The organism is Pseudomonas svalbardensis (assembly GCF_030053115.1).
Taxonomy (GTDB): Bacteria; Pseudomonadota; Gammaproteobacteria; order Pseudomonadales; family Pseudomonadaceae; genus Aquipseudomonas; species Aquipseudomonas svalbardensis.
The window spans coordinates 467689-525359 of the sequence record NZ_CP125619.1 but is presented as its reverse complement, the minus strand read 5'-3'; the positions used below and the strand labels follow the sequence as shown (position 1 = coordinate 525359).

Genomic DNA, 57671 nt, shown 5'->3' with positions numbered 1-57671 from the left:
CTTCCAGATCCAGCCGAAACACGCTGCTCCAGCCACCGCGAGCGGTATTGGGCTCGTCCACAGCGTCGAGCTGCTTGGCCCAGAGTGCGTCGAAGGTGCTAAGGCCGTGACGCTCAAGCAGCGCACGATCTTCAGCAGCCAGAAAATCAGTCATTCGCGTCCCTCGAAAAATCTCACCACGTGCCGGATCCGTTTTTTATCAGCGGCATTCAGCCGATCACACTGGCGGTATTGCAGGTAAAAGCGCAGGCGCTGGGTAGCCGACAAGTGATACTTGGCGACTTTGTCCAGGCACGCCAGGTCCTTGGTGATCCGGTACTTGAGCCAGAAGCCGCGCCAGAAATCGCCATTGGGGCAGTCGATCAAAAACAACCGGGGCTCATTGTCGATCAGCAGGTTGCGCCACTTCAAATCGTTATGGGTGAAGCGGTGGTCGTGCATGGTCCGGGTATAACCCGCCAGCTGCCGGCTGACGTTGTCGACCCAGGCGCGGTCCGCCAGTTTCGGATCATGCCGCTCGGCCAGGGCCGACAAATCTTCGGTATTGGGCAGTTCACGGGTAATCATTGCACCGCGATCGTACGCCGCACCGCGACGCTCCAGGCCCCAGGCCACCACTTCAGCGGTAGGAATGCCCCACTTGGCGAAGCGTTTGAGGTTCTGCCACTCGGCCTTCACCCGGGGTTTACCCAGGTAGCGACGCAGACCTTTGCCGGCACCCACGTAGCGTTTGACGTAATAGTTGACGCCATTGCGCTGGACGCGAATGACCTCGGACAACGGGTCGCGGGTCAAGCGCTCGCCCTGAAGCGAAAACACAGCATCAAGGCTGCCGAAATCTTCTGCCAGATCGCTGTACGCAGGCTCCAGTGTCCAACCCGCCATCAGAGCGCATCCCCGTATCGCTGTTTACGGTCGTAGAGTTTGTTGGCCTTGCCTTCGAGCCAGGTGAGCAACCCGGCTTCCTCGCCCAGGATCTGGCGCAGGGGCCGCTGGAAATAGCCCTTGAGGAAACGCAACTTGTCGCGACGAGTCAGGCCAATGTCCAGTGCCGAAAAATACAGCGCCGCCAGGTCCTTGTTGCGCCAGCGCTGAGTAATCGTCGGACGGGTCTGGGCACGGTGCAGGTCGATCACCGAGAGCTTGAAATCGTCCGCCGTCACCGGTTTGTCGGTGTGCAGCAGAAAGTGGCAGATGTAGCAGTCGCGATGGTTGACGCCGGCGCGGTGCATCATGCCGGTCATGCGCGCGACCTCGGCGATCAGCGCGCGCTTGAGTTTTGGCTCGGGCGGGTGCTTGACCCAGTCGATGCTGAAGTCTTCGAGGCTGACAGTGGGCGCCAGCTCTTCGGTGACGATGAACGAATGCTGGTCCGCCGGGTTGCTGCCCTTCTCGCCGTAAGCCACGGCGGTCATGGTCGGCACGCCGACTTCTTGCAGGCGCTGGATGGCCTTCCATTCCTGGCCAGCACCGAGCACCGGCAACTTGGCAGTGAGCAGGTTCTTGAAGATCTCGCCCCAGCCAATGCCACGGTGGATCTTCACGAAAAAGCCACTGCCATTGACTTCGGTACGCAGGGTCCGGCGCGCTTCAAGCTCGCGGTATACCTCGCCCTGGAGACCCTCGACTTCGGCAAACGGGTCACGTCCGGCCCAGAGGCTCTTGAACGGTTCAGCCAGCATCAACTTCATTAAGCGTGCTCCGCCAGAATCACATCGGCCGCGTGCTGCGGCATGCTGTAGAGGTCGGCCGTCTCGGCGAAGGCCAGACCGTTGCGGCTCCAGGCCGCCCGTGCTTGAGCGTCGTTCAACATACCGGTCAGGTACTGAGCCAGTTGCGCCTGATCGAAAGGTTCATCCAGCACCAGACCGGCGTCGGCCTCGGCGATGTAATGGGCGTAACCACACACCGCGCTCACCAGCACCGGCAACCCCGCCACCAGGGCTTCGAGCAACACAGTCCCGGTGTTTTCGTTGTACGCCGGGTGAATCAACAGATCGGCGCCGAGCAGAAAACGCGGGATGTCGCTGCGGCCCTTGAGGAACGTCACGTTATCGCCGAGCCCCAGTGTGGCGCTCTGCATCTGGAATAATTTGGGGTCGTCCTGGCCAATTACAAACAGTCGGGTGCGTTTCTTCAGATCAGCGGGCAATGCGGCCAGCGCCTTGAGGCTGCGATCCACGCCTTTGGTCTTGAACCCGGAGCCGATTTGCACCAGCAGCAGGTCATCGTCTTTCAGGTTGAATTCGCGACGAAATTCGGTACGAATCTCGGCGGCATTGGCCGGCGCACGACGGTCCTGAGAGATGCCCGGCGGCAGCAGATGGAAGCGCTCAAGCGGCGTGTCGTAATGCTTGATGAACAGCGGCTGCTGGACTTCGGAAATCATCAGCACTTCGGTCTTGGCATCCTTGGCGAACACGGCGCGCTCGTACTCGGCGAAGTGCCGGTAGCGGCCCCAACGACGGTACAGCGAGTTACGCAGGTTTTGCGCCTTGTCTTCGAAGCAGCCGTCGGCGGCGTAGTAGACGTCCAGCCCCGGCATTTTGTTGAAGCCGATCAAACGGTCCACTGGACGCTTGGCCAGATCCGCCACCATCCATTCGCTGAGCTTCTCGTTGCGTCGATGATTGAAGAACGCCTTGACCGGTGCCACCAACACTTCGAAGCCCGGTGGAATATCGCCTTCCCAGATCAGCGTGTAGACCCGAATCTGATGGCCGCGTTGCTGACATTCCAGGGCGATGCGCATGAAATCGCGCTGCAAGCCCCCGAATGGAAAGTACTTGTACAAGACGAATGCCAATTGCATCAGCGCAGCTCCTCAGCCAGTAACAACGTGCTCAGTCGGGTCGCGACACGCTCGGGATTCAGACGCGTGAAGCACAGGGGCCACTCGCGTTTAACGTCAAACTGACGGGCATCTTCAGCCGTCGGTTGATACGTACATTTCTTTTGCATACACGGCGCGCAGGGGAAATCGCTGGCGATGTGAATCTGCGCTTTACCGTAGGCACCGGTCAGACCCGGGTTGGTCGGGCCGAACAGCGATATCGTCGGCACGTCCAGCGCAGCGGCGAGATGACCGAGACCGGTGTCCACCGCCACGCAGGCTTGCGCGCCGGCCAGCACTTTGCCGACACCGGCCAGGTTCAGCTTGGGCAGCACTTCGACATGCCTCATGTCTTTGGCGATGCGCTCGGCCCGGGCTTTCTCGATCGGATTACCCCACGGCAGCTTCACCGCGACACCGAGATAGCCGACGCGCTCGGCCAACTCGCGCCAGTAGGCTTCAGGCCAGTGCTTGGTGTCCCATGTGGTGCCGTGCAGGAACACCACGTAAGAATTCTTGCGCGGCAATTCCACCAGTCGCTCGACGTTCAGGCCGTAATCGCCCAAGCCTTTGGGCAGGTCGTAACCCAGGGCCACGGCGAACAGCTGGCGCACTCGCTCCACCGCGTGTTGCCCACGGGCCACGGCCAGACGCCGCGAATAGAAGTGTGCGGCAATCGGCTCACGAGCCGAGTTTTTATCCAGCCCGGCCACCGGGGCTTTGGCGTATCGGGTCAGCAACGCACTTTTCAGCAGGCCCTGGGCATCGATCACCAAGTCGTATTTGTTGGCGCGAACGCTTTGCTTGAAGCGCTTCCACTCGCCACTCTTGATGGTCTGCCAGATGTTTTTGCGCCAGCGACGGATCGCCACCGGAATAACCTTGCCCACGGCCGGGTGCCAGGTCGGGATTTCGGCGAAGCTTTCTTCCACCACCCAATCGAACTGGATGCCGGGGATCGCCCGTGCCGCGTCGGTCAGCGCCGGCAACGCGTGAATCACGTCGCCCAGCGAAGAAGTCTTGATCAGCAGTACCCGCAAACTATTTGACCTCGACCACAGTGCCCTGCAAACGCTGCAAGGCTTCGTTCACCGCTTGCGGCATGAGCTGGCGCAGGCAGTTGTAATGACCAAAGCGACACTTGCGATCGAAGCACGGACTGCATTCGATGCCCAGGCGCACGATCTCGACGTGCTCGGCCAGTGGCGGCGTGAAACCCGGTGACGTCGAGCCGTAGACTGCCACCAACGGGCGATTCAGCGCAGCGGCGACGTGCATCAGGCCGGAGTCGTTGGACACCACTGCGTCGGCGCAAGACATCAGGTCGATGGCTTCGGCCAGGGAGGTGCCGCCACTGAGGTTCACCGACTCTTCACGCAGACCGGGAATCAGCCGCGAACGGATGTCTTCGCCGACAGCGTGATCGTTTTTCGAACCGAACAGCCAGACTTGCCAGCCTTCGCGGATCTTCGCTTCGGCAACCTTGGCATAGTGCTCGGACGGCCAGCGCTTGGACTCGCCGAATTCGGCGCCGGGGCACAGCGCCAACACCGGGCGGTCGAGGGCCAGGTCGAACTTGGCCATTGCCGCTTCGCGAGTGACCGGGTCAATCTGCAAGCTCGGCCGTGGATAAGGTGTCGGCAGCTCGGCACCGGGCTCGTAAGCCAGGGCCATGAAGCGTTCGATCATCAGCGGGTAACGTTCTTTATCCAGCGTGCGCACGTCATTGAGCAGGCCGTAGCGGAATTCGCCACGCCAGCCGGTGCGTTTCGGGATGCCGGCGAAGAACGGCACCAATGCCGACTTCAGAGAATTGGGCAGCAGGATCGCCTGGTCGTACTGGCCGGCCAGGGATTTGCCGATGCGCCGACGCGTCGCCAGCTCCAAAGCACCGTGACCGAGCGGAAAGCTCAAGGCCTGGCGTACTTCGGGCATGCGTTCAAGAATCGGCCGGCTCCACTCGGGGGCCAGCACGTCGATTTCGCATTGCGGGTGGCGCTGCTTGAGACACTGAAACAGTGTCTGCGCCATCACCATGTCACCGACCCAACTGGGCCCAACGATCAGAATTTTCATGTGGTTTCCATAAACGAGCCGGGGAGGCTTTATGCCTCCCCGTCTCGAGAATCAGCTTAGCCCCAGCTCGCGCCAGATCCGCACTACCTGCCGCCGTTCGTCCACGAACTGGTCGCCCGGTATCACCCCGGCGTCCTTCTGCAAGGCCTGCCGGTGAGCGGCTGAACGGTAGGCTTTATAGGCCTCGCGTAACAGGCTGGCGTCTTCGACGGGTATCAGCCCTTCCTCCTCCAGCCCTTCCAGAATGCGGATATTGTCAGTCCAGCGCAGCAATGGCGGGTGCGATTCGGACCACGCCAGGGCCGCGTATTGCACCATAAATTCAATATCGACGATACCTCCGGCGTCCTGCTTGAGATCGAACGGCGCCGTGGCCTCGAAGGCATTTGCTCCGGTGCCCGCCGCGGTGCTCTTGCTGCCAAGGTTATCGCGCATTTTGGCGCGCATCTCGCTGACCTCCTGGCGCAAGGTCGCCAGGTCCCGCGGCTTGCCCAATACCGCCGCGCGGACTTTCTCGAACGCTTGGCCGACGTCCGGACTGCCCACCAGCACCCGCGCCCGCACCAGCGCCTGATGTTCCCAGGTCCAGGCTTCATTTTCCTGATACCGGGCAAACGCACCGAGCGAACTCACCAGCAACCCCGACGCGCCGGACGGCCGCAGACGCATGTCCACTTCATACAGCTGACCAGAGTTGGTCTGGGCCGTGAGCAAGTGAATGATCCGCTGGCCCAGCCGAGTAAAGAATTGCGCGCCGTCGATAGGCTTCGGCCCGTCGGTTTCCGCCTGCGGGTCGCCATCGTGGATGAACACCAGGTCCAGGTCCGAACCATGCCCCAGTTCCAGACCGCCGACTTTCCCGTAACCGACAATGATGAAGCCAGGATCACACAAGGTGCCGTCGGTACGCAGCGGCGTACCGTATTTGGCCACGGTCTGGCGCCAGGCCAGGGCCAGCACTTGTTCCAGGATCGCTTCGGCGAGCCAAGTCAGATAATCACTGACCTTCATCAACGGCAAGCTGCCGGCGATTTCCGAAGCGGCGACCCGCAAACGGTGCGCCAGTTTGAAATGTCTCAGCGCTTCCATCTGTTGCTCGAGATCGTCTTCAGGAATCCGCGTCAAACGCTCGCGCAACTCGGCGGTCAGTTCCGGCGCCAGCGGCGGCTTGAACAGCCGACCTTCGTTGAGCAATTCGTCGAGCAGCAGCGGGAAGCGGGTGATCTGTTCGGCGATCCACGGACTCGCGGCGCACAAGGTCAACAAACGTCGCAGCGCGCCGGGATTCTCGGTCAGCAACACCAGATACGCGGAACGACGGGCCACGGCTTCCACCAGTGGCAATACCCTTTCCAGCACCAGATCCGGATTGGCGTGCTCTACGGCCTGAGCCAGCAGCCGCGGAATAAAGGCATCGAGGCGTTCGCGCCCCAAGCGTTGCATCGCCCGCAACTGCGGGCTGCTGCGCAAACCGGCCAACGCTTTCAGGGCTTTGGTGGCATCGGCGAAGCCGCCCTCTTCCAACTGGCGGCAAGCGGCCTCTTCATCCTGAGCCTCTTCCCACAACGGCAGCCATTCGCCGCCGACCACCACTTCGCTTTCGGTGCCTTCCTCTTCGTCGGGGTCGGCAATCACCTGCCCGAAGTGCCAGGCCACGCGACCTCGCCAATACATAAGTTGTTCGTGGAAAGCCGCCCAATCGGCGAAGCCCAACATAAAGGCGATGCGCGCCTGATCCTGAGCGCCGTCCGGCAACATCTGGGTCTGGCGATCGGCGATCGCCTGGATCGCGTGCTCGGTGTACCGCAAGAATTCGTAGCCTTCGCGCAGTTCGCTGATCACCGCCGGTGGCAGGTAACCCTGACCTTCCAAGGTGCTCAGTACTTTTAATAGAGGACGTTGCTGCAAGCTCAGGTCGCGGCCACCGTGGATCAGCTGGAATGCCTGGGCGATAAATTCGACTTCACGAATGCCACCGGAGCCGAGTTTGATGTTGTCGGCCATGCCCTTGCGCCGGACTTCCTGCTGAATCAGCTGCTTCATGGTCCGCAGCGCTTCGATCGCCGAGAAGTCGAGGTAACGCCGGTAAACGAACGGCCGCAGCATGTCTTGCAATTGCGCACCGGCCACTTGATCGCCGGCCACCACCCGCGACTTGATCATCGCGTAGCGTTCCCAGTCGCGGCCCTGATCCTGGTAATACTGCTCCAGCGCGTTGAAGCTCAGCACCAATGCGCCGGCCGAACCGTAAGGCCGCAGGCGCATGTCGACGCGGAATACAAAACCGTCGACGGTCATCGGGTCCAGGGCCTTGATCAGGCGCTGGCCGAGACGAATGAAGAACTCCTGGTTATCCAGCGAGCGTTTGACGCCGACGGTTTCGCCGCCCTCGGGATAGGCGAAGATCAGGTCGATGTCCGACGACAGGTTGAGTTCCACCGCGCCGAGCTTGCCCATGCCGAGAATGACCATTTGCTGCGGCTCGCCGCTGCGCCGGCCGGTCGGCACGCCGAACTGCTGGCAGTGCCGCGAGTACAACCACTGATAGGCCTGATCGATGCTGGCATCGGCCATGTCCGAGAGGTCGCGGCAGGTCTGGATCAGATCACACTGACGCGTCAGGTCGCGCCAGATGATCCGCACTTGATGACGGGTACGTTGACGACGCAGGGCGCGACCGAGCCCATCGTCGGTTTCTGCTGCATTCACCGCTGCCGCCATCTGTGCGCACAGCTCGCCGGGCGCAAAACTTCGGTCCAGCTCACCGGACTGCACCAGCTCCAGCAACATCAGTGGGTCACGGACACTTTGTTCAATCACGAAGTCGCTGGCAGCGGTGACGCGGGCAAATTGTGCCCAGCGTTCAGGCGTCCAGCCGGCCAGGTCATGATCGTCGGGAAGCACCGCGACGGCCGTACGGAACGACTGCTCGGCGCGGGTGACAAACGGCAGGAGGATGCCAGGCAGTTCGGCAAGCGAAGGGAGGCTCATGGTCTATCCTTGATCGGCGTGTAGAGGGCTGCATGTAGTGATTCGCGAGAATGCACTACCTGATCGACTGTCGAACAAAGGTTAGAAATAGCTGAAATTTCTTTATTTTTGGCAGACAGCATCAAGCTTTCACCTTTTCTGGTTGGCAAAAGACCAACCTTAACGATTATTCTCACAACGCAGCTGGAGGCCACAAGCCGCTCATCTGTAGTTTTACTACTCGTATATACATTCGAAAGGCTGAAATGCCCGATGATTTGTAGTAAAACTACACGCCGCCGGAACAACCTCTCGGCAATCCAAGAATTTATATCGTCTGCCCACAAGGCCAGTCGCAAACTCAGGCAACCGATTCTGGAAGCCTTTCCGCCCTGGAGCAAGCCATGCAAGACCTCGATCCCGTCGAAACCCAGGAATGGCTGGACGCCCTGGAATCGGTTCTCGACAAAGAAGGCGAAGACCGCGCTCACTATCTGATGACCCGTATGGGCGAACTCGCAACCCGTAGCGGTTCGCAATTGCCTTACGCCATCACCACGCCATACCGCAACACCATTCCCGTTACCCACGAAGCACGCATGCCTGGCGACCTGTTCATGGAACGCCGCATTCGCTCGTTGGTACGCTGGAACGCGATGGCCATGGTGATGCGTACGAACCTGAAAGATTCTGACCTGGGCGGTCACATCTCCAGCTTCGCCTCCAGCGCAACCCTGTACGACATCGGCTTCAACTATTTCTTCCAGGCCCCGACCGACGAACACGGCGGCGACCTGATCTACTTCCAGGGTCACACCTCGCCAGGCGTTTACGCCCGTGCGTTCATGGAAGGCCGCATCACCGAAGACCAGATGAACAACTTCCGCCAGGAAGTCGACGGTCAGGGCCTGTCGTCCTACCCGCACCCTTGGCTGATGCCTGATTTCTGGCAGTTCCCGACCGTATCCATGGGTCTGGGCCCGATCCAGGCGATCTACCAGGCACGCTTCATGAAGTACCTGGAAGCCCGTGGTTTTATCCCTGAAGGCAAGCAAAAAGTCTGGTGCTTCCTGGGCGACGGCGAGTGCGACGAGCCGGAATCCCTGGGCGCGATCTCGCTGGCTGGCCGCGAGAAGCTCGACAACCTGATCTTCGTTATTAACTGCAACCTGCAGCGCCTTGATGGCCCGGTTCGCGGCAACGGCAAGATCATTCAGGAACTCGAAGGCGTGTTCCGCGGTGCTCAGTGGAACGTGACCAAAGTCATCTGGGGCCGTTTCTGGGACCCACTGTTGGCCAAAGACGTCGACGGTATCCTGCAACGCCGCATGGACGAAGTCATCGACGGCGAGTACCAGAACTACAAAGCCAAAGACGGCGCGTTCGTTCGTGAACACTTCTTCAACTCGCCAGAACTCAAGGCGATGGTTGAAGACTTGTCCGACGACGAGATCTGGAAACTCAACCGTGGCGGTCACGACCCGTACAAGGTCTACGCGGCGTACCACGAAGCGGTCAACCACAAAGAACAACCGACCGTCATCCTGGCCAAGACCATCAAAGGTTATGGCACCGGTGCCGGCGAAGCGAAGAACACTGCGCACAACACCAAGAAAGTGGATGTTGAAAGCCTGAAGCTGTTCCGCGATCGTTTCGACATTCCGGTTAAAGACTCCGAGCTGGAAAGCCTGCCGTTCTTCAAGCCAGAACCCAACAGCGCCGAAGCCCGTTATCTGAGCGAGCGCCGTACTGCATTGGGCGGTTTCGTACCACAGCGTCGCGCGCAGAGCTTCAGCATTCCGACCCCATCGCTGGACACCCTCAAGGCCATTCTTGATGGTTCGGGCGACCGTGAAATTTCCACCACCATGGCGTTCGTGCGGATCCTCGCGCAACTGGTCAAGGACAAGGAAATCGGTCCGCGCATCGTCCCGATCATCCCGGACGAAGCCCGTACCTTCGGTATGGAAGGCATGTTCCGCCAGTTGGGCATCTACTCGTCCGTCGGCCAGCTCTACGAGCCAGTCGATAAAGACCAGGTGATGTTCTACCGCGAAGACAAGAAGGGCCAGATCCTCGAAGAAGGCATCAACGAAGCGGGCGCCATGAGCTCCTTCATCGCTGCCGGTACTTCGTACTCCAGCCACAACCAGCCAATGCTGCCGTTCTACATCTTCTACTCGATGTTCGGCTTCCAGCGTATCGGCGACCTCGCCTGGGCCGCAGGCGACAGCCGTACCCGTGGCTTCCTGATCGGTGGCACCGCCGGCCGGACCACGCTGAACGGCGAAGGCCTGCAACACGAAGACGGTCACAGCCACATCCTGGCTGGCACCATCCCGAACTGCCGCACCTTTGATCCAACCTACGGCTACGAGCTGGCGGTGATCATCCAGGACGGCATGAAGAAGATGACCGAAGAGCAGCAGGACATCTTCTACTACATCACCGTGATGAACGAGTCCTACCAGCAGCCAGCCATGCCGGCCGGTGTCGAGGAAGGCATCGTCAAGGGCATGTACCTGCTCGAGGAAGACACCCGCGAAGCGGCGCACCACGTTCAGCTGATGGGCTCCGGCACCATCCTGCGCGAAGTTCGCGAAGCGGCGAAAATCCTGCGTGAACAGTTCAACGTCGGCGCTGACGTGTGGAGCGTTACCAGCTTCAACGAACTGCGGCGCGATGGCCTGGCCGTCGAGCGCAGCAACCGTCTGCACCCGGGCCAGAAGCCTAAACTGAGCTATGTCGAAGAGTGCCTGAACGGCCGTCAAGGTCCGGTCATCGCGTCTACCGACTACATGAAGCTGTTCGCTGAGCAAATTCGTCAGTGGGTCCCGTCCAAGGAATTCAAAGTCCTGGGCACCGATGGTTTCGGCCGCAGTGACAGCCGTAAGAAGCTGCGTCACTTCTTCGAAGTCGACCGTCATTTCGTGGTGTTGGCAGCCCTGGAAGCCTTGGCTGACCGTGGTGATATCGAACCTAAGGTGGTGGCTGAAGCCATCGCCAAGTTCGGGATCAACCCGGAAAAACGCAACCCACTGGACTGCTGAGGAGACACTCTGTGAGCGAACTCATTCGCGTACCTGACATCGGCAGCGGTGAAGGTGAAGTAATCGAACTATTTGTGAAGGTCGGCGACCGCATCGAAGCCGACCAGAGCATCCTGACGCTTGAGTCGGACAAGGCGAGCATGGAAATTCCTGCGCCCAAGGCCGGCATCGTCAAAAGCCTGAAAGTAAAAATCGGCGATCGCCTGAAAGAAGGCGACGAACTGCTGGAGCTGGAAGTCGAAGGTGCCGCTGCTGTGGCCCCTGCGGCTACGGCTGCCGCTGCGCCGGCTGCCAAGGCTGAAGCAAAACCGGCAGCTGCTCCTGCCGCCGCGGCTCCAGCTCCAGCTGCCGCGCCTGCTGCTGCAACCACCCTGCAAGTGCACGTGCCGGACATCGGCTCGTCGGGCAAGGCCCAGATCATCGAGATCCAGGTCAAGGTCGGCGACACCGTCGAGGCTGATCAGTCGCTGATCACCCTGGAATCCGACAAGGCCAGCATGGAAATCCCTTCGCCCGCCGCTGGCGTGGTCGAAAGCATCAGCGTCAAGCTCAACGACGAAGTCGGCACTGGCGACCTGATTCTGGCGCTGAAAGTGGTAGGTGCCGCGGCACCGGCTGCGGCGGCACCTGCTGCCGCTGCTCCAGCGCCAGTCGCTGCGGCTCCGGCTGCACCGGTTGCCGACAGCGTTCAGGACATCCATGTCCCGGACATTGGCTCTGCGGGCAAGGCCAAGATCATCGAAGTCCTGGTCAAGGCCGGCGATACCGTTGAAGCCGATCAGTCGCTCATCACCCTGGAATCTGACAAGGCGAGCATGGAAATTCCATCGCCCGCCGCTGGCGTGGTGGAAAGCGTTTCCATCAAGCTGGATGACGAAGTCGGTACCGGCGACCTGATCCTGAAGCTGAAAGTCAAAGGCGTTGCGCCTGCTGCTGCCCCGGCTCCAGCCGCTGCTGCACCTAGCGCTCCAGCTCCAGCCGCCGCAGCGCCTGCCGCTCCGGCACCGGCCGCACCGGCTGCTGCACCGGCCAAGCCGGGCGCCAAGGTTCACGCAGGTCCTGCGGTGCGCCAACTGGCCCGTGAATTCGGCGTCGAGCTGAACGCCGTCGGCGCCAGTGGCCCGCACGGTCGCATCCTGAAAGAAGACGTTCAGGTCTACGTCAAAGCCATGATGCACAAGGCCAAGGAAGCACCGGTCGCTGCGGCTGGCGCAACTGGCGGCGCTGGCATCCCGCCGATTCCGGTCGTGGACTTCAGCCGCTTCGGTGAAACCGAAGAAGTGCCGATGACCCGCCTGATGCAAATCGGCGCGTCGAGCCTGCATCGCAGCTGGCTGAACATTCCGCACGTGACTCAGTTCGATTCGGCTGATATCACCGACCTGGAAGCGTTCCGTATCGCTCAGAAAGCCGTTGCAGAGAAGGCTGGCGTCAAGCTGACCATCCTGCCGCTGCTGCTCAAATCCTGCGCGCACCTGCTCAAGGAACTGCCGGACTTCAACAGTTCGCTGGCACCAAGCGGCAAGGCGATCATCCGCAAGAAGTACGTGAACATCGGCTTCGCCGTCGACACCCCTGAAGGCCTGCTGGTACCGGTCATCAAGAACGTCGACCAGAAGAGCCTGTTGCAACTGGCAGCCGAAGCCGCCGTGCTGGCCGCCAAAGCCCGCGACAAAAAGCTCACCGCTGACGACATGCAAGGCGCCTGCTTCACCATTTCCAGCCTCGGCCACATTGGCGGCACCGGCTTCACGCCGATCGTCAACGCGCCGGAAGTGGCGATCCTCGGTGTTTCCAAGGCAACCATCCAGCCAGTCTGGGACGGCAAAGCCTTCCAGCCGAAACTGATGCTGCCGCTGTCGCTGTCCTACGATCACCGTGTGATCAACGGCGCCGCTGCTGCACGCTTCACCAAGCGTCTGAGCGACCTGCTGGCAGACATCCGCACCATCCTGCTGTAACACCGGCCGGCCCTCCATCACCGGAGGGCCCGTCGCGTACCACGTTTTCCGAGCGCCACGCTCGTACCTCAACCCCGCCAGTTTGGCGGGGCTTTTTTTGCCTGGAAGAAAGCCACCCAACACCCCTTTCCTACATTCGCGGCTTACGTCGCCCACAACTCCAGTCCACTTCTTCTCGATATTTTTTGCGAACCAATAACTAAGCTTATTTCAACTAATTGTCGCTAAAACCCTTATCAACTTATTTTGCTTAGTTAGCATTACTTCGAATGGATTCGAACATGTTCAAACCGACTGTCGGCCCTATTATTGGCCACACTACAACTAATCATGCACGCATCTTCTTGCGCGGCGAACTTCAAAACCATGCGCCGGTATTTGCAGGCATTCGTTATCGCCGGCCTGGCGAAGAGCGCTGGTCCCACGGTGTATTTGCAAAGTTGACGATCTTGCGTGATATGTCCGATGTGATTGCACTCAACGACCTTGCCACCGATACCGAGTACGAATACCAGGCAGGCTGGTTCAGCCCCATGAGCCCGGTGCACACCGTGGAAACGGTTCAGGAACTGCCGCTGCAATGGCCGCGGGATATCTACCGGTTTCGCACGCAGTCCAGCAAATCCAAGATTCCAAGGGCCTATATCGTCGGCTCATGTCGTTACCTGCGCATGACCGCGGGCGTCCCGTCTGCACCGCATCTGGGGGACAGGATTTTCGCCTCGATCTCGAATCTGGCGCAGCAGGCCGAACCGCCCATCAGCGCCATGCTGATGACCGGCGATCAAATCTATGTCGATGACCTGAACGTCATTGCTCCCGACCGGGAATATAAGGAAATACTCAATAAGTACCGAGCAGCTTTTTCCCAACCCAATATTGCCAAGTTAATGTCCAGCGTGCCGACTTACATGATCCTCGATGATCATGAAATTGAAGACAACTGGCCCGCCAACGAAAGTAAGGCCGATGCCTATTTATACAAAAATGCCATGGCGGCGTATGAGTTGTATCAAGCCAGTCACAGCCCGGCGCATGAACTTCTTCCCAATGGGCAAATAAACAGAAAGCTGGAACAGTATTGGTATCAATTCGCCGAAGGCGATATCGAATGGTTTGTCACTGACAGTCGAACCCGACGCAACCTGTCGGCCAATGATCGACGCATCCTCGACGAAGAACAGGAACAGGCCTTGTGCAAATGGCTGATTCACAGCCCGGCCAGGGTGAAGTTCGTGGTCACCAGCGTGATGTTCTACCCCGACCGCAAAGCTCACGGCGATGACGCGTGGAAAGCCTTTCCCGAACAGCGTCTGCGGCTGCTGGAGACCATTCGTACACACCACATCAAGAACGTCTTCTTCGTTTCCGGCGATGTCCACGGCTCTTTGACGAGTCGTCTGACCCACAGCGAAGACCCGGACTTCGAGGTGCACACCATCGTCTCCTCACCCTTGTGCAACAGCAAACTACTGCCGTACGCCAAGGCCTCCACCTTCATCCTCGATCAACCATTGGCGCGAACAGCCGCCGGCGACTATCAGCATGAACTGACCAGCCAGGTGGTCAGCCAGGACAACTTTGCCCATATGATCGTCGATGCCGAACAGGTTCGTGTCAGCTATCACGACCGGGATGGCAACCTTTTGCAGTCGGTCGGCATAGCACTTCGGTGATCCCAAAAAGATCGCAGCCTTCGGCAGCTCCTACAGGCTGTACACCATCCCAACGAGCTGCCGAAGCCTGCGATCTTTTCGGTCAAAAACATTAGTTTCGGCCCTGCGCTGGAGAAATCTTCGCGCCTGCCGACATATTCTTATAGCACTTGGCCTTCATGTCTCTTGTCAGTCAGTGTCGCAATGATGCAACCTTGCCGCAGGTAACAGTAAAGAGGGCGAGAGCCCGGCGCGTTCAGCCTATTCGAAGCGAGTTTCCCTCCATATGAAGAGCCAACCCGATGCCGCCAGCCGTATGGTGGCCGAGGTAGTGACGCAGTTGCCTGTGCCCTCGCGGCTTGGCATGCTGCGTTTCGAACGGCTGAATGAAGCGAGCTGGGCGCTGCTGTTTCTTGATCCCAATTGCGAACGACAGTTCGGCCTGCCGGCCGTGGAGCTCTGTGCTCTGGTCGGCTCGCCCTACGCCAGTCTGATGGAGCCCGAAGCGCGCTATCAGCTGCATGACGCGGTTCAGCAGCAACTCACCGAAAGCCCGCATTACCTGATCCGCTACACCCTGCACACCGCCGCAGGCTCCTTGAACCTGCTGGAGCTGGGCGAAGCCTACAAACAACACAATCGACACCTGCTGCGCGGCTATCTGCTAGTGGTCGACGGCCTGTTCGAGGGCGAGCAACTGCTGCCGGTCCTGGACCTCGAAACCCAGAACTCTCGCCTGCAAATCGCTCTGGAACTCAATCAGCGCGCGCAGCAGGAACAGCTCCTGCACCTGGACCGGGTGCGCGCCCAGCAAGACTTGATCCTGCTGCTGACCCGCCAGCGCTATAGCAGCAACAACTCCCTGAAAGAAGCCGCCGAACTGATCACTCGCAGTGCCTGTGACATTTACGAAATCGACTGCGCCAGCCTGTGGAACCTCGAAGGTTCGCTGCTCGTGCCGATTTCGGCCTATCACCGCGCCAACCAGGAATACCTGCTGCCGGAGCCGATCGACGTCAGTAACTTCCCCGACTACGTGGAAGCCTTGCACACCGGCCGCGCCATCGACGCCCACAACGCCATGCGCGACCCGCGCACCCGGGAAATGGCCGAACACCTGCGCCCACACGATGTGAATGCGATGCTCGACGCCAGCATCCGCGTCGATGGCCAAGTGGTCGGCGTACTCTGCCTGGAGCAGACCGGTACGACCCGCGCCTGGCAATCGGACGAAATTGCTTTCGCCGGTGAGCTGGCGGATCAGTTTGCCCAAGTCATCAACAACCACAACCGTCGCACCGCCACCAGCGCCCTGCACCTGTTCCAGCGTGCGGTAGAGCAAAGCGCGAACGCCTTTTTGCTGGTCAATTGCGATGGCGTGGTGGAATACGTCAACCCGAGCTTCACGGCGATCACCCAGTACACCACTGAAGAAGTTCACGGCCAGCGGCTGTCGGAACTGCCGGCACTGGAAAACCTCAGCGAACTGTTATTCGACGCGCACTCGGCGCTGGCCAAGAGCAACAGCTGGCAGGGTGAGTTCAAAAGCCGCCGCAAAAACCTTGAACCCTACTGGGGCCAGTTGTCGATTTCCAAAGTCTACGGCGACAACCGCGAGCTGACGCATTACATCGGCATTTACGAAGACATTACCCAGACCAAGCTCGCTCAGCAGCGCATCGAGCGTCTGGCTTACACCGATAACCTGACCAACCTCGGCAACCGCCCGGCCTTCATCCGCAACCTCGATGAACGTTTCGCCCGAGACAGCGATACCCCGATCAGCTTGTTGCTGGTGGACATCGACAACTTCAAGCGAATCAACGACAGCCTCGGCCACCAGACCGGTGACAAACTGCTGATCAGCCTGGCCCGACGCCTGCGCAACAGCCTGAGCCCGAGTGGCAGCCTGGCGCGGTTCGCCAGTAACGAATTCGCCGTGCTGCTGGACGACACCGACCTGCGTGCGGGCCAACAGATTGCCAATCAATTGCTGGCGACCCTCGACAAACCGATGTTCGTCGACAACCAGCTGATCAGCGTCACCGGCTCCGTGGGCCTGGCCTGCGCGCCGTTGCACGGTCGCGATCCGCAAACCCTGATGCGCAATGCCGGCCTCGCGCTGCACAAGGCCAAGGCCAACGGTAAACATCAGGTCCAAGTGTTCACCGAAGCGCTGAACGCCGAAGCCAGCTACAAACTGTTCGTCGAAAACAACCTGCGCCGCGCCCTGACCCAGAACGAGCTGGACGTGTTCTACCAGCCCAAGCTCTGCCTGCGCAGCGGTCGACTGTTGGGGATGGAAGCGCTGCTTCGCTGGAACCATCCGGAAAAAGGCATGATCCGCCCGGACCAGTTCATCAGTGTCGCCGAAGAAACCGGGCTGATCATCCCCATCGGTAAATGGATCGCCCGCCAGGCCTGCCGCATGAGCAAAGACCTGACCGCCGCAGGCCTGGGCAATCTTCAGGTGGCAATCAACCTGTCGCCCAAGCAGTTCTCCGATCCGGACCTGGTGTCGTCCATCGCCAACATCCTCAAGGAAGAAGCGCTGCCGGCAAACCTGCTGGAACTCGAACTCACCGAAGGCCTGCTGCTGGAAGCCACCGAAGACACCCACTTGCAGCTCGATCAGCTCAAGCGCCTGGGCCTGACCCTGGCCATGGATGACTTCGGCACCGGTTACTCGTCGCTCAGTTACTTGAAAAAATTCCCGATCGACATCATTAAGATTGATCGAAGCTTCATCCACGAAATCCCCGACAATCAGGACGACATGGAAATCACCTCCGCGGTGATCGCCATGGCCCACAACCTGAAACTCAAGGTCGTGGCTGAAGGCATCGAAACTGCCGAGCAGTTGGCTTTCTTGCGCCGTCACCGCTGCGACGTCGGCCAGGGTTACCTGTTCGACCGACCGATCCCGGGCACCGAGCTGATCGAAAAGCTCAAGCGCTATCCGCGTGGCCCGATCGCCTGACATTCTTCAGTCATTGCACAAAACCCTGTGGGAGCGTGCCTGCTCGCGAAAGCGGTGTGTCAGGCAACAATGATGTCGACTGTCACGCCGCTTTCGCGAGCAGGCTCGCTCCCACAGGGATAATTGGGCAAACTGGCGGTCTGTCTACCTACATCCCCAACCTGACTGAGAGGACTGATCATGGTTCTGCGCTCGGAAATTCTGGTGAACAAAAACGTGCTCCCGACTAAAGAACAAGCTCTGCCTGGCCGCGAAACCCCAATGAACCTGCCGGAAAAACACTTCGTCCACGACGCCCCGCTGCTGGGCCCGTTCGTCACCGATGTGGATTTCGCGATCTTCGGCCTCGGATGCTTCTGGGGCGCGGAACGCAAGTTCTGGCAGCGTGAAGGCGTGGTCAGTACGGTGGTGGGTTACGCCGGTGGTTTTACGCCGAACCCGACGTATGAAGAAGTCTGCTCGGGCCTGACCGGTCACAGCGAAGTGGTTCTGGTGGTCTACGAGCCGGCAAAAGTCAGCTACGAAGAGCTGCTGAAGATGTTCTGGGAATTGCACAACCCAACTCAGGGCATGCGTCAGGGCAATGACATCGGCACGCAGTACCGCTCGGTGATCTATGCGACCAACCCGACGCAATTGGCTGCCGCCAAGCACAGCGAGCAGGTGTTCCAGGTCGAACTGACCAAGGCAGGCAAAGGCACCATCACCACCGAAATCGAAGAAGCGCCGACGGTCTACTTCGCCGAGGCTTATCACCAGCAATACCTGGCGAAAAACCCTGAAGGGTATTGCGGGATTGGCGGTACGGGCGTGACTTGCCCAATCTGACTTTCGGGCCCTGAAAGCATCGCGGGCAAGCCTCGCGCCTACGGTCACACCGACCTGTAGGAGCGAGGCTTGCCCGCGAAGGCGTCCTCTCAAACGCCATCAATGCATCTGATCAGGCGATCAACTCTCAGCAATCAACCAATCCATCTGCCAACCACCCTGGGTCTGCCCCAACTTCTTGGACAACCACGGCAGCAACTCACGCAATTCCTCTTCCAGCCCCCACGGCGGATTCGCAATCGCCAACCCGGACCCGTTCAAACTGTTCGGCGTATCCAGCGGATGCACCAGCAACTCCACCCGCAACAACTTCGGCGCGCCCGTACCCGCCAGATCCTGATAAAAACGACGCAACATGCGCTGGTCCTTCACCGGGTACCAGATCGCCGCTACGGTCTGCCGCATCCGCCCAATCGCCTCTTTCAGCGACGCCGCACAGCGCTGCATCTCATCCAGCTGCTCGAACGGCGGATCGATCAACATCACCGCCCGCTTCTCCTGCACCGGCAACATCGCACGCGGCACATGCCAGCCTTCACCCAGATGCACCTTCACCCGACGGTCGCCCGCCATATTATCTTTGAGCAACACACCGTCTTCCGGGTGCTTTTCGTTGAGCATCACCCGATCCTGCGGCCGCGTCAGACGCCGCGCCAACTCAGGCGACCCTGGGTAATAGCGCAACTGGCCATCCGGGTTCATGTCGTGCAGCACCTTCATGTAATCCGCGGTCAACGCCGGCAGATCCGGCTGATCCCACAAACGCGCAATACCTTCCAGGTACTCACCGGTACGGCTCGCCTGATCACCCTGCAGGTCATACAGACCAATGCCGGCGTGAGTGTCGAGATAGGCAAACGGCTGCTCCTTGCGCGACATCAAAGCGATGATGCGGGTCAAAGTCAGGTGTTTGAACACATCGGCGTGATTGCCGGCATGGAAGGCGTGACGATAATTCATGATTGCTCCTGCGAAGGGCGGGGAGTTTACCTTGTACCGAGGCGAACGTCAGGGCCTCACAGCCGAGCGGGCAAGCTGCCACACAACCTGTAGCAGCTGGCGAAGCCTGCGTTCGGCTGCGCAGCAGTCGTAAACCCTGCTTGCACGACGTGTCTGAAAAATCATGAGTGCTGATTTTACGACTGCTGCGCAGCCGAACGCAGGCTTCGCCAGCTGCTACAAAAACGTGCGTATCAACTTAACTGAACAGCATCAGCGAAAGCCCCCGGCCCTACTCCGAAGACCGCGCCTTCAATCGTCGCCCTAACACATCCAGCACATCACACCCATCCCGCAACGGAATGGCACAGAGCAAAGCAAAATCACTAAGAATGAAGGACTGACACTCGATCGAACCGCGCATGGACAAGTTCTCCATCACTTGGGTGACGGCGCGAATTCGGTAGTTGGCAGCGTCATACAAAACATCCAGCGGCGCTTGGGTGTCGACGAACAGGGTTGGCATGTCGTCGCAATTGCTGGTGAGCGCCATGAAGCGGCTTTGGGGATGGGGGGTTGGTTTTTCGTAGGGAGGATCGGGGTGAAGTGTTTTCATCGATTTTAGTCCTAACGTATGGATTGACGCCGCCAGAAATCGCTTCCACGCAATGGGTGGCGGCTGTACGCAGGTGTGGAAGACCGGGACGTTAGGCACCCGGCGCACTCGAAAGCGCCCCGCGCACAGCCACCATAAAACACAGACGATAAAACACGCCGAACTGGTGGCGCTTGATGCGCCTAACGATAGAAGGGCTTCCACGCCCTGTCACTGAATTTGCAGTGACAGCTAAGAGACTATCGATGAGGCGCGTTGCGCACCAGTTCATGGAAACCGCTACAACTTGAAGGAAACTTCCGACGACCTTGCCCGGAAATGTCGCGAATATCATCACAAAATTAAACAACGTCTAATCAGTCAGAAGTACTGGCGATCAATGCGCTAAAAGTCCGACGTGTGGGATTCCAGATCGTCAAACACCATACGCCCCACCATTCCAAGCCTTCATCAAAGTAATCGCTCCATGGCTCACGCCCTGGAATTGCGTCGTCATTATCAAGCCATTCCTTTTTAAATCCCTTAACCCAGTTAATTACGACGATATCATCTTGCTCTTCGAGCCCCAGAATTTGGCGCCACTCATGGAACAGTTCCTTCGCCTTGAGCTCTCCACCTTTGAATTCCGTGCCATAAGGCGGCTCTCTGAAATAACCATAAAGCGCCAGCGGCCCTCGTACATAACCATCGGTCAGAATCAGATTATGTATTTCTTCTTGGGTCAAAATAGTAGCAACGGCTTTATCCAGCTCCCAGCTGATAGCAGGATCTCCAGAACTTTTATATTCCGGATTCTTTATTAAACTGTTATGCCAATCCCATGAGTCTTTCATGAGTTTTTCGTGAAGCCTGACCAAGGCTTGTCGATGAATCGATTCGTTGACCTTCACACTCTCCTCAAGAGAGAGCACTACAAAATTAACAACACAGCCTGCGTCATCCATTCGTTCAAGCAAGGATGTAGTTTTTTCTTCTTCAATAACTTTCAACACAAACAAAACCCTCCCCAACCAAACAGATAAAAAAGATATATATCCATTTACTTCTAAATCAAAAAGGGGACGGACATGAATGGCACTTACTTAACATGTTTTGCGTGCCCATTTTTCCTGACATCTGCCCTTGCTGACCGACGCGGTTTGGTCAGTAAGGGGTAGGCTTGAGGTCTTCGTTTTATGGCTCGCGGCTCGATACGACCAGGCCGATTCCCGACGCGCCTCTGAGCAATCAACATCAATAAATTCGACAGGCCATCCTCGTCTTCGGGGCTGCCATATTGTCGCAAAGCCAGCCATAGCTGAAGGCTGTGTTTGAAGCTCAGTTCGCGAGGCAAGCAATCCGCTAACAGAGCCGATTGCGCCATGAGCATTCGGATCAGATTGTGTGCCAACAGATAGACCCATAACTCCTTGACTGCCATGCCTGGGGTTTTGCAGCTTAACTTTCCAAGTCCTAGCGTAGCTTTGAGATTGCGCAGATCCAACTCGACATGCCATCGACCCTTGTACAGCGATTTGAGAGCTGTTTTGGGTGTCTGCTTCGGGCAATGCAACGTGGTGACCAAAGTCTTTCCACCCGCCTTCAGCTCTCGCACTGTCAGTCTTTCAGGCGCCTGTTCGTAATGCGTTTGACTCATCCACGGCGGTCTTCTTGCAGGCTTTTTCAATTCGATCAGGTGATCTTCCGAACCCAGACTTTGCCCTAGGCGAAAGTCCGTGCTGCGCCGTCGAGCACCGTATTGTTCGAACACGCCATCGACACCTCTTCGTTGCAACTCACACAGCAAGAAGTAGGTAGCGTAGTAAGCGTCGCCCAATAAAATGTCGCCTGTTTTCAGCGTGTCGAGCATTGATCTGAGCAGCGTTTGCTCATCGCCGCCTTTGCCTCGGAAGCGCCCAAGGGCGGCATCCAAGACGGCGCCGCTGGAAAGGCAAACGATGCCAACCACGCGACACAGGGGAAAACCAAGACCGACTTTCTGGCCGCGTGACTGCGGATAGGCACCCTGATTGGCCGCAGTGTCGGGCATGCTGACCGTCGTGCCGTCCACCAACCGTACAGGCCGTCCCATCCAGCGCCACGACGAGGGTGCGTTATCACTTATCGAAGCACCGGTGTGCCTGACCAGCGTAGAAACCATTTCCACAGGTAGGCGTTTTCTGGCTTTGCAGTAGGCGCCCGTGCGAGTGCTACTGGGCTTCATGCCGCCACATGACCGTTTAATCGACAAGTCGTTGACGGCGTTCTGGCAGGAACGGTCGGCACTCATTGCTTGAGCCAGAAACATGGACAGCGTTTCAGTCGGCGGAAACAGACGCTCCCGATATTCCGGCAGTGCAGACTCGACGCGCTGTAAGAGCTCGGGAGACGTGAGGAGATTGAAAAACGCATAGGCATCACAGTCCGAAGCGTGTCGATGAAAACGTTGCTGTTGATGCTGGAGAATTTCACGTCTACGATTCATTTGGGGCTGTGTCCTTGGTTCGTCGGGGTGTGTTCGCAACTATCACCGTAGACCAAGACCAGCCCTTCTTCATTTTTTGCTTTCAGCTCAAGTGGTTAGCAGCTAAGTAAGTGCCATTCGGGACGGACATATTTACCCTTTACACCAGCTCATACATACCGCTACGAGTTAAAGGAAACTTCCGATGAGCCTGCCCGGAAATTTCGCTTCCGCACTGAGACGTCCTCTACCAAGTGGATTGATCCTCAAGACTGGCTTTTTGAAGGTCTTCTTTCCACTCGATAGTTGCCAATCGATAAATATCTTCAAAAAAAACTCTTGTATTTTCCATTTCATCCCACCCACAGGGGAATGAGGAATATGCCTCTGGGTCATACTTAAAAAGCGACTGAAAATCGTAACTTTTGTCCTGAAGCGCCATTTCCAAACACTTATAACGCAAAAAGCGATGTCGATAGGTACTTTTTCTAACCAGACAATACTTGAGTATTAATTCCTCCCTATCCGACGGATCATTCGGATTAAACTTCTCCAATTCCTCTCCAAGTGTTTCTTCACGATCATAAATATCGAAACACCCCAAAAAATATGAAGGCGTCGGTATATATGGCTGCCCAGTACCAAAATCAATAAGCATAACTCCTCACTTAACCGGATACAACGTAAACGAAATATCTTTACCACCAAACTTGAAAAAAAACGGGACGGATTTTATTTATTTTAGAACCGCATAGTTTTTATTTCATTTCAGCCTGATATCGCAACAGGCATTCCAGAAGGACCTGCATAAATTTCCGTTGATCTTCAACCTCGTCATCAAAATAGGTTGTCAATTTATCAAAAACAGAATTAAAGTCCTCCTCCAAACCCAAATAATAAATCAATGTATCGATATACCACTCGCGATCACTGTCACTATAGGCAGTGAATTCTGGCCTCATTAGCATATCGAACAACTCAGCGAGCTCCGCCTCATCATTAACGTTTTTAGAAACTATTATCTCTTCTCTTTCAACGTCATCAACATTATCAATGTCGAATAGAAAAAGCAGACCGCGCAAGATAGAAAGCTTAGGTTGGCGTTTCATATTCAAAAATCCGCATAAGTTGTTATAGGAGCACCGGTTCTATCTAGTATGGCGACTGCGTTTGTTTGTTTGCCATAGACCAAACCACCTCGTTTGTACCCCTCGCCTATTTGCTTACCCATATTCATTGGCTCTTTAGATGCAGCATGACCATTACGCCTGAATATTAGCTGAGCACGGTGAATAGCGTTCAACTGATCTCTATAACTAATAAAACGTGTCGCAGCACTAGGAATTTTTGGCTGACCAGCCTTTCTCCCGCTTGTGTATCTTTCAATAACTCCCGTTGTAGGGTTTCGTCCGGTCATTGCTCGCTCACGTTGCGACGCCAAACTAGTTTGCTTGCCATGTTTTTCTAGAAAATGAGCACCTGGAGTGGCCCTTTCCATCTCATCTAAACGTCGATATGCATTCGCTTCCGCCAGCTCATCGATACGCGCTCTTCGCTGATCCCCCGTCAGCTTCGGCAGCGCGGGCTCACCCTCATCAACCTTAGCGCCAGTCGTATCATCCGGCGCCCCACACCGAGGTTTATTCGGCGGCGGGCAATTCCCGCTCAACCCCAACGGATCAACCCACCCCGTCGGATTCGGCGTGTACTGGTACTGGTTCAGCCCACCCGCCAACTTGATCGGGTCGGGCGTCAGGTACCGACCAGCCTCCGGATCATAGTACCGATGCCGGTTGTAATGCAGACCACTCTCAGCGTCGAAGTACTGCCCCTGAAACCGCAACGGTTGCTCGAGCTGCTCTCCCCCGCCAAACGCCAGGCGAGTGACTTTTCCATAGGCGCTGTACTTCGCCGACCAAACAATCTCGCCACCAAAATCAGTCAGTTCCTGCGGCGTACCCAGGTGATCGAGCTGGTAGTAGAACGGGCATGCCTTGCGCAGGCCTTTACCGTCGAGCATGGCCAGTGGGCGGAAGCTGCCAGGTTCGTAGACGTAGCTGCGGTAATGTTCGCGGCTGCTTTCGGCGACGAGGTTGTCGCCCTACCAGAAGAACTCGGTGGTGTGGCCGTCGACAGTTTTGGCGATGCGGCGGCCGAAGGCGTCGTAGCGATAACTTGAGCAACGACCGTCCGGGGTGGTGACGCCGACCAAGCGGTGTTGGCAGTCGTAGCGGTATTCGGTGACGAGTTTTTGCGCGGTGCCGCGGCGTTCGCGGATGAGGTTGCCGAAGGCGTCGTAGTCGTAATGGCGGTCGCCTTGCAGGAGCAGGCGGTTACCTTTGACGGTCGCGGCGCCGGGGCGGTCCTGCATCAGCAGGTTGCCGGCGGGGTCGTGGGCGAAGCTTTCTGGTGGGTCATCGCGGGTGTGGCGGACGCGGGTCAGGCGGTTGAGCGAGTCGTATTGGTAATTGCGTTGGCCGTGACGGGTGTCGGCGATGCTGTCGAGATTGCCGTTGGCGCTGTAGGCATAGTCGCGGCGATACAGCGTTTGGTGCTGTTGACTGACAGCGTGGGCCTTCAATCGGCCCTGATCGTCGTAGGCATATTCGCTGAGCAGCTGCCCTTGCTGGCGTTGCTGTTCGCGGCCGACGGCGAATTGATGGGTCGTGAGTCGTGCGCCGTTGAGGTCGATGGCCGTCAGCGCGCCGCCCTTGGCGTGGTGGTAGTCGAGTTTGCTGCCGTCCGGCAGACGCAGGCGATTGAGCTGGCCGCAGGCGTCGTAGCCATAACGTAGCGTGCCCCAGCCCTGATGTTCGGTGATCAGGCGGTCCTGTTGGTCGTATTCGAACTCCAGCGGATGGTCGTGGCCGTCATCGACGCTGACCAACCGGCCGAGGCTGTCGTAGCGGTATTCAACCTTGATGCCGTCGGGCAGGGTTTTGACCAGCAACCGTCCGGCCGAATCCCGCTGATAAGCCGTCACCAGCTGCGAACCGCCCTCGCCGAACTCGGTTTTCTCCAGCAGCTGGCCGTTGAGGTCGTAGGCGTATGCCGTGCGTTGGCCGTCGAATCCGGTCTCCTGTCGGATCAAGCCGTTCGGCGTGTAGTCCAGCTGATATTTTTCGCCGGATTCGTTTTCGATTTCCGTGAGTAACAGCTGGGCGTTGTCGTAGTGGTACTTCAGCTGGGTACCGTCGGGATTGATCCGGCGGCTGACCAGGTGCAGGTCGTCGACGTATTCGTAACGCGTGAAACGCCCCAGTTCGTCGCGCTCGGCGGTGATCTTGCCGTAGGCGTTGTAGCTGAAGGCGCGGCTGGCGCCTGTGGGCAGCGTCGTCTGGATCAGTCGGCCGACGGCATCCCATTGGTATTGAGTGACGGCGCCGTGTTCGTCCTGACGGGTAATTTGCCGCCCCATCGCATCGTAGGAAAACCGCCGCTGGCTACCGTCCGGCAAGGTCTCTTCGAGCAGTTGCCCTAAGGCGCTCCAGACGAAGACATGCCGGCTGTTGTCCGGGTAACGGATCGACAGCAGCTGGCCTTTTTTGTCGTAGTGGTAGTGGCTGACATGCCCGGCGGGATCGGTGGCCTCGGTCACGTCCCCCTGAGCATTGCGCTGAGAAGTCCAGACCGCTTTGCCGCGGTAGCGCGCGTGCAGGAAACCGTTGCGATACTCGTAGGCCGTCGGTTCGTCTTCCGGCGGAATCAGCGCGATAAGCCGTCCGACCTCGTCGTAACGGTATTCGGTGACGGCGCCGAGCGGATCCTGCTCGGCAATCAGCCGCCCGTTGTCGTCGTAAGCCTTGAGGTGCTCGCCACCGTCCAGCTCGACCTTGCGCACCAGTCGCGCCCGATCGTCGTGGACGTAAACCTCTTCACTGCCGTCGATGTTCTGGACGGTGACACTGCCCTCGTCATCCCAGACGTAACGCGCGTCCATCTGTGAAAACGACGCCCAATGGCGGACACATCGTGCGGCCTTGCCGGACCTTTCCCACTCCCAGAAGAAACTCGCCCCACCGGTCAGTTGCCGCTGCAAGATGACGTGCTGATCGTCGTAGTCGTAGCGTTCGCTTTCGCCGGCGGCGTTGGTGGCTTCGATCAGTTGATCGCGTTCGTCGTAGTGATACGTGACCAGCGTCTGTTCGGTGTGCCAGGCCTCGTCGAGGGTGTCGGCCGGATGAAAGCGCTGATACTCGACGGCGACCAAATGGCTGCGGTCATAGCGCAGCAACAATGCGCGACCGGCACCGTTGTCGAGGCGTTTGATGCGGTCTTGTCGATCGCGGGTGATGCGCAGACGGTTGTCGTAAGCGTCGCTGATCGCCGTCAACCGACCGTTATGAAAGTGATAGAACCGTGCGTCGTCACCCGCCTGGGCGAGGATCAGTTCTTCGGGTTGATCGCCGAGATAAATCGCCGCACGCGACAGGCTGTTGTGGATCGCCGGACGTTCGTGGTTCGGCAGCGGGAAGGAGGTGCGGCGGTTTTCGTGGTCGATCCAGATGACGGTGTCGCCGTCGATTTCCAGTCGATGGGCGAGGCTGTGACTCCAGCCGAAACCGAGGCCGCAATCGATCTCGGCGGCGCTGGTGCGATAGAGCCGGGTGAAGTCGAACGGCAGGATGCCGTCCAGCGAGCCGTCGGTGAGGGTCAGCAGTTCTTCGCCGGTGACCATCGACACCGGGCATTTGTTGGTGGCGGTTTTATCAACGGAATCGGCGCTGTCGCCATTGGGGTTTTTAGCCTGATCCGGGACGTTGTCGTGGTGTTCGTTTTGCTTGAGCGTGGTATTGCGCTTGGCATCCCAACGCAGCTGCATGCGCCCTTTTTTCAGACCCACAGCAACACCGCGTGCGGCGACCGATTTGTATTGGTCGATGTACTTCATGAAGGTGTTGAGAATATTGAAAACAGCCTCGACGAAGCGCGTAGCCAGACCGGCGAGCACCTTTCCGTACTTGATTCCACGAAGCTTCAAATAGGCTACGGCGGCGGGCATGCCGACACCCGTGAGAGCCAGCGCTGAAGCAATCAGAATGTCGATTAGTACCGAGACAATGGCATGGCTGGCCGCCTCTGCTGTGGTACCCGCAATTTCGCTAGACGGTAACGCCGAAAACCAAAGAGTCGCGGCACGAAACAGCAGGCAAAGCGCTGCTTCATCGCTGGCCAGCAACATGGCTTTTTCCATCGCGGCGGGTGATTGCTCCGCCAGATCGATAAGTTGCTGCGCACTGCTGCCGAGCCGTTCAAGGTGGGCGCCAGGATTTTTAAGGATTTCAAAGACGAGGTTCAGGCCATCCCAAACACCCATGACTGCTGCCCAACTTCCCGCCAGCATTCCGTTGCCAGCGGCCGCAAAAGTCGACTGTGACCATTGCGGTTTAAAGCCTTCCCATTCTTTGCGCAGCCACCCTTCCAACTCTTGGGTCAGGCCATCGTAGGAAGAGAAAAGATCATCAACTTGCTGCTGTGTGACTTCGCTGTGGACGTGAATGCGGTAGAACTTGCCCTCGCCCCCCTTGAACGTCCCTTTGCCATTTTCATCAAGCGTGACAGACGTTGTTTTACCACCGTCGATAGCAATCACATCAACCTGGATATTCCCAACGGGAACGTCATAAACCGATTCGAACTTGCTCTCGATCTCTAACTCTCCACCCTTCGGGCACTGCACGACGGTGGAGAAAAATTCGTTGTCGCTACTGCTCACCGCAGTGCTGGCATTGCCGAACTTGATGATCCGCTCCATGCCCATCAGCGAAGGCAAATCAGCGGCGCGGCTGGCCGTGTCCGCCGCTTGGCTGAGCCAGTGCTTGAGCTGTTCCCGGTAGAGGGAGAGGGTGTCTTTAAAGCCGTCGAGCTCCTGCTCAATACGTACGATCTGATCCATCAGTTCAGCTCCGCCATCAGGTATTCCACCAAGGCTGTTTTGGGTGCTTGCGGCAGGTCGGGCGTCTCAAGAAAGATCGCAACCTTGTGGCGCAAAACGCTTTCGGAAAACGCCTCGTAAAGATCAGGGCGTTCTTCGCTCAGCCACTTGAGCAGGTTGCTGATTCGGGTTGTTGCGAACTCGGTACCGAGGTGTTTGAGCAGTGGTTCGGAAATTTCCCACCACGGAAAAACCTTGGAGGTTTTCAGCGCATTGCCGCCGATTTCGAGCGATTGACCATTGATCAAACAGCGCCCGATCACCGGCATCAGCTGCGTAGCGTCGACCTCGGCCGAGCGAAGAATCGGCAGCAAATAACGCCCATCCCAAAAGCGGAAAAACACCAAGTTGCCGTTGGGCAAAAGGACTTGGGTGAGGCTGCGCAAATGCTCGACCAGCACTTCTTGAGAGGCAGAAGAAACCGCCAGCCAACCCCAGTCGCGAGACTCGGTTGTGGCGACCCACTGCAAAAACTCACTGTCAGCAGCGACGATTCCGACATAGGGCATCACCGGTTCCCACTCGGCGTAAGCGGTGCCGGACCAGATCGGACTGGGTGCTTGAGCGGAGATCGAACGCTGCCAGGCTTTAAACGGTTCAGCGGCACTCGCGTTGCTGAAAACCGCGAACAACTGCTCGGAAGGTTTGAGCGGTTGGCGATCCAACCAGGCGTGGGGTGACAAGGCATCAGGCTGCACAGACACCCTCCTTGCAACGCTCACATTCCTCACAGAACGGCGCGTCGCTTTTCAGGCTCAGAATCTGTGCAGCACTCAGCAGCGCTGCCGGAGCGGCGACGAGATTCAACGGCGTATCCGGCGAGGCCGGCGTAGCTGCCATCGCCGGCATCAACGCACCACCGACCTGAATCGGCACGCTGCTGAAGATCCCGCCCGGCCCAATGTTGATCCACTGCCCGCCCGCCTGAATCGTCGCGCTGGCCCCACCGTCGATCACCACTTGCTGACCGGCACTGACATGGAATTGCTGACTGGCGTTGAGCGCCTGACTGGTCACGCGAATGTGTCGGTCACCGACCACCACCAGGTGATCATCCAGCTTCACTTCGGTCTGGCGCTGGCCATGGGTGATGCGTTGCTCGTCAGCCTTCAACTCATGCCGAGCGGTGCCGGTGACGACGATGCTGCGGGCGTTATCGACCTGCACCTGTTGATCATTCAGTACGTGCTGGGTCCAGTTTCGCTGGGCGCGCAGGTAGATTTCCTCGGCGCCTTTGCGATCCTCGATGCGCAATTCGTTGTATCCGCCGCCACCGGGACTGCTCTGGCTGCGGAAGATGCTGCGGGTTTTGTCGGCGGGTAGATCGAGCGGCACCGGGGTTGCGGCGTTTGGCAGGCAGCCCATCACCAGCGGTTTGTCGGCATCGGCGTCGACGAATCCCACCAGCACTTCCATGCCGACTCGCGGGATCATCACGCTGCCATAACGGTCGTGCGCCCAGCCGGTGGCGACGCGTAACCAGCAACTAGAGTGTTCGTCGAGCTGACCGTCACGGTCCCAGGCGAGCTGAACCTTGACCCGACCGAACTCGTCGCAATGGATTTCGCTGTCGGTCGGGCCGGTGACCACGGCAGGTTGATAGCCGAGCATGCGCGGTTTTTCCGACCCGAGTGGAGGGCGAAACGAAACGTCCCACGGTGTTGCCAGAAAGGTATTGCGATAGCCCTGGAAATCATCCGGGCCGTCGCTGGTAACCGACTCTTCCAGCACTTGCGGCTGGCGGCCACGGTGTTCGATTTCGGTGATCAACCACAGGTCATTCCATGCCTGACGCGGGTGTTCGGCCAGGTGTAGGAAGTGCCCGCTGACCAACGCCGATTCGTCGCCACGACCTTCGGCCTGACGGAAGTCGGCGTTGTGGCGTTCGAGTGCTCGTTGGGCCAGATGCTTGCCGTGTTCGCGGTCGGTGAATTGGCCGGGGAAGTGGTAATCCTCGAGCACCGGTCGCAGCTCACTGTCGAGGCGGCTTTCAAGTTGCAGGCGAGGTTTTTTGAAGTCGTAGTCGCGACGGGTTACGGCTGTCGTCCGGGTTTCCAGTCGCACGTTGAAACGCTTGATGGCCGGTGCATCCGCCGCCATTCCGCTGCCTGGCAGGTACAGCGTCGGCTCGGGCAGACGAGGGAAAACCGTCTGGTCATCACCAAACACCAACAGGTGCCCGTCGAGGCTGTGCTGAAAGTGGTAGTGAATGCCGATCTCGGCACACAGCCGCTGGATGAACGCCAGATCGCTTTCGGCGTATTGCACGCAGTACTCACGAGGGGAGTAGTCGCTGCCGAGCCGAAACTCGAAAGCATCGCGCTGGATGCCGTGGTCCTTGAGAATTTTCGCGACGATCGCCGGCACGCTTTTGTGCTGGAAGATCCGCTGATTGATGCGCTGACCGAGGTAGGCCAGACGCGGCACGAGGCTGATTTGGTAGCCCGTCAGGCGTTGTCCGGAATCGCTTTGGCCGACGCGAAATATCTGGCCATGAATGCCGGAACCCTGCGCATCAAAACTCAGAAACGCCTGACGATGCAGGAGGCTTTCAAGCTCTATGTCGGGCCGTTCGCTGACCAGTTCCAGGTCAAAACGGTAGGGCTGGCTGATGACTTCCTTGCCCGTGAACTCAAGTACCTTGAGCTCATTCTGGACGCCTTCGATCGTCAACGTGAAACGCGGTTGATTGGCAGGAGCGAACATCCGATGTGTCTCTGCAGAATGAAGGCGGGCGATTCTGCATGAGCGACAAGGGGCATTGATGGACGGACAGGGAAATCAGATTTGTCCTACTTTCTCAGGAGATTCCCCCTTCAGAAAACAGTTGTTTTGGCTACAGACATTCCCTTCAAGACCACCACCCTCCCCTGTAGGAGTGAGCCTGCTCGCGATAGCGGTTAATCATTCAACATTAATGTCGACTGACCCGACGCTATCGCGAGCAGGCTCACTCCCACAGGGGTATGCACAGGGATTCGAGATTTGCGCAGGCAAAAAAAACGGCCCGCCTCCAAAAGGAAGCGGGCCGTTTTCATGTTCGGCGAAAGGTCAGAGCATCAGCTCATCCCCATCACTTGTTCAGGCGGAAATCTGCCTCGGCAGCGGCGAAGCGCTGAAGCATGCCTTTAGTAGGCTCGCCCAGTTTGCTGACGATGTAGATGGCCAGGCTGGCGAAGATGAAACCAGGGATGATTTCGTACAGGCCCAGCAGTTCGAAGTGTTTCCAGACGATCACGGTGATCGCGCCGACCAGGATGCCGGCCAGTGCGCCGTCACGGGTCATGTCTTTCCAGATCACGGAGATCAGGACGACTGGACCAAACGCAGCACCGAATCCAGCCCAGGCGTAGCTGACCAGACCCAGTACACGGTTTTCCGGGTTAGCGGCCAGCGCGATAGCAATCAGGGCAACCAGCAAAACCATGGCACGACCGACCCAGACCAGTTCCATCTGGGAAGCGGTTTTACGCAGGAAGGTTTTGTAGAAGTCTTCGGTCAGGGCGCTCGAGCACACCAACAGTTGGCAGCTCAGCGTGCTCATCACAGCAGCCAGAATGGCCGACAGCAAGATACCGGCGATCCATGGGTTGAACAGGATTTTGGCCAGTTCGATGAACACGCGTTCGTGGTTTTCGGTCACAGGACCGGCCACTTCAGGGTGCGCCGAGAAGTAAGCGATACCGAAGAAACCTACCGCGACGGTGCCGCCCAGGCACAGGATCATCCAGGTCATGGAGATACGGCGAGCGTTGGCGATCGACTTGACCGAATCCGCCGCCATGAAACGCGCGAGGATGTGCGGCTGGCCGAAGTAGCCCAGGCCCCAGCCCATCAGCGAGATGATGCCGATGAAGGTGGTGTTTTTCAGCATGTCGAAGTTGCTGGCGTCTTGCGCTTCGATGGCCAGGAACGTGGTGTCGACGCCGCCGGTAGCCAGCAGCACGATGATCGGCGTCAGCAGCAGGGCGAAGATCATCAGCGTGGCTTGTACGGTGTCTGTCCAGCTCACTGCCAGGAAACCACCGACGAAGGTGTAGGCAATCGTCGCCGCAGCACCGGCCCACAGCGCCGTCTCGTAGGACATGCCGAAGGTGCTTTCAAACAGACGGGCGCCGGCCACGATGCCGGATGCGCAGTAGATGGTGAAGAACACCAGGATCACGACCGCGGAGATGATCCGCAGCAGGCCGCTTTTGTCTTCGAAACGGCTGGAGAAGTAATCCGGCAGGGTCAGCGCATCGCCGTTGTGCTCGGTCTGCACGCGCAGACGGCCGGCAACGAACAACCAGTTCAGGTAAGCACCGACGATCAGGCCGATGGCGATCCAGCTTTCGGACAGACCGGACATGTAGATAGCGCCCGGCAGGCCCATCAACAACCAGCCGCTCATGTCGGAGGCGCCGGCGGACAATGCAGTCACGACGCTGCCCAGGCTGCGACCGCCCAGAATGTAGTCAGAAAGGTTGTTGGTGGAGCGATAGGCCATGAAGCCGATCAGCACCATTGCTGCGATGTAGATCACGAACGTGATCAGTGTTGGATTGCTTACGCTCATTGAGTGATGCCCTGGCTTTGTTTTTATGTAGCGGCAGAGTGTGAAACCGCCGACAAACGACAACGTTTGTTCAGACGATTTCGGGGCCCGCGCATTTATGACTGATGTTTCCCCAGGAAAGCCATCAGCCGGTGCACCTGTCTTTTTGACCGGTTGCACCTTGGGCGCGAATGCTATTCAACAAAGCAAATAAGGTGCAACCAGTTTCTGGAGAATAAGTTGCACCTAGTCGGATTTACTTGAAAAAGCCCTGTTTTTGCTCCCTTTTGTGGCAGTCCTGGCTATTTACTAGAAGCAAAAGCACCAAGTAGGTGCGGTACGTTCGTACCGGAATTTATTTCCTGACAAGCTGCTTATTATTCCGACAAAAAAAGGGTTGCACCCGGTTGCACCTCGGCGGTTGCACGGCTAATCTTGCCGCCAGCTGATGCCACGCGGTCGTGGCAAACATGAGGATAAAAATATGGCTACCACCACCCTTGGGGTCAAACTTGACGACCCGACCCGCGAGCGCCTCAAGGCTGCCGCGACCTCGATTGATCGCACGCCGCACTGGCTGATCAAGCAGGCAATTTTCAATTACCTGGAAAAACTCGAGGGTGGTGCAACCCTGACCGAGCTGAGCGGTTTGATCAGCAAAGACGCTGACGACGCCGGCGAGTTCCACGCTGACCACGCGCACCAGTGCTTCCTGGAATTCGCTGAAAGCATCCTGCCGCAATCGGTGCTGCGCGCTTCGATCACCGCCGCCTACCGTCGCCCTGAGCCGGAAGTAGTGCCGATGCTGATCGAGCAGGCTCGCCTGCCGGTCGCCATGGCCCAAGCCACCAACAAACTCGCCGCCTCGATTGCCGAAAAACTGCGCAATCAGAAGAGCGCCGGCGGCCGTGCCGGAATTGTACAGGGCCTGTTGCAGGAATTTTCCCTGTCGTCCCAGGAAGGCGTGGCGCTGATGTGCCTGGCCGAAGCGCTGCTGCGCATCCCGGACAAAGGCACACGTGACGCACTGATCCGCGACAAGATCAGCACCGGCAACTGGCACCCGCACTTGGGCAACAGCCCGTCGTTGTTCGTCAACGCCGCCACTTGGGGTTTGTTGCTGACCGGAAAACTGGTCGCCACCCACAACGAAGCCGGCCTGACTTCGTCCTTGAGCCGCATCATCGGCAAGAGCGGCGAGCCGATGATCCGCAAGGGCGTCGACATGGCGATGCGCCTGATGGGCGAGCAGTTCGTGACCGGCGAAACCATCGCCGAAGCCCTGGCCAACGCCAGCAAGTTCGAAGCTAAAGGCTTCCGCTATTCCTACGACATGCTGGGTGAAGCCGCACTCACCGAGCACGACGCCCAGAAGTACCTGGCTTCGTACGAACAAGCCATTCACTCGATCGGCAAAGCGTCCCACGGTCGTGGGATTTATGAAGGCCCGGGCATCTCCATCAAGCTGTCGGCCCTGCACCCGCGTTACAGCCGCGCCCAGTACGAGCGCGTGATGGACGAGTTGTACCCGCGCCTGCTATCGCTGACCCTGCTGGCCAAGCAATACGACATCGGCCTGAACATTGACGCCGAAGAAGCCGACCGCCTCGAGCTGTCGCTGGATCTGCTGGAGCGCTTGTGCTTCGAGCCGCAACTGACCGGCTGGAACGGCATCGGCTTCGTGATCCAGGCTTATCAAAAGCGTTGCCCGTATGTAATCGACTACGTGATTGACCTGGCTCGCCGCAGCCGTCATCGCCTGATGATCCGTCTGGTAAAAGGCGCGTACTGGGACAGCGAAATCAAGCGCGCCCAGGTCGAAGGCCTGGAAGGCTATCCGGTCTACACCCGCAAGGTGTACACCGACGTTTCCTACATCGCCTGCGCCCGCAAACTGCTGTCGGTGCCGGAAGTCATCTACCCGCAGTTCGCCACGCACAACGCCCACACGCTGTCGGCCATTTACCACATCGCCGGTCAGAACTATTACCCCGGCCAGTACGAGTTCCAGTGCCTGCACGGCATGGGCGAACCGCTGTACGAACAGGTTGTAGGCAAAGTTTCCGAAGGCAAGTTGAACCGTCCGTGCCGCGTGTACGCACCGGTAGGTACTCACGAAACGCTGCTGGCGTATCTGGTCCGTCGTCTGCTGGAAAACGGCGCGAACACCTCGTTCGTCAATCAGATCGCCGATCAGTCCATCTCGATTCAGGCGCTGGTGGCCGATCCAGTGGCCAGCATCGAGCAGATGGCGACGCTGGAAGGCGGCTTCGGCCTGCCGCACCCGCGTATCCCGCTGCCGCGTGATCTTTATGGTGCCGAGCGCGCCAACTCCAGCGGCATCGACATGGCCAACGAACATCGTTTGGCTTCGCTGTCCTGTGCTTTGCTGGCAACCGCTCATAACCACTGGAAAGCTGCGCCGATGCTCGGTTGCGCGTCCAGCACTGAAACCCCTGCGCCAGTCCTGAACCCGTCCGATCTGCGTGACGTGGTTGGCCATGTGCAGGAAGCCACCGTCGAAGACGTCGACAACGCAATCCAGTGCGCCCTGAACGCTGCGCCGATCTGGCAGGCCACGCCGCCCGCCGAACGCGCCGCGATTCTGGAACGTGCCGCCGATTTGATGGAAGGCGAGATTCAACCGCTGATGGGCCTGCTGGCTCGCGAAGCCGGCAAGACCTTCGCCAACGCCATCGCCGAAGTGCGGGAGGCCGTGGATTTCCTGCGTTATTACGCGGTGCAGGCGCGCAACGATTTCACCAACGACGCCCACCGCCCATTGGGCCCGGTGGTGTGCATCAGCCCGTGGAACTTCCCGCTGGCAATTTTCAGTGGTCAAGTCGCTGCGGCACTGGCTGCCGGCAACCCGGTACTGGCCAAGCCTGCGGAACAAACCCCGTTGGTCGCTGCTCAAGCCGTGCGCTTGCTGCTCGAAGCCGGGATTCCGGAAGGCGTGCTGCAATTGCTGCCGGGCCGTGGTGAAACCGTTGGCGCGCGTCTGGTCGGTGACGATCGGGTCAAAGGCGTGATGTTCACCGGCTCCACCGAAGTCGCTCGTTTGCTGCAACGCAACGTCGCGGGTCGTCTGGATGCTCAAGGTCGCCCGATTCCGCTGATCGCCGAAACCGGTGGCCAGAACGCGATGATCGTCGACTCTTCGGCACTGACCGAACAAGTTGTGATCGACGTGGTGTCGTCGGCTTTCGACAGCGCCGGTCAACGTTGCTCGGCACTGCGAGTGCTGTGCCTGCAGGAAGATTCCGCTGACCGTGTCATCGAAATGCTCAAGGGCGCCATGGCTGAATGCCGTCTCGGCAACCCTGAGCGTCTGTCCGTGGACATCGGCCCGGTGATCGACGCCGAAGCCAAGGCAGGCATCGAGAAACACATCCAGGCCATGCGCGACAAAGGTCGCAACGTGTATCAGGTGGCTATCGCCAATAGCGAAGAAGTCAAACGCGGCACCTTCGTGATGCCGACCCTGATTGAACTGGAAAGCTTCGACGAGCTGCAGCGGGAGATCTTCGGTCCGGTGCTGCACGTGGTTCGCTACAAGCGCAAAGACATCGACCAGTTGATCAGTCAGATCAACGCTTCCGGCTACGGCCTGACCTTGGGCGTGCACACCCGCATCGACGAGACCATCGCCAAGGTGATCGACAACGTCAACGCCGGCAACGTCTACGTGAACCGCAACATTGTCGGTGCTGTGGTCGGCGTGCAGCCGTTCGGTGGCGAAGGTCTGTCGGGCACTGGTCCGAAGGCGGGTGGTCCGCTGTACCTGTACCGTCTGCTGTCGACGCGTCCTACCGATGCGATCGAACAATCCTTCGCTCGCGGCGACGCCATCGTGGCACCGGATGTCCGTTTGCGTGATGCCATGAGTAAACCGCTGACCGCCTTGAAGGCTTGGGCCGACAGCAACAAGTTCGCTGACTTGAGCACCCTGTGCGTGCAATTCGCGGCGCAATCGCAAAGCGGGATCACCCGTGTTCTCGCTGGCCCGACCGGAGAGCGCAACAGCTACGCCATCCTGCCGCGCGAACACGTGCTGTGCCTGGCGGAAGTCGAAGGCGATCTGCTGACCCAACTGGCCGCGGTATTGGCGGTGGGCGGTTCGGCCGTATGGCCGGAAGCGGAATTGACCAAGGCCTTGTTCGCACGTTTGCCGAAGGATATTCAGGCGAAGATCAAACTGGTTTCCGACTGGAACAAGGACGAAGTGGTGATTGATGCGGTTCTGCATCATGGCCATTCCGATCAGCTGCGTGCGGTCTGTCAGCAAGTCGCCAAGCGTGCTGGCGCGATTGTTGGGGTTCATGGCTTGTCGCAAGGCGAAACCAACATTGCGCTGGAACGTCTGGTGATTGAGCGGGCGTTGAGCGTCAACACTGCTGCTGCGGGTGGTAATGCGAGCCTGATGACCATCGGTTAAACCGTAATACCACCGGGCGCCCGCAATGGACGCCCGGTATGCAATATCCCCTGTGGGAGCGAGCCTGCTCGCGATAGCGGCATGTCATCCGACACCTGTATTGGATGACACACCGCTATCGCGAGCAGGCTCGCTCCCACAATTGTTTTGGGGTGTCTGGTAAGTCGCTGCTCTGATCTACCATCACGCTCATCAATCATCCTGTTCACCCCGCCCTTCCCACGCCTAGACTCGGTCCATTCCAAAAAAAGGTAGGCCGCCATGTCCGAGACGTTGCTCAGTTCCCGCAATCTGGCTTTCGAGCTGTATGAAGTCCTCGATGCCGAAGGCCTGACCCAGCGTGAGCGTTTCGCCGAGCACAACCGCGAGACCTTCGACGCGGCCATCGGCACCGCCCGCACCATCGCCGAGAAGTTCTTCGCCCCACACAATCGCAAGGGCGACGAGAACGAACCGCGCTATGAGGACGGTCAGGCGATTCTGATTCCGGAGGTGAAACCGGCGGTGGACGCCTTCCTCGAAGCCGGTTTCCTCAACGCCGCACGCAGTTTCGACGCGGGCGGGATGCAACTTCCTACGCTGTTGTCCCAGGCCTGCTTCGCGCACTTTCAATCAGCCAACGCGGCGTCGACCTCTTATCCGTTCCTGACCATGGGCGCGGCGAACCTGATCGAAAGCTTCGGCACCGAGGAGCAGAAACAACGCTTCCTGCAACCGATGATCGACGGACGCTTCTTCGGCACCATGGCGCTGACCGAACCGCATGCTGGCTCGTCGCTATCGGATATTCGTACCCGCGCAGAGCCTGCGTCTGACGGCACCTATCGCCTAAAGGGCAATAAGATTTTCATCTCCGGCGGCGATCACCCGTTGTCGGAAAACATCGTGCACATGGTGCTGGCGAAATTGCCGGACGCACCGGCCGGGGTGAAGGGTATTTCGCTGTTTATCGTGCCCAAGTTCCTGGTCAACGAAGACGGCAGCCTCGGCAAACGTAACGACGTGCTGCTGGCCGGCTTGTTCCACAAGATGGGCTGGCGTGGCACCACCTCCACCGCGCTGAACTTCGGCGACAACGGCGAGTGTGTCGGCTACCTCGTGGGCAAGCCTCATCACGGCTTGAGCTACATGTTCCAGATGATGAACGAGGCGCGGATCGGCGTCGGCATGGGCGCGGTGATGCTCGGTTACGCCGGGTATTTGTACTCCCTGGAGTACGCCCGCGAGCGTCCGCAAGGTCGCGTGCCGGACAGCAAGGACCCGAATACCGCGCCAGTGGCGATCATTCAGCACGCCGACGTCAAACGCATGTTGCTGACCCAAAAAGCCTACGTCGAAGGCTCGTTCGACCTCGGGCTGTACGCGGCGCGGCTGTTTGACGACACCACGACCCTTGAGACTGAAGTCGAGCGCAAACAGGCCCATGAACTGCTGGATTTGCTCACGCCGATCGTCAAATCCTGGCCGTCGGAGTTTTGCCTGAAGGCCAACGAACTGGCGATCCAGATTCTCGGCGGCCACGGTTACACCCGCGAATATCCGGTTGAGCAGTACTACCGCGACAACCGTTTGAACCCGATTCATGAAGGCACGCACGGTATTCAGTCGCTGGACCTGTTGGGCCGCAAACTGGCGCAGAACGGTGGCGCGGGGCTCAAGCAACTGATTCGACTGATCGCCCACACTGCTGAGCGAGCGCAGGCGCATGAGTCGTTGACCGCGCTGCGTGAACCGCTGGAGAAACTGGTGGCACGCCTGCAAACGGTGACCATTGGCCTGCTGACGGATCTGGGGCAAGGCAAGGTTAATAGCAGCCTGGCGAACTCGGCACTGTACCTGAAAGTGTTCGGGCACACGGTGATTGGCTGGCGCTGGTTGGAGCAGGCGATTCGCGCTGAAGAAGGGCTGGCCAAAGGGAATGCGGCGGATGTGAGCTTCTATAAAGGCAAGCTGCAGGCGGCGCGGTATTTTCTGACGTGGGAAGTGCCGGGTTGTCATCACGAGCTGGCGATTCTTGAGGCTCGGGATGATGTTTGTCTGACAATGCAGGATGAGTGGTTCTAATCCGAACACTTTGGCGCGGCTGAAAACATTCGCGAGCAGGCTCGCTCCCACAGTGGTCCGCGTTTAACCAGACAACGCGTTCAAATAATGTGGAAGCGAGCCTGCTCGCGAAGGCGTCAGTGCAGGCGATACATTTATCAGCCCAGCTTGAAGCTACCCATCTGCCGCGCCAAATCATCGGCCAACCGCTGCAACGTCTGACAATCCTCACGGCAAGCTCTGACTTCCCCCGCCGTCGCCCGGGCCAAATCGGAAATCCCCTGCACGTTCCGGTTAATCTCTTCCGTCACCGCCGACTGTTCTTCCGTCGCCGCCGCCACCTGATGGTTCATGTCGCTGATGCGCTCCACCTGCCCGGTAATCGCCGTCAACGACTCCCCGGTCCGCTGGCTCGATTCGACGCCTGTGCCGGTCGCCGCTTGTCCGGAATGCATCGACGACACCGCGTTCTCCGCGCCTTGCTTGAGGCTGCCAATCATCTGCTGAATCTCATCAGTCGACGACTGCGTCCGCCGCGCCAAGGTCCGCACTTCATCCGCGACGACCGCAAACCCACGCCCCATGTCCCCGGCCCGCGCCGCTTCGATGGCCGCGTTGAGCGCCAGCAAATTGGTCTGCTCGGAAATCCCCCGAATTACTGCCAGCACCTGATCGATGGATGCCACCTGATGGGCCAACTCGCCCACCGCACTGGCAGCGAGGCCAATCTCATCGGACATGCTTTCAATATGCCGGATCGACCCGCCCACCACTTCCCGCGCCTGCATCGCCTCATCCCGGGCAGTTTGCGAAGCCACCGCAGCGTTGCCGGCATTCTGGGCGATTTCCTGCACGGTCAGGCCCATTTCGTGGACGGCGGTGGCGACCATGTCGGTCATTTCTTGCTGGCGGCCGGAGCGTTCGGCCGTGTTGTCCACCACCCGCGCCACCTGGCCGACTGCCGTGCGTAAACGCTCGCTGGTGGTCAGCACTTCGCCAATCATGTCGCGCTGACTTTCCAGGAATCGATTGAAGCCGCGAGCCAGGTCACCCAGTTCATCGGCACGACTGGAATCTAACCTGTGGGTCAAATCTCCACCACCGCTACCGATGGCTACCAGTGCTGCTGTTACCTGACGGATCGGCCGCACCAATCCACGGGCCAACCACACCACCAGCATCAGGCAAACCAGCGCTACCGCCAGGCCGATGCCGCTGCTCATCCACATGGCGCGGCGGGCTTCGGCGTAGATCTGCGACTGTGGCACTTCGGCCACCAAGGTCCAGCCCAGATCCCGCAACGGCAGGCTCAATGCCAGGAAATCTTCGCCATCGCGATCGAAGCTGCTGTGGGTGGCGGCTTTTTGAGCCATGACCGCTTGCGCCGCCGAGGCACCAATCTGTTCAACGAGTGTGCGCTTGCCGCTGAACTGCGCTTCGGGGTGAACCTGGATCAAACCGTCGGAACGCACGAGATAGACCTTGCCGCGCTCACCGAAGTTGAAGTTGTGAATCAGCTCCGACAACTCTTTCATGCTCAGGCCGAGCCCGGCAACGCCCACAACTTTACCGGCCTGCTCGACCTTGAAGTCAATGAACAGTGCCAATTCGCCGGTGGCGGTGTCATTGTCGATATTGAGGGTGCGCGGCTGGCTGCTGTCGAGGAAAGCATAGAACCAGGCGTCCTTTGGATTGGAGCGACTGAGGGTCCGGTCCAGGCCTTTTTCAGTGAAGTAATGGTTGGACGCGGTGCCGACAATAATCGCGGTAAAGGCTTTGTGCTCGGCGCGAATGCCTTCCAGATACTTCACGAACGTGGCGGTCTGAGCACTGTTTTCACCCCCGGCCAACCAGTCGCGCACCATGCTATTGCTGGCGATGTCCTTCGCGGCGGTGAGGGGTTGAACGAGGATTCGCTCGATGTCGTTGCGCATCGCTTCGATGCTCGACGGTAGCGCTTGTTCGACCAGATAGCGCTCGGCGAGACGGTTGACCACGAGGGTATAAATGCCAACCACGATCAGAATACTGACCAGCAGGGCGGTGCCCATGCTCAGGATCAACTGCCATTGAATACTGCGTCGCCAGAACTGCATGGAGCACCCCCAAAGAATAAGAGGCTGAAACACTGCAACAGCCGTGCCGATTGTATACAACGCAAACGACAATTTATTCTTTGGTTGTGCGCAAAGCCGATCAGGCCTGACTGATCGTCTTGGCGATCACTTCAACCGTGGCGCTGACTTGCTCTTGGTAACGGTCGAGTTCCTGCTTGTGCTGTTTCTGCATTTCGATCTGCTGGGAGCACAGATTCATCGCGGCCAGCACCAGCAAGCGGTCACCGATCAGTGTCGGGTACTTCTTTTTGGTGTCAGCCAGGGCAGCCTTCAGCATTAACGCGGCGTCCAGCAGGGTTTGCTCTTCCCCGGCCGGCGCCTTGATCGAATAGTCCTCCCCCAGGATCGAGACGACTTTTACCCCTGCGGCGCCGTGATTCATGCGCTGACTGGGCCGGCGCTGACGCGCTCAACCAGGGCCTGAATGCGTGCAGCGGTGGCACCTTGTTTCTCTTCCTGTTCCATCAGGCTCAGTTGCAGGCTTTCGTTTTCATCCTTGGCCTGGGCCAGTTCTGCGCTCAGGGTTTGGTTGGTGCCGAGCAGGGTCTGGTTCTGTTGCACCAGGTCGCTGACCAGCTGTTCCAATTGGCTTAGGGATGCTTCCAACATTATGATTTTCCAAGCATTTTCAAAGGGCGCGTACGATAAAGAAAAGTCACCACCGATGCCAGGGTTATTGGGGCGCAAGGCCTTGATTTTCCTGGCGGGCGACCTTCCTCGCGGACTTTAAAGACTGTGATTGGCGGATCTGGTTCCTGCACTTCGTCGCCGGAGCCTTTGTGCGACAAAAACGCGCAGGGCCTCAAGACTTTAGTCGTATGACCGATAAGTCATGCATACAGCAGTCTCAGCCCCGCACGGATGCGCTTTTTTCGGTGAACACCATGTCCTTACGAAATATGAATATCGCACCGCGGGCGTTCCTCGGCTTCACCCTGATTGGCGCCATGCTGCTAATCCTGGGTGTGTTCGCCTTGAACCAGATGAGCAAGATTCGCGGCGCCGCCGAGGAGATCACCTCGAACAGCGTACCGAGCATCAAAAGCCTCGACGAGTTCACTCAACTGACCCTGCGCCTGCGCGTCCTGTCCTATCGCCTGCTGGTGAACCGCGAGCCGGACGTCCAGCAGAAAACCCTGGACCTGCTGGAAACCCGTAATCAGCAGATCCGAGTGGCTCAGACGGTCTACGAAAAACTGATCGCCAGCCCGCAGGAACGTGCAGCCTATGATCAGTATGTACAGTTGCTGGGTCAGTACCGCCAGATCGAAGACCGCATGAAGAGCCTGTCGCGCAACAATCAGGTCGAGGAGCTGCGCACGCTGCTCAATACCGATTTGCTGACTAACTCTGAAGCCGTCAACTCCGTGCTCAACCGTTTGCTGGAAATCAACACCCAGCAGACCGTTGACACCAACCAGCAAGCCGCCGACCAGTACTCGTCAGCCTTCAACCTGGTGGTGACCCTACTGGTCATCGCCACTGGTCTGACCCTGCTGTTTGCCTGGCTGCTGACCAATAGCATCACCAAACCGATCGCCAACGCCCTGAGCGCCGCCGAAGAAATCGCCGAAGGCAACCTGACGCGCCCGATCACGGTCGATGGCGAAGATGAAGCCGGTCGCCTGCTCGCCGCCATGTCGAAGATGCAGGACAAGCTGCGCGACACCCTGCAACGGATTTCCGGTTCCGCCACGCAACTGGCGTCCGCCGCTGAAGAGCTCAACAGCGTCACCGACGAAAGCGCCCGTGGCCTGACCCAGCAAAACAACGAAATCGAACAGGCCGCCACCGCCGTCAACGAAATGACCAGCGCCGTGGAAGAAGTCGCGCGCAATGCCGTCAGCACGTCCGAAGCCTCGAAAAATGCCACCACCTCCGCCGGTGATGGCCGTGACCTGGTGCAGGAAACCGTCAGCGCCATCGAACGCATGAGCGCCGATGTGCAGAGCACCGCGACCCTGATCGGCGACCTGGCTAATGAGTCCCGTGACATCGGCAAAGTGCTGGACGTGATTCGCGGTCTGGCTGACCAGACCAACCTGCTGGCATTGAACGCGGCGATCGAAGCCGCCCGTGCCGGTGAGGCCGGTCGTGGTTTTGCCGTAGTAGCGGATGAGGTGCGCGCCCTCGCGCATCGCACCCAGCAATCGACCAGCGAAATCGAACGCATGATCGGCAGCATCCAGAGCGGTACCGAACACGCGGTGGATTCGATGCGCAACAGCACCGAGCGTGCTGAATCGACCTTGAACATCGCCCGTGGTGCAGGCATGTCGCTCGACACTATTAACAGTGCCATCGTCGAAATCAATGAACGCAACCTGGTGATCGCCAGCGCTGCCGAAGAGCAGGCGCAGGTGGCCCGCGAAGTGGACCGCAATCTGGTGAATATCCGTGATCTGTCGGTGCAATCGGCGACCGGGGCGAATCAGACGAGTGCTGCCAGCAATGAGTTGTCGCGGTTGGCGCTGGACCTGAACAATATGGTTGGGCGGTTTAGCCTCTAACCCGTAACTGATCGTTCCCACGCTCCCGCGTGGGAATGATCACCCTCCCTGTGCCTACCGCTGCTGCAAACCTTTTTGACAGCATCACATTTCAACAGGTTAGAATCGCTGGCACGCAGACTGCATGGTCAGTTTGTGCCCGCCTTTCAGCTTTCTGGAGTACTGCCTTTGAATGCGACGACCATCAACAGCCTGTTCTTGATCGGCGCGTTGCTGGTAGGTGCGAGCATTCTGGTGAGCTCACTTTCATCGCGCCTCGGTATCCCGATTCTGGTGATCATCCTCGCGGTGGGCATGTCGGCCGGCGTCGACGGTGCCGGCATTGTTTTTGATAACTACCCAACGGCTTATCTGGTCGGCAACCTCGCCCTGGCAGTCATCCTGCTCGACGGCGGCTTGCGCACCCGGGTTTCCAGCTTCCGCGTGGCGTTATGGCCGGCGCTGTCGCTAGCGACGGTCGGGGTGTTGATTACCACCGGGCTGACCGGCATGGCAGCCGCGTGGCTGTTCAACCTCAACCTGATCCAGGGCCTGCTGATCGGCGCTATCGTCGGATCGACGGACGCCGCGGCAGTGTTCTCGCTGCTCGGCGGCAAAGGCCTGAACGAACGGGTCACCGCCAGCCTCGAGATCGAGTCCGGCAGCAACGACCCGATGGCAGTGTTCCTCACCGTGACCCTGATCGACATGCTCGCCAGCGGCCAGACCGGTCTGCACTGGAGCCTGCTCGGGCACTTTATGCGTGAGTTCGGTATCGGTGCCGTCATCGGCCTGGGCGGTGGCTGGGTCATGCTGCAGCTGGTCAACCGCATCCACTTGGCCACCGGCCTGTATCCGATCCTGGTCATTGCTGGCGGACTGGTCGTGTTTGCCCTGACCAACGCCTTGCATGGCAGCGGCTTTTTGGCGGTGTACCTGTGCGGCCTGGTCATCGGCAACCGCCCGGTGCGCAGCCGCCACGGCATTTTACACATGCTCGACGGCATGGCCTGGCTGGCGCAAATCGGCATGTTCCTGGTACTGGGGCTGCTGGTGACACCTCACGACTTGTTGCCGATTGCCTTGCCCGCTCTGGGTCTGGCGCTGTGGATGATTCTGTTTGCCCGGCCGTTGTCGGTGATGGTCGGTCTGCTGCCGTTCAAGGCGTTCCATGGGCGCGAGAAGGCGTTCATTTCATGGGTTGGGTTACGCGGCGCGGTCCCGATCATTCTCGCGGTGTTCCCGCTGATGGCCGGCCTGCCCAACGCCCAGCTGTATTTCAACCTCGCCTTCTTTATCGTGTTGGTGTCGCTGCTGGTTCAGGGCACGAGCCTGCCGTGGGTGGCGAAGCTTTTGAAAGTGACCGTTCCGCCGGAGCCGGCGCCAATCTCCCGCTCAGCCCTGGAAGTCCACGTCACCAGTGAGTGGGAGCTGTTCGTTTATCGCCTCGGTGCCGAGAAATGGTGCATCGGCTCACCCCTTCGCGAGCTGAAAATGCCCGAAGGCACCCGGATTGCAGCACTGTTTCGTGGCCAGCAACTGCTCCATCCGTCGGGTAGTACGGTGCTCGAAGTCGGCGATTTGCTGTGCGTAATCGGCCATGAACACAACCTTCCGGCCCTCGGAAAACTCTTCAGTCAGGCACCGCAACGGGGCCTCGATTTGCGCTTCTTCGGCGACTTCGTACTCGAAGGAGACGCCCAGCTGGCCGCGGTTGCGGCGCTTTACGGGTTGAAAGTGGAAGGCATCGATCCGGACATGTCGCTCGGCCATTTCATTGCCCAGAAAGTGGGCGGTGCACCCGTAGTTGGTGACCAGGTGGAGTGGAACAACACCATTTGGACCGTCGCGGTCATGGAAGGGAACAAGATCGGTAAAGTGGGCGTCAGATTCCCCGAAGGAAGTCGCCCCGGTCCGGGCTTGTTCCTCTAAACTCCATTCTTCGTCTCGTTTTCGATCGGTCTCTATGTCAACCCTGCGCACCTTTTTCATCACCGCCCTGCTGGGCTTGAGTCTTTCTGTCGGTACATTGCAAGCGGCCGAACCGCCGTCCAGCGAAGCCGTGCAGGCAAACCTGAATAAGATCGCCGACCGCAAATTGCCGGAAGCCGATCAGAAAGCCCTGCAGAGCATCCTGCAAAGCACGCTGACACAGCTCAACAACCAGCGTGATTACGAGCAGAAACTGGCCGATCTCAAGCAGCAACTGGCCAACGCCCCAAAGCAGAACATTGAGAACCAGCGAGAACTGACCAAGCTCAAAGCCAGCAAAGTGCTGCCAGTACCGCAGCGCTATGCCAAAGAGCCTATTCAGCAACTGGAGCAAATGCTCACCGAGCGCTCCACCCAGCAAAGCGATCTGCAGAAAGCCCTGGCTGACGCCAACAGTCTGGTGATTACTGCCCAGACCCGCCCCGAGCGCGCACAGGCCGAAATTTCCACCAGCCAGACACGCATCCAGCAGATCAACAACATCCTCAAGGCCGGCAAGGACGCCGGCAAGACCTTGAATCCCGAGCAACGCGACCTGCTCAACGCAGAGCTCGCGGCGCTGAATGCCCTGATCCCGTTGCGTCGCCAGGAACTGGCTGGCAACAATCAACTGCAGGACTTGGGCAACAGTCAACATGACTTGCTCTCGGAAAAATCCGATCGTCTGGATCAGGAAATCCAGGAGCTGCAAAACCTGATCAACCAGAAGCGCCTGGCCCAGTCCCAGGAGACGGTGACGCAGCAGTCCATCGAAGCGCAGAAGTCCGGCAGCAGCAGCCTGCTGGCTACCGAAAGCGCGGCCAACCTTAAGCTTTCTGACTACCTGCTCAAAAGTACTGACCGCCTCAACGAAGTCACCCAGCAGAACATGCAAACCAAGCAGCAACTGGACAACGTGACCCAGAGCGACTCGGCGCTGGACGAGCAAATCAACGTGCTCAAGGGCAGCCTGCTGCTCTCCAAGATTCTCTACAAACAGAAACAGGCCCTGCCACTCCTCAAGCTCGACCGCGACCTGGCCGACCAGATCGCCGACATTCGCCTCTATCAATTCGAAGTCAGCCAGCAACGGGAACTGCTCAGCAACCCGGCGACCTACGTCGACAACCTGCTGTCGACTCAGCCTCCCGAGCAAGTCACCCCGCAATTGCGCAAGAGCCTGCTGGAACTGGCCACGACCCGCGCCGACCTGCTGGAGCGGCTGAACCGCGAACTCAGCGCGGTGCTCAACGAATCCATCACGTTGCAACTCAATCAGAAGCAACTGCTCAGCACCGCGCAAAGCCTGCGGGCGACCCTCGATGAGCAGATGTTCTGGATTCCCAGCAACAAACCGCTGGACCCGGAGTGGATGCGTGCCGTGCCGGAGCGCCTGGAACGTCAGGTCACCACGCTGCCGTGGGCTTCCAGCCTGAGCGAATTAAGTGACGGCCTGACCCAACGGCCGCTGCTGTTCCTGCCCCTGGCACTGTTGATCGGTGCCCTGCTGTGGCGGCGCAAAAGCCTGTATGCCCGACTGAGCAAAGTTCACCAGGACATCGGCCACTTCAAACGCGACAGCCAGTGGCACACGCCGCAGGCAATCCTGATCAACATTCTGCTGGCGATGCCGGTCTCCCTGGGCCTGGCCTTGTGTGGCCTGGCCTTGCAAATCGACGCCCGCGGACAGAACGCGAACATGGGCGCGGCGCTGCTGCAAATGGCCCAGGCCTGGCTCGTGTTCTACACCGCTTACCGGATCCTTGCGCCGGGCGGCGTGGCCGAACTGCATTTCCGCTGGGAAAAACCTCAGGTCGAATTCCTGCAGGGCTGGGTCCGTCGACTTGGGCTAGTGGTCATGGCGTTGGTCGCGGTGGTGGCAGTCGCCGAGCTGCAACCCGCGACCCTGGCCGATGACGTACTCGGCATGCCGGTGGTGCTGACCTGCTACGCGTTGATGGCATGGCTGCTCAGCCGCCTGCTGATCAGCAGCCCGACTCACCAGAACGCTTCGCTGTTCCGCAAGGCCGTGGGGATCATGTTCACCGTCCTGCCTGTCGCGTTGTTCGTGGCGGTGTGCTTCGGCTATTACTACACCGCGCTGAAGCTCAGTGACCGATTGATCAACACCCTTTACCTGCTGATGTTCTGGCTGGTGATCGAGGCCACCTTCGTGCGCGGCCTCAGCGTTGCGGCACGCCGTCTGGCCTACCAGCGCGCCCTGGCCAAACGCCAGGCCGCGAAAGAGGCCGGCGACGGCGAAGCGGTCATCGAAGAGCCAACCCTGGACATCGAGAAGGTCAACGAACAGTCCCTGCGCCTGATCCGCCTGGCACTGCTTGGCGGTTTCATCGCGGCGTTGTACTGGGTCTGGTCGGACCTGATCTCGGTGTTTTCGTACCTGGATAACGTCACCCTCTACGAATACACCAGCGGCACCGGCGCCAACATGAGCATGGTGCCGATCAGCATTGGCGACATGCTCGGCGCGCTGATCATCATCGGCATCACCTTCGCCCTCGCGCGCAACTTGCCGGGGCTGCTGGAAGTGTTGGTGCTGTCGAAGCTGAACCTGGCTCAGGGCAGTGCCTATGCCACCACCACCTTGCTGTCCTACGTGATCGCTGGCATCGGTTTCGTCTCGACCCTGTCGACTCTCGGCGTGAGTTGGGACAAGTTGCAATGGCTGGTGGCGGCGCTGTCGGTAGGTCTCGGCTTCGGGATGCAGGAAATCTTCGCCAACTTCATCTCCGGGATCATGATCCTGTTCGAACGTCCGGTGCGGATCGGCGACACCATCACCATTGGTAACCTGTCCGGCACGGTGAGCAAGATCCGCATCCGCGCCACGACCATCACCGACTTCGACCGCAAGGACATCATCGTCCCGAACAAAACGTTCATTACAGGACAACTGATCAACTGGTCCCTGACCGACACCATCACCCGAGTGACCCTCAAGCTCGGTGTCGATTACGGCTCGGACCTGGACCTGGTCAAGGAATTGCTGCTCAAGGCTGCCCGTGAAAACCCACGTGTGCTGAAGGATCCTGAACCTCACGTGTACTTCCTGAACTTCGGCGAAAGCACCCTCGATCATGAACTGCGCATGCATGTGCGCGACCTTGGCGACCGTAACCCGGTACTCGATGAGGTCAACCGCTTCATCAACCGCGAGTTCAAGAAGCAGCACATCAACATCTCGTTCCGGCAGATGGAGGTTTACCTCAAGAACATCCAGGGCCAGGAATACAGAATGGTGCCCGTCGATCCGGAAGCCAAAACCATTGTGTCCAAACCCGATGGCAAACCGCTGCAAGAGCCGCCAGCCGCCACGCTCGACTAACCGGCTTATCCCTAGCAGAATGCTCGGACATTCTGCTGGAGATGGCCGTTGAAAGCCCTCGACGAACTGACCTTCGATAATCGTTTCGCCCGCTTGGGCGATACGTTTTCCGCCCACGTGCTGCCCGAGCCGATCGACAACCCGCGCCTGGTGGTGGTAAGCCCTGCCGCCATGGCGCTGCTCGATCTCGACCCTGCCGAGGCCGAAACCCCTGAGTTCGCCGAACTGTTCAGCGGCCATAAGCTCTGGGCCGACGCGATCCCGAGGGCGATGGTCTATTCAGGTCATCAGTTCGGTTCCTACAACCCACAGTTGGGCGATGGTCGCGGCCTGTTGCTGGGCGAGATCTACAACGAGGCCGGCGAGCATTGGGACCTGCACCTCAAGGGTGCCGGCCAGACGCCCTTTTCGCGCATGGGTGATGGGCGGGCGGTGCTGCGGTCCTCGATCCGCGAATTTCTTGCCTCCGAAGCGCTGTATGCCCTGAACATCCCGACCACCCGCGCCCTATGCGTAATCGGCTCCGACACGCCGGTGTGGCGCGAGAAGCAGGAACGCGCGGCCATGGTCCTGCGCATGGCGCCGAGCCATGTGCGTTTCGGGCATTTCGAATATTTCTACTACACCAAACGTCCCGAGAAGCAGATAGAGCTCGGCGAGCACGTGCTGACCATGCATTTCCCGGAATGCCTGGAACAGCCGGAACCGTACCTGGCGATGTTCCGTGAAATCGTTGAGCGCAACGCTGAACTGATCGCCAAATGGCAGGCCTATGGGTTCTGCCACGGCGTGATGAACACCGACAACATGTCGATCCTCGGCATTACCTTCGACTACGGCCCGTTCGCCTTCCTCGATGATTTCGACGCTAACTTCATCTGCAACCACTCCGATGACCAGGGCCGTTACTCCTTCAGCAACCAGGTGCCGATCGGCCAGTGGAACCTCAGCGCCCTGGCCCAGGCCCTGACGCCGTTCATCAGCGTCGAAGCCCTGCGCGAAACCCTCGGCCTGTATTTGCCGCTGTACCAGACCCATTACCTGGACCTGATGCGCCGCCGCCTCGGCTTCACCACGGCCGAAGACGATGACCAAAAACTGCTGGAACAGCTGCTGCAATTGATGCAGAACAGCGGCGTCGACTACAGCCTGTTCTTCCGCCGCTTGGGTGAAGAATCACCTGAACTGGCCGTCGCCCGTTTGCGCGATGACTTCGTCGACATCAAAGGCTTCGATGCCTGGGGTGAGCTCTACATCGCCCGGGTAACGCGTGAAGGCGAGGTTGATCAAGAACAACGCCGCAAACGGATGCACGCCGTCAATCCGCTCTACATCCTGCGCAACTACCTGGCGCAGAAAGCCATCGATGCGGCAGAAAGTGGCGACTATTCTGAGGTTCGTCGTCTGCACGCGGTGCTGAGCAATCCGTTCGATGAGCAGCCGGGGATGGAGAGCTATGCCGAGCGGCCACCGGAGTGGGGCAAGCATCTGGAGATCAGTTGCTCTTCCTGAACCCGATCAGATAAAGGTCTCCACCGACACTCCGAAGCGCTCGGCCAACCAGCGGATCTGCCGCAGGTTGAGCTGACGCTTGCCGCTCAAGATCTCGGATACCACCGATTGGGTGCCGACGCCGGGCAGATCGCTTTGGCTCAATCCGTGTTCGCGCATCATGTAGCCGAGAACCTCTGCACCAGAGGCCTCGCGCATGGGGTGATGCTCACGATCCCACTCTGCAATCCAGTCGCCGATGATGTCCACCAAGCTCATCAACGGGTGCGACTCATCATCCCCGGTCATCTCAAGCAATTCATCAAGTGCCTGCGCCAAAATGTCATAGTCGTCTTCGTTTTTCGGTTTTCGAAGCAATGGCGAGACGAACTCCCAATGCTCGGCAGCTTTTTTGATCAGAACACTCATGCCCTTAGCTCCTTCCATTTACCGCGGTCATATTCGCGGTGATCCAGCACATGCTTTATATAAAGCTTTTGAGACCGATACCTGACAAAAGCGATCAGCCGCAACTTGTTGCCACCAATGTCGAACACATGAAACTCGCCGACTTTGTCAGTCGCGGGGAAAATCGACTTCATCGCCGCGAAATCTCCCGGGTTACTCCCTTTGGCAAGTCGATACCACTGCTCCAGTGCATTGGCTGCCCGCGGCCACTTTTCCTTGGCTTCATGGATTGGTTTTTCGGTGAACACATGCATGCAACATCCTTATCGCATTCTGCTATGGGGAGTTAATCACAGACAAAAAATATCGCAAGTTGCGATAATACTGAGCAGACCAACGGTCTCGCCCAGTACAACTCAGCCTAGTTTTATCGCCAGACGCTGCCCGATTGAAAATATGAGCAAACGTCTCCACATAGGGGTCATCGGCTTCTTTACAGGATCATCCGCATGACCGACCCACTCCTCGTCCCCTGCCCCCACTGCAACGGCCTCAACCGCATCCCCGCCGAACGCCTCAACGACCATCCAAAATGCGGCCGCTGCAAAGCCGAAGTCCTGCTGAATAAACCCTTCGAACTGAAGCAAAGCGATTACGCCAGCCAGATCAAAGGTGATCTGCCGCTGCTGGTGGACGTTTGGGCGGATTGGTGTGGGCCGTGCAAGTCGTTTGCGCCGGTGTTCGAGCAGGCGGCGGTGCAATTGGCGGGCAAGTGTCGACTGGCCAAGCTGGACAGCGAGGCAAACCAGCAGCTGTCGGCGCAGTTGGGGATCCGTTCGATCCCGAGTCTGATTCTGTTCAAGAACGGTCGGGAAGTGGCACGACAGAGCGGCGCCTTCCCGTTACCGCAGTTGATGAGCTGGTTACGTAGCCAAGGGATCTGAAGAGCAGTCAGGCATTTTCCAGCAGGTTGTGCAGATCGACGAATTGCTGCGTCAGCTTATGACGCGGATCGAGGTGGATCAGCGGCGTGTTGGCCTGGTGGGATTCACGCATGCGCACCGAGCTGCTCAGGTACACCGGTAATACCGGCAGGCCTTCGGCGATCAGTTCGTCGAGGATTTGCTGGGGCAGACTGGCGCGAGCCTGGAACTGGTTGACTACGATACCTTCGACTTCCAGCCCCTCGTTATGGTCATCCTTCAATTCTTCGATTTCCGCCAAAAGGCCGTACAGCGCCTGACGCGAGAAGCTGTCGCAATCGAAGGGAATAAGTACACGATCAGCGGCAATCAACGCAGATACCGCGTAGAAATTCAGCGCTGGCGGGGTGTCGAGGTAAATCCGGTCGTAATCGCCGTCCAGTTCCTCGAGCAATTTGCGCAGCTTGTTGATCTTGTGTTTGGCCTCAAGCTTGGGCTGCAAGTCAGCCAGCTCGGCAGTGGCAGTGATGACGTGGAGGTTGTCGAACGGGGTTTCGTAGATATCGACCTGGTTTTTCTTCGCGAACGGTCCGGAAGACAGGGTCTGTTTGAAAAAGTCGGCAATGCCCATAGGAATGTCATTACCGGTGAGCCCCGTCAGGTACTGAGTGGAGTTGGCCTGGGCATCGAGATCCACCAAGAGGGTGCGATAGCCCTCGCTGGCGCTGACCGCCGCCAGATTGCAGGCAATGCTGGATTTGCCTACGCCACCTTTCTGATTGAACACCACGCGCCGCATGTCAAAACCTCCGTGTATCAAAGAATGACCGAGTGTAGTAGTCCACGGCGCTGCTTAGCTACCTCGCCGGCATCGGGACTACACAGTCAGGTGCAATCTCGCGCGGAAAAAGCCGTGAACTCGTGCACTGCTTGCCGACAGAGCCGGCAGATCGGCCGGCCGAAGTGTGGATAATGGCCAAACGATAGCCATGCACGAACCAACCGGTACATTTCATTGAGCAAAATGTAACCATCATTTGCTACACGCCCGCCGCAACGGGATAATGCGCGCCACTCGGCGCTAAGCGCTACGCAAGGTAGTTCGCGTTTTTTGCGACTCATCGCGTCAAGGAAGCCCGCAAGGGCGGGATGAATGTCTGTGATCAATTTCAACATCGCCCAATGGCGCGCGTGGGCCCCTGGGCTCGAAAGCGTGGACGATTGGCAGGCCTGGAGCCGACAACCGGTCGTGCTTGCGAGCAGCGATGCCGCACCCGACGTCTCGTTTTTGCCGGCCATGCAGCGCCGGCGACTCAGTCGGCTGGCGCGGATGGCGTTCAGTGTCGGCTGGCCCTTGGCCGATGGCCGCCAGGACCTACCGTTGGTCTTTATTTCTCGCCACGGCGAAACCCCGCGCACTTTCGATATCCTCAGCGATCTGGCTGCCGATCAACCGCTGTCGCCGACTCAATTCAGCCTGTCCGTGCACAACGCGATCATCGGCCTCTGGTCGATCATGCGGGGTGAAACCAGCGAAATGACTGCCCTCGCTGCAGCCGGCGATGGCCTTGAACACGGCATGCTAGAGGCCGCGGCCTTGCTTTCCGAGGGCGCTCCCGCGGTACTGCTGATCGTCACCGAAGAGCAACCGCCCGAAGCCTACTCGACCTGGATCGACGACGTGCCGTTCCCTTACGCGGTTGGCCTGCTGATCACCCCCGGAAACGACTGGCAGCTGTCCCTGAACAGCGCCTCGGATGAGTTGTCCAAAGCCCACTGGCCCCACGCCCTGAACCTATTGAGTACCCTGCTCGGCCAGCAGACAACCTGCCAACATGCCTGGAAAAATCGTGTATGGACCTGGCAACGCAACCTGTAACCGAAAAAAACCGCGACGCCTATTACTGGCGTCTGCTGGCTACCGCCGCAAGCTTCACCCTGTTCGGGTTGGGCGGGCTGTGCCTGCGGCTTGTGGTTTTCCCGCTGCTGAACTGCCTGCCCGGCGATGCCCGGACACACCGGCGGCGAGCGCGGCACACCGTCGCCCGTCTGTTCTGGTTTTTTGTGCGATTCATGGCTCGCACCGGGGTGCTGACTTACGACATCCAGGGCGCCGAAAAACTCGGTCGACCGGGGCAAATGATCATTGCCAATCACCCGTCGCTGATTGATGTGGTGTTCCTGATCGGCCTGGTGCGCCACGCCAACTGCGTGGTCAAGCAAAGCCTCTGGGAGAACCCTTTTACCCGTGGCCCGCTACGCCGCACCGACTACATCAGCAACGACGGCAGCATGGACATGCTCGATGCCGCTGCCGACGCGCTGAAAAGCGGCCAGACCCTGATCATCTTTCCTGAAGGCACCCGCACTCAGCCCGGTCAGGCGCCGGCCTTTCATCGGGGTGCTGCGGCAATCGCTCTGCGGGGTGCGAAAATCCTCACCCCAGTGATCATCAAGGTCAGCCCGACCACGCTGACCAAGGCCGAGCCCTGGTATCGGATCCCAAAACGACGTGTGCACTTCAGTTTCCGTGTCGGGGCCGATATAGACCCACAAGCCTTCGCCGCGCTGGGCCCAGCTCCTCAGGCCTCGCGCAAGCTCAATGACTATTTGCATCATTACTATATTAAGGAGCTCGCCGAAGATGAGCGATCTACACCGTGAAATCAAAGAACTGATCATCGACGCCCTGGGCCTTGAAGACATCAGCGCACAAGACATCGGCGACGACCAGACGCTGTTCGGCGAAGGTTTGGGCCTGGATTCGGTAGACGCTCTGGAACTCGGTCTGGCAATCCAGAAAAAGTACGGCATCAAAATCGACGCCGACGCCAAAGACACCCGCAATCACTTCAGCAACGTGGCGAGCCTTGCGGCGTTCGTCATTGCAAAACAGGCAGCTTGAGACCGGACCATGCAAACTCGTGACGACATCTTCAACACCCTGCGCGATGCTCTGGTCGAACTCTTCGAGCTGGACCCCGAGCGCGTAAGCCTCGAATCCAACCTGTATCAGGACCTGGAAATCGACAGCATTGACGCGGTCGACCTGATCGATCACATCAAACGTCAGACCGGCAAGAAAATCGCTGCCGAAGAGTTCAAATCGGTGCGTACCGTCAGCGACGTGGTCGAGGCGGTCTACCGTCTGGTTCAGCCGGCCGCATGAGCCGACTGATCGGCCTCGGCCTGCTGCTGGCGGGCCTGCTGTACCCCTTTGCGGTGTATTTCGGCATGGAACATTTCGCGCCGTGGCAGTTTGGTCTGCTATTGGGCAGCCTGTGGCTGGCCCGGGCACTGCTCGGTACTCGCAAGCCCGGCAGTTTGTGGATGGCGGTCACCGCGATTGCTTTTTGCCTGTTGCTGGCGTTGTTCGACAGCCCGCTGCTGCTGCGCTGGTACCCGGTGCTGATCAGCGCGTTCATGCTCGGGCTGTTTGGCCTGAGCTTGAAATATGGCCCACCGATCATCGAACGCCTGGCGCGATTGCGCGAACCGCAACTGCCGGCCAAGGCGATTGTTTATACCCGCCAGGTGACGATCGTCTGGTGCGTGTTTTTCTTCTGTAACGGTTTGCTCGCCGCCGCCCTGACCCTCTGGGCGCCGCTGAGTTGGTGGATGTTGTACACCGGCCTGATTTCCTACGGATTGATGGGCCTGCTGTTTGCCATTGAATGGCTTATACGACAACGGGTACGAGGCCACCCATGAATTGGATAAAACTTGAGCACCTGTTGCTCAAGGCGCAACCGGAACGTGCCGTGACGGCCGAACCGGCTCTGAATCACGCGCAACTGTGCGAACAGGCGTTAAGCCTCGCCGCCGGCCTGAAAGCCCAGGGGGCGCGGCGTATTGCCGTGCACCTTGAGGACGCCGCTGACCTGGCGATTGCCCTGCTCGGTGCCTGGCGCGCCGGAGTCAGCGTGCTGCTGCCCGCAGACCTGCAAGCCCAGACTCGCCAGCGCTGGTCGACCGAAGTCGATCTATGGCTGACCGATCAGGCCGATGACGCACACCTTAGCGATTACCGGCAACCGCCATTGATGGCGGCCGCACTGGATCTGGATCGCTGTTCGCTGAGCCTGTGCACGTCCGGCTCCAGTGGCGAACCCAAGCGCATCGACAAAACCCTGCGCCAACTGGCCAATGAAGTCGAAGCGCTGGAACTGCTCTGGGGCGCCGATCTTGGCGCGGCTTGCATCATCGGCAGCGTCGCCACTCAACATATCTACGGATTGCTGTTCCGCGTGCTGTGGCCGCTGTGCGCCGGGCGCTCGTTTGTGCGCAAGCAGCTGGCCTTCCCTGAAGACTTGCAGCGCGCCAGCCGCGAACACCCGGTGTTCGCCTGGGTCGCCAGCCCGGCGCTGCTCAAGCGCATGGGCGACAACCTCGACTGGCCCGCATTAAGTGCAGTTCGCCGAGTGTTTTCCTCCGGCGGCGCCCTGCCGGCCGAGGCCGCACAAAGCCTTCAGCAACGCCTGCAGCAATGGCCCACAGAAATCCTCGGCAGCTCGGAAACCGGCGGCATCGCCTGGCGTCAAGGCCACGCGCTCTGGCAGCCCTTTGCTGACATCGAGTTGAGCCAGGACAGCGACGGCGCCCTGCTCATTGCTTCGCCTTACTTGCCGCCCGGGCATATCGAACACACCGCGGATGCCGCGCGAATCGCTGCCGACGGCCGATTCGAACTGCTCGGACGGCTGGATCGGATCGTCAAACTGGAAGAAAAACGTATCTCGCTACCGATGTTGGAACAGGCACTCACAGCCCACGACTGGGTCGCCGAAGCGCGTCTTGGCGTGGTCCAGGAAAACCGCGCCTCATTAGGGGCGCTGCTGGTGCTGACCGAGTCAGGCCTGCATGCCTTGCGCAATCAGGGTCGACGCACCCTCACGCAAGAACTGCGTCAGCATTTGAGCCAGCATTGCGAAGCCCTGGCCCTGCCACGACGCTGGCGCCTGCTGCGGCAACTGCCGCTGAACGCTCAGGGCAAACTGCCCCAGGCCACCGTTGAAGCCCTGCTGCTGGCGCCGCGTCCAAAGGCGCCGGAAGTGCTGGATCAAGTCGAAGTCGATGGCGAATGGAGCCTGCAACTGGTGGTACCTCCCGACCTCGCCTACTTCAGCGGTCACTTCCCCCAGGCGCCAGTATTACCCGGCGTGGTGCAAGTGGAATGGGCGCTCACGCTGGGCCAGCAATTGATGGAACTGCCAGCAAAATTCGCGGGCATGGAAGTGCTGAAATTCCAGCAACTGGTGCGCCCGGGCGATGAAGTCCAGCTGCACCTGCGCTTCGATCCGACGCGCAACAAGTTGTATTTCGCCTATCGCAACGAGACCGCGACCTGCTCCAGTGGGCGGATCTTGCTGGAGGCTGCAGGCGATGCATAGCCCCTGCGCAATCATCCCGGTCTACAACCACGAAACCGCCATCACCACGGTGGTTGATGCGCTGCTCGCCAGCAGCCTGCCATGCATTTTGGTGGACGATGCCAGCAGCCCGGCCTGCGCAAAGGTGCTCGATCAACTGGCCCGGCGCGACAAGGTGTTCCTGATCCGGCTCGGCGCCAACCAGGGCAAGGGTGGCGCGGTCATGACTGGCATGCGCGAAGCCTCGCGCCTG

Annotated in this window: 41 protein-coding genes and 2 pseudogenes (2 of these 43 only partly in view); 20 read left to right on the top strand and 23 right to left on the bottom strand. The window is 59.0% G+C overall.

Annotation, left to right across the window (positions count from 1 at the left end; translation table 11 throughout):
- The 7 genes in view from QFX16_RS02340 to glnE are tightly spaced (at most 51 nt apart) and all read right to left on the bottom strand, a layout consistent with a single transcriptional unit that may run on beyond the window.
- Positions 1 to 154: the start of a lipopolysaccharide kinase InaA family protein gene (locus QFX16_RS02340; RefSeq protein WP_283182679.1), read on the bottom strand. Its footprint begins 599 nt before the window's first position; only the first 154 of its 753 coding nucleotides appear in the window; it begins with the start codon at positions 152 to 154; its stop codon lies beyond the left edge, outside the window.
- On the bottom strand, positions 151 to 885 hold the full coding sequence (locus QFX16_RS02335) for a lipopolysaccharide kinase InaA family protein (RefSeq protein ID WP_283182678.1): 735 nt from the start codon (positions 883 to 885) through the stop codon (positions 151 to 153). The genes QFX16_RS02340 and QFX16_RS02335 overlap by 4 nt, the downstream gene beginning before the upstream one ends.
- A complete protein-coding gene (gene rfaP / locus QFX16_RS02330; RefSeq protein ID WP_283182677.1) occupies positions 885 to 1691 on the bottom strand; it encodes a lipopolysaccharide core heptose(I) kinase RfaP in 807 nt (268 codons plus the stop codon). Before rfaP ends, QFX16_RS02335 begins: the two co-directional genes overlap by 1 nt.
- Positions 1691 to 2812, bottom strand: a complete 1122-nt coding sequence (locus QFX16_RS02325) for a glycosyltransferase family 4 protein (RefSeq protein WP_283182676.1) — start codon at positions 2810 to 2812, stop codon at positions 1691 to 1693. The genes rfaP and QFX16_RS02325 overlap by 1 nt, the downstream gene beginning before the upstream one ends.
- On the bottom strand, positions 2812 to 3873 hold the full coding sequence (gene rfaC / locus QFX16_RS02320; RefSeq protein WP_283182675.1) for a lipopolysaccharide heptosyltransferase RfaC: 1062 nt from the start codon (positions 3871 to 3873) through the stop codon (positions 2812 to 2814). Before rfaC ends, QFX16_RS02325 begins: the two co-directional genes overlap by 1 nt.
- A gap of 1 nt (position 3874) precedes the next feature.
- Positions 3875 to 4909, bottom strand: a complete 1035-nt coding sequence (gene waaF / locus QFX16_RS02315) for a lipopolysaccharide heptosyltransferase II (RefSeq protein WP_283182674.1) — start codon at positions 4907 to 4909, stop codon at positions 3875 to 3877.
- Between the two features lie 51 nt (positions 4910 to 4960).
- Positions 4961 to 7900 (bottom strand): bifunctional [glutamate--ammonia ligase]-adenylyl-L-tyrosine phosphorylase/[glutamate--ammonia-ligase] adenylyltransferase, encoded by a 2940-nt coding sequence (glnE, locus tag QFX16_RS02310; protein WP_283182673.1) that lies wholly within the window; start codon positions 7898 to 7900, stop codon positions 4961 to 4963.
- A 383-nt stretch (positions 7901 to 8283) separates the two neighbouring features.
- Between glnE and aceE the strand changes: the two genes are divergently transcribed.
- The 5 genes from aceE to msrA all read left to right on the top strand — a co-directional run bounded on the left by aceE (position 8284) and on the right by msrA (position 18353).
- A complete protein-coding gene (gene aceE, locus QFX16_RS02305) occupies positions 8284 to 10929 on the top strand; it encodes a pyruvate dehydrogenase (acetyl-transferring), homodimeric type (RefSeq protein ID WP_283182672.1) in 2646 nt (881 codons plus the stop codon).
- 11 nt (positions 10930 to 10940) lie between these two features.
- Positions 10941 to 12890 carry a dihydrolipoyllysine-residue acetyltransferase gene (gene aceF / locus QFX16_RS02300; protein WP_283182671.1) on the top strand — a complete coding sequence of 650 codons (1950 nt, stop codon included), beginning with the start codon at positions 10941 to 10943 and terminating at the stop codon, positions 12888 to 12890.
- Positions 12891 to 13171: 281 nt separating this feature from the next.
- Entirely contained in the window at positions 13172 to 14566 is a 1395-nt protein-coding gene (locus tag QFX16_RS02295) for an alkaline phosphatase D family protein (RefSeq protein WP_283182670.1), read from the top strand.
- A gap of 265 nt (positions 14567 to 14831) precedes the next feature.
- A complete protein-coding gene (locus QFX16_RS02290; protein ID WP_283182669.1) occupies positions 14832 to 17525 on the top strand; it encodes a putative bifunctional diguanylate cyclase/phosphodiesterase in 2694 nt (897 codons plus the stop codon).
- A 180-nt stretch (positions 17526 to 17705) separates the two neighbouring features.
- A complete protein-coding gene (gene msrA / locus QFX16_RS02285) occupies positions 17706 to 18353 on the top strand; it encodes a peptide-methionine (S)-S-oxide reductase MsrA (protein WP_283182668.1) in 648 nt (215 codons plus the stop codon).
- A gap of 120 nt (positions 18354 to 18473) precedes the next feature.
- On the opposite strand, the gene QFX16_RS02280 is transcribed toward msrA, so the two are convergent.
- The 10 genes and pseudogenes from QFX16_RS02280 to putP form a co-directional block, all read right to left on the bottom strand.
- Positions 18474 to 19313 (bottom strand): 23S rRNA (adenine(2030)-N(6))-methyltransferase RlmJ, encoded by an 840-nt coding sequence (locus QFX16_RS02280; RefSeq protein WP_095127455.1) that lies wholly within the window; start codon positions 19311 to 19313, stop codon positions 18474 to 18476.
- Positions 19314 to 19584: 271 nt separating this feature from the next.
- The gene (locus QFX16_RS02275) at positions 19585 to 19908 is read right to left on the bottom strand and encodes a hypothetical protein (protein WP_223432808.1); all 324 of its coding nucleotides are present in this window, start codon (positions 19906 to 19908) and stop codon (positions 19585 to 19587) included.
- Between the two features lie 356 nt (positions 19909 to 20264).
- Positions 20265 to 20900: a hypothetical protein gene (locus QFX16_RS02270; RefSeq protein WP_283182667.1), complete on the bottom strand. Its 636-nt coding sequence runs from the start codon at positions 20898 to 20900 to the stop codon at positions 20265 to 20267.
- Positions 20901 to 20986: 86 nt separating this feature from the next.
- A complete protein-coding gene (locus QFX16_RS02265; RefSeq protein ID WP_283181230.1) occupies positions 20987 to 22372 on the bottom strand; it encodes an IS4 family transposase in 1386 nt (461 codons plus the stop codon).
- Positions 22373 to 22598: 226 nt separating this feature from the next.
- The gene (locus tag QFX16_RS02260) at positions 22599 to 23009 is read right to left on the bottom strand and encodes a hypothetical protein (protein WP_283182666.1); all 411 of its coding nucleotides are present in this window, start codon (positions 23007 to 23009) and stop codon (positions 22599 to 22601) included.
- A gap of 100 nt (positions 23010 to 23109) precedes the next feature.
- Complete coding sequence (locus QFX16_RS02255; protein WP_283182665.1) at positions 23110 to 23460, bottom strand: hypothetical protein; 351 nt, start codon at positions 23458 to 23460, stop codon at positions 23110 to 23112.
- Between the two features lie 2 nt (positions 23461 to 23462).
- Positions 23463 to 28247 (bottom strand): annotated as a pseudogene (locus tag QFX16_RS02250) (RHS repeat-associated core domain-containing protein).
- Positions 28247 to 28984, bottom strand: coding sequence for a DUF4123 domain-containing protein (locus QFX16_RS02245; protein WP_283182664.1), 738 nt, complete (start codon positions 28982 to 28984; stop codon positions 28247 to 28249). The pseudogene QFX16_RS02250 and the gene QFX16_RS02245 overlap by 1 nt, the downstream one beginning before the upstream one ends.
- On the bottom strand, positions 28974 to 30992 hold the full coding sequence (locus QFX16_RS02240) for a type VI secretion system Vgr family protein (protein ID WP_283182663.1): 2019 nt from the start codon (positions 30990 to 30992) through the stop codon (positions 28974 to 28976). The genes QFX16_RS02245 and QFX16_RS02240 overlap by 11 nt, the downstream gene beginning before the upstream one ends.
- Positions 30993 to 31359: 367 nt before the next feature.
- The gene (gene putP / locus QFX16_RS02235) at positions 31360 to 32844 is read right to left on the bottom strand and encodes a sodium/proline symporter PutP (protein ID WP_283182662.1); all 1485 of its coding nucleotides are present in this window, start codon (positions 32842 to 32844) and stop codon (positions 31360 to 31362) included.
- A gap of 463 nt (positions 32845 to 33307) precedes the next feature.
- On the opposite strand from putP, the gene putA reads away from it, so the two are divergent.
- Both putA and QFX16_RS02225 read left to right on the top strand, forming a co-directional pair.
- Positions 33308 to 37261 carry a trifunctional transcriptional regulator/proline dehydrogenase/L-glutamate gamma-semialdehyde dehydrogenase gene (gene putA, locus QFX16_RS02230; RefSeq protein WP_283182661.1) on the top strand — a complete coding sequence of 1318 codons (3954 nt, stop codon included), beginning with the start codon at positions 33308 to 33310 and terminating at the stop codon, positions 37259 to 37261.
- A 261-nt stretch (positions 37262 to 37522) separates the two neighbouring features.
- Positions 37523 to 39325, top strand: coding sequence for an acyl-CoA dehydrogenase (locus QFX16_RS02225; RefSeq protein ID WP_283182660.1), 1803 nt, complete (start codon positions 37523 to 37525; stop codon positions 39323 to 39325).
- Positions 39326 to 39462: 137 nt separating this feature from the next.
- Here QFX16_RS02225 and QFX16_RS02220 read toward each other — a convergent pair whose 3' ends face one another.
- From QFX16_RS02220 to QFX16_RS02210, 3 genes are all read right to left on the bottom strand, one after another.
- On the bottom strand, positions 39463 to 41400 hold the full coding sequence (locus tag QFX16_RS02220; RefSeq protein ID WP_283182659.1) for a methyl-accepting chemotaxis protein: 1938 nt from the start codon (positions 41398 to 41400) through the stop codon (positions 39463 to 39465).
- Between the two features lie 100 nt (positions 41401 to 41500).
- On the bottom strand, positions 41501 to 41803 hold the full coding sequence (locus QFX16_RS02215; protein ID WP_283182658.1) for a cell division protein ZapA: 303 nt from the start codon (positions 41801 to 41803) through the stop codon (positions 41501 to 41503).
- Positions 41800 to 42030 carry a hypothetical protein gene (locus tag QFX16_RS02210; protein WP_008149645.1) on the bottom strand — a complete coding sequence of 77 codons (231 nt, stop codon included), beginning with the start codon at positions 42028 to 42030 and terminating at the stop codon, positions 41800 to 41802. The genes QFX16_RS02215 and QFX16_RS02210 overlap by 4 nt, the downstream gene beginning before the upstream one ends.
- A gap of 209 nt (positions 42031 to 42239) precedes the next feature.
- Between QFX16_RS02210 and QFX16_RS29640 the strand changes: the two are divergent.
- The 5 genes and pseudogenes from QFX16_RS29640 to selO form a co-directional block, all read left to right on the top strand.
- A pseudogene (locus tag QFX16_RS29640) lies at positions 42240 to 43076 on the top strand (MCP four helix bundle domain-containing protein); the annotation flags it as partial.
- Complete coding sequence (locus QFX16_RS29635; protein ID WP_371925560.1) at positions 43059 to 43931, top strand: methyl-accepting chemotaxis protein; 873 nt, start codon at positions 43059 to 43061, stop codon at positions 43929 to 43931. The pseudogene QFX16_RS29640 and the gene QFX16_RS29635, both read left to right, overlap by 18 nt.
- Before the next feature lie 168 nt (positions 43932 to 44099).
- Complete coding sequence (locus QFX16_RS02200; protein WP_283182656.1) at positions 44100 to 45842, top strand: potassium/proton antiporter; 1743 nt, start codon at positions 44100 to 44102, stop codon at positions 45840 to 45842.
- Positions 45843 to 45876: 34 nt separating this feature from the next.
- Complete coding sequence (mscK, locus tag QFX16_RS02195; protein WP_283182655.1) at positions 45877 to 49227, top strand: mechanosensitive channel MscK; 3351 nt, start codon at positions 45877 to 45879, stop codon at positions 49225 to 49227.
- A gap of 48 nt (positions 49228 to 49275) precedes the next feature.
- Positions 49276 to 50739 carry a protein adenylyltransferase SelO gene (gene selO, locus QFX16_RS02190; RefSeq protein ID WP_283182654.1) on the top strand — a complete coding sequence of 488 codons (1464 nt, stop codon included), beginning with the start codon at positions 49276 to 49278 and terminating at the stop codon, positions 50737 to 50739.
- Positions 50740 to 50745: 6 nt separating this feature from the next.
- On the opposite strand, the gene QFX16_RS02185 is transcribed toward selO, so the two are convergent.
- The gene (locus QFX16_RS02185) at positions 50746 to 51147 is read right to left on the bottom strand and encodes a helix-turn-helix domain-containing protein (protein WP_283182653.1); all 402 of its coding nucleotides are present in this window, start codon (positions 51145 to 51147) and stop codon (positions 50746 to 50748) included.
- Positions 51144 to 51440, bottom strand: coding sequence for a type II toxin-antitoxin system HigB family toxin (locus QFX16_RS02180; protein ID WP_283182652.1), 297 nt, complete (start codon positions 51438 to 51440; stop codon positions 51144 to 51146). Before QFX16_RS02180 ends, QFX16_RS02185 begins: the two co-directional genes overlap by 4 nt.
- A gap of 195 nt (positions 51441 to 51635) precedes the next feature.
- Between QFX16_RS02180 and trxC the strand changes: the two genes are divergently transcribed.
- The gene (gene trxC, locus QFX16_RS02175; RefSeq protein ID WP_283182651.1) at positions 51636 to 52070 is read left to right on the top strand and encodes a thioredoxin TrxC; all 435 of its coding nucleotides are present in this window, start codon (positions 51636 to 51638) and stop codon (positions 52068 to 52070) included.
- A 7-nt stretch (positions 52071 to 52077) separates the two neighbouring features.
- On the opposite strand, the gene QFX16_RS02170 is transcribed toward trxC, so the two are convergent.
- Entirely contained in the window at positions 52078 to 52848 is a 771-nt protein-coding gene (locus QFX16_RS02170) for a ParA family protein (protein WP_283182650.1), read from the bottom strand.
- Positions 52849 to 53202: 354 nt separating this feature from the next.
- Between QFX16_RS02170 and QFX16_RS02165 the strand changes: the two genes are divergently transcribed.
- The 7 genes in view from QFX16_RS02165 to QFX16_RS02135 are tightly spaced (at most 9 nt apart) and all read left to right on the top strand, a layout consistent with a single transcriptional unit that may run on beyond the window.
- Positions 53203 to 53928: a beta-ketoacyl synthase chain length factor gene (locus QFX16_RS02165; RefSeq protein ID WP_129439116.1), complete on the top strand. Its 726-nt coding sequence runs from the start codon at positions 53203 to 53205 to the stop codon at positions 53926 to 53928.
- Complete coding sequence (locus tag QFX16_RS02160) at positions 53904 to 54713, top strand: lysophospholipid acyltransferase family protein (RefSeq protein ID WP_283182649.1); 810 nt, start codon at positions 53904 to 53906, stop codon at positions 54711 to 54713. The genes QFX16_RS02165 and QFX16_RS02160 overlap by 25 nt, the downstream gene beginning before the upstream one ends.
- Positions 54694 to 54954 carry a phosphopantetheine-binding protein gene (locus QFX16_RS02155; protein ID WP_283182648.1) on the top strand — a complete coding sequence of 87 codons (261 nt, stop codon included), beginning with the start codon at positions 54694 to 54696 and terminating at the stop codon, positions 54952 to 54954. Before QFX16_RS02160 ends, QFX16_RS02155 begins: the two co-directional genes overlap by 20 nt.
- A 9-nt stretch (positions 54955 to 54963) precedes the next feature.
- The gene (locus QFX16_RS02150) at positions 54964 to 55218 is read left to right on the top strand and encodes an acyl carrier protein (protein ID WP_007992314.1); all 255 of its coding nucleotides are present in this window, start codon (positions 54964 to 54966) and stop codon (positions 55216 to 55218) included.
- Complete coding sequence (locus tag QFX16_RS02145; RefSeq protein ID WP_283182647.1) at positions 55215 to 55760, top strand: COG4648 family protein; 546 nt, start codon at positions 55215 to 55217, stop codon at positions 55758 to 55760. Before QFX16_RS02150 ends, QFX16_RS02145 begins: the two co-directional genes overlap by 4 nt.
- Entirely contained in the window at positions 55757 to 57439 is a 1683-nt protein-coding gene (locus QFX16_RS02140; RefSeq protein WP_283182646.1) for an acyl-CoA synthetase family protein, read from the top strand. The genes QFX16_RS02145 and QFX16_RS02140 overlap by 4 nt, the downstream gene beginning before the upstream one ends.
- Positions 57432 to 57671: the 5' portion of a glycosyltransferase family 2 protein gene (locus QFX16_RS02135; RefSeq protein WP_283182645.1), read on the top strand. 495 nt of this gene lie beyond the right edge of the window; the window shows 240 of its 735 coding nt (coding positions 1–240); the start codon lies at positions 57432 to 57434; the stop codon falls past the right edge of the window. Before QFX16_RS02140 ends, QFX16_RS02135 begins: the two co-directional genes overlap by 8 nt.

Coding starts and splice junctions, on each gene's coding strand:
- QFX16_RS29635 (WP_371925560.1), top strand. CDS start 43,059: ATGTCGAAGATGCAGGACAAGCTGCGCGACACCCTGCAACGGATTTCC.
- QFX16_RS02155 (WP_283182648.1), top strand. CDS start 54,694: ATGAGCGATCTACACCGTGAAATCAAAGAACTGATCATCGACGCCCTG.
- QFX16_RS02265 (WP_283181230.1), bottom strand. CDS start 22,372: ATGAATCGTAGACGTGAAATTCTCCAGCATCAACAGCAACGTTTTCAT.
- msrA (WP_283182668.1), top strand. CDS start 17,706: ATGGTTCTGCGCTCGGAAATTCTGGTGAACAAAAACGTGCTCCCGACT.
- QFX16_RS02260 (WP_283182666.1), bottom strand. CDS start 23,009: ATGCTTATTGATTTTGGTACTGGGCAGCCATATATACCGACGCCTTCA.
- putP (WP_283182662.1), bottom strand. CDS start 32,844: ATGAGCGTAAGCAATCCAACACTGATCACGTTCGTGATCTACATCGCA.
- waaF (WP_283182674.1), bottom strand. CDS start 4,909: ATGAAAATTCTGATCGTTGGGCCCAGTTGGGTCGGTGACATGGTGATG.
- QFX16_RS02275 (WP_223432808.1), bottom strand. CDS start 19,908: ATGAAAACACTTCACCCCGATCCTCCCTACGAAAAACCAACCCCCCAT.
- QFX16_RS02255 (WP_283182665.1), bottom strand. CDS start 23,460: ATGAAACGCCAACCTAAGCTTTCTATCTTGCGCGGTCTGCTTTTTCTA.
- QFX16_RS02160 (WP_283182649.1), top strand. CDS start 53,904: ATGGACCTGGCAACGCAACCTGTAACCGAAAAAAACCGCGACGCCTAT.
- QFX16_RS02180 (WP_283182652.1), bottom strand. CDS start 51,440: ATGCATGTGTTCACCGAAAAACCAATCCATGAAGCCAAGGAAAAGTGG.
- QFX16_RS02140 (WP_283182646.1), top strand. CDS start 55,757: ATGAATTGGATAAAACTTGAGCACCTGTTGCTCAAGGCGCAACCGGAA.
- QFX16_RS02145 (WP_283182647.1), top strand. CDS start 55,215: ATGAGCCGACTGATCGGCCTCGGCCTGCTGCTGGCGGGCCTGCTGTAC.
- QFX16_RS02170 (WP_283182650.1), bottom strand. CDS start 52,848: ATGCGGCGCGTGGTGTTCAATCAGAAAGGTGGCGTAGGCAAATCCAGC.
- QFX16_RS02225 (WP_283182660.1), top strand. CDS start 37,523: ATGTCCGAGACGTTGCTCAGTTCCCGCAATCTGGCTTTCGAGCTGTAT.
- QFX16_RS02150 (WP_007992314.1), top strand. CDS start 54,964: ATGCAAACTCGTGACGACATCTTCAACACCCTGCGCGATGCTCTGGTC.
- QFX16_RS02240 (WP_283182663.1), bottom strand. CDS start 30,992: ATGTTCGCTCCTGCCAATCAACCGCGTTTCACGTTGACGATCGAAGGC.
- QFX16_RS02290 (WP_283182669.1), top strand. CDS start 14,832: ATGAAGAGCCAACCCGATGCCGCCAGCCGTATGGTGGCCGAGGTAGTG.
- glnE (WP_283182673.1), bottom strand. CDS start 7,900: ATGAGCCTCCCTTCGCTTGCCGAACTGCCTGGCATCCTCCTGCCGTTT.
- QFX16_RS02280 (WP_095127455.1), bottom strand. CDS start 19,313: ATGAATTATCGTCACGCCTTCCATGCCGGCAATCACGCCGATGTGTTC.
- putA (WP_283182661.1), top strand. CDS start 33,308: ATGGCTACCACCACCCTTGGGGTCAAACTTGACGACCCGACCCGCGAG.
- QFX16_RS02165 (WP_129439116.1), top strand. CDS start 53,203: ATGTCTGTGATCAATTTCAACATCGCCCAATGGCGCGCGTGGGCCCCT.
- trxC (WP_283182651.1), top strand. CDS start 51,636: ATGACCGACCCACTCCTCGTCCCCTGCCCCCACTGCAACGGCCTCAAC.
- QFX16_RS02295 (WP_283182670.1), top strand. CDS start 13,172: ATGTTCAAACCGACTGTCGGCCCTATTATTGGCCACACTACAACTAAT.
- QFX16_RS02185 (WP_283182653.1), bottom strand. CDS start 51,147: ATGAGTGTTCTGATCAAAAAAGCTGCCGAGCATTGGGAGTTCGTCTCG.
- QFX16_RS02335 (WP_283182678.1), bottom strand. CDS start 885: ATGGCGGGTTGGACACTGGAGCCTGCGTACAGCGATCTGGCAGAAGAT.
- QFX16_RS02325 (WP_283182676.1), bottom strand. CDS start 2,812: ATGCAATTGGCATTCGTCTTGTACAAGTACTTTCCATTCGGGGGCTTG.
- mscK (WP_283182655.1), top strand. CDS start 45,877: ATGTCAACCCTGCGCACCTTTTTCATCACCGCCCTGCTGGGCTTGAGT.
- aceE (WP_283182672.1), top strand. CDS start 8,284: ATGCAAGACCTCGATCCCGTCGAAACCCAGGAATGGCTGGACGCCCTG.
- QFX16_RS02210 (WP_008149645.1), bottom strand. CDS start 42,030: ATGTTGGAAGCATCCCTAAGCCAATTGGAACAGCTGGTCAGCGACCTG.
- QFX16_RS02215 (WP_283182658.1), bottom strand. CDS start 41,803: ATGAATCACGGCGCCGCAGGGGTAAAAGTCGTCTCGATCCTGGGGGAG.
- rfaP (WP_283182677.1), bottom strand. CDS start 1,691: ATGAAGTTGATGCTGGCTGAACCGTTCAAGAGCCTCTGGGCCGGACGT.
- QFX16_RS02220 (WP_283182659.1), bottom strand. CDS start 41,400: ATGCAGTTCTGGCGACGCAGTATTCAATGGCAGTTGATCCTGAGCATG.